At 59.2% G+C, this 57,671-nt stretch carries 40 protein-coding genes and 1 pseudogene (1 of these 41 running past the window's edge); 11 read left to right on the top strand and 30 right to left on the bottom strand.

Annotated features, from left to right (window positions below):
* From KGA85_RS30660 to KGA85_RS30645, 4 genes are all read left to right on the top strand, one after another.
* Nucleotides 1-1,211: the 3' portion of an efflux transporter outer membrane subunit gene (locus tag KGA85_RS30660; protein ID WP_223532049.1), read on the top strand. Its footprint begins 271 nt before the window's first position; only the last 1,211 of its 1,482 coding nucleotides appear in the window; its start codon lies off the left edge, out of view; the stop codon is at nucleotides 1,209-1,211.
* Nucleotides 1,212-1,592: 381 nt separating this feature from the next.
* Nucleotides 1,593-3,710, top strand: coding sequence for a putative bifunctional diguanylate cyclase/phosphodiesterase (locus KGA85_RS30655; protein ID WP_223543630.1), 2,118 nt, complete (start codon nucleotides 1,593-1,595; stop codon nucleotides 3,708-3,710).
* A gap of 85 nt (nucleotides 3,711-3,795) precedes the next feature.
* Complete coding sequence (locus KGA85_RS30650) at nucleotides 3,796-4,542, top strand: SDR family oxidoreductase (RefSeq protein ID WP_223461064.1); 747 nt, start codon at nucleotides 3,796-3,798, stop codon at nucleotides 4,540-4,542.
* 95 nt (nucleotides 4,543-4,637) lie between these two features.
* On the top strand, nucleotides 4,638-7,454 hold the full coding sequence (locus KGA85_RS30645) for an RHS repeat-associated core domain-containing protein (RefSeq protein WP_223461065.1): 2,817 nt from the start codon (nucleotides 4,638-4,640) through the stop codon (nucleotides 7,452-7,454).
* A 54-nt stretch (nucleotides 7,455-7,508) separates the two neighbouring features.
* On the opposite strand, the gene mapR is transcribed toward KGA85_RS30645, so the two are convergent.
* The 3 genes from mapR to KGA85_RS30630 all read right to left on the bottom strand — a co-directional run bounded on the left by mapR (nucleotide 7,509) and on the right by KGA85_RS30630 (nucleotide 10,952).
* Nucleotides 7,509-8,918 carry a GntR family transcriptional regulator MpaR gene (mapR, locus tag KGA85_RS30640; RefSeq protein ID WP_223461068.1) on the bottom strand — a complete coding sequence of 470 codons (1,410 nt, stop codon included), beginning with the start codon at nucleotides 8,916-8,918 and terminating at the stop codon, nucleotides 7,509-7,511.
* 192 nt (nucleotides 8,919-9,110) lie between these two features.
* Entirely contained in the window at nucleotides 9,111-10,523 is a 1,413-nt protein-coding gene (gene ccoG, locus KGA85_RS30635; protein WP_223532041.1) for a cytochrome c oxidase accessory protein CcoG, read from the bottom strand.
* Nucleotides 10,524-10,718: 195 nt separating this feature from the next.
* Entirely contained in the window at nucleotides 10,719-10,952 is a 234-nt protein-coding gene (locus KGA85_RS30630; protein WP_223461081.1) for a DUF3203 family protein, read from the bottom strand.
* Between the two features lie 123 nt (nucleotides 10,953-11,075).
* Between KGA85_RS30630 and KGA85_RS30625 the strand changes: the two genes are divergently transcribed.
* Nucleotides 11,076-11,576, top strand: coding sequence for an MgtC/SapB family protein (locus tag KGA85_RS30625; RefSeq protein ID WP_223461083.1), 501 nt, complete (start codon nucleotides 11,076-11,078; stop codon nucleotides 11,574-11,576).
* A 26-nt stretch (nucleotides 11,577-11,602) separates the two neighbouring features.
* On the opposite strand, the gene KGA85_RS30620 is transcribed toward KGA85_RS30625, so the two are convergent.
* The 10 genes and pseudogenes from KGA85_RS30620 to KGA85_RS30580 all read right to left on the bottom strand — a co-directional run bounded on the left by KGA85_RS30620 (nucleotide 11,603) and on the right by KGA85_RS30580 (nucleotide 19,842).
* Nucleotides 11,603-11,839 (bottom strand): hypothetical protein, encoded by a 237-nt coding sequence (locus KGA85_RS30620; RefSeq protein WP_223461085.1) that lies wholly within the window; start codon nucleotides 11,837-11,839, stop codon nucleotides 11,603-11,605.
* 245 nt (nucleotides 11,840-12,084) lie between these two features.
* Nucleotides 12,085-12,252 (bottom strand): hypothetical protein, encoded by a 168-nt coding sequence (locus tag KGA85_RS30615; RefSeq protein WP_223532039.1) that lies wholly within the window; start codon nucleotides 12,250-12,252, stop codon nucleotides 12,085-12,087.
* Nucleotides 12,253-12,428: 176 nt separating this feature from the next.
* Complete coding sequence (locus tag KGA85_RS30610; RefSeq protein ID WP_223461088.1) at nucleotides 12,429-12,818, bottom strand: tautomerase family protein; 390 nt, start codon at nucleotides 12,816-12,818, stop codon at nucleotides 12,429-12,431.
* An 8-nt stretch (nucleotides 12,819-12,826) separates the two neighbouring features.
* Nucleotides 12,827-13,237 carry an FMN-binding negative transcriptional regulator gene (locus tag KGA85_RS30605; protein ID WP_263287175.1) on the bottom strand — a complete coding sequence of 137 codons (411 nt, stop codon included), beginning with the start codon at nucleotides 13,235-13,237 and terminating at the stop codon, nucleotides 12,827-12,829.
* Nucleotides 13,210-13,452 (bottom strand): annotated as a pseudogene (locus KGA85_RS31545) (FMN-binding negative transcriptional regulator); the annotation flags it as partial. The gene KGA85_RS30605 and the pseudogene KGA85_RS31545, both read right to left, overlap by 28 nt.
* Nucleotides 13,453-13,692: 240 nt before the next feature.
* Nucleotides 13,693-14,997: a SidA/IucD/PvdA family monooxygenase gene (locus tag KGA85_RS30600; RefSeq protein ID WP_223532037.1), complete on the bottom strand. Its 1,305-nt coding sequence runs from the start codon at nucleotides 14,995-14,997 to the stop codon at nucleotides 13,693-13,695.
* Complete coding sequence (locus KGA85_RS30595; RefSeq protein ID WP_223461092.1) at nucleotides 14,994-16,373, bottom strand: diaminobutyrate--2-oxoglutarate transaminase family protein; 1,380 nt, start codon at nucleotides 16,371-16,373, stop codon at nucleotides 14,994-14,996. Before KGA85_RS30595 ends, KGA85_RS30600 begins: the two co-directional genes overlap by 4 nt.
* A 15-nt stretch (nucleotides 16,374-16,388) precedes the next feature.
* Nucleotides 16,389-17,432 carry an aromatic ring-hydroxylating oxygenase subunit alpha gene (locus KGA85_RS30590; RefSeq protein WP_223461094.1) on the bottom strand — a complete coding sequence of 348 codons (1,044 nt, stop codon included), beginning with the start codon at nucleotides 17,430-17,432 and terminating at the stop codon, nucleotides 16,389-16,391.
* A 69-nt stretch (nucleotides 17,433-17,501) separates the two neighbouring features.
* Entirely contained in the window at nucleotides 17,502-19,028 is a 1,527-nt protein-coding gene (locus KGA85_RS30585) for a 4-hydroxyphenylacetate 3-hydroxylase family protein (protein ID WP_223461095.1), read from the bottom strand.
* A gap of 58 nt (nucleotides 19,029-19,086) precedes the next feature.
* On the bottom strand, nucleotides 19,087-19,842 hold the full coding sequence (locus KGA85_RS30580; protein WP_223461097.1) for a sulfite exporter TauE/SafE family protein: 756 nt from the start codon (nucleotides 19,840-19,842) through the stop codon (nucleotides 19,087-19,089).
* Between the two features lie 808 nt (nucleotides 19,843-20,650).
* Between KGA85_RS30580 and KGA85_RS30575 the strand changes: the two genes are divergently transcribed.
* Genes KGA85_RS30575 through glgB form a run of 3 tightly spaced genes read left to right on the top strand, consistent with a single transcriptional unit; the run spans nucleotide 20,651 to nucleotide 28,280 of the window.
* Nucleotides 20,651-22,648: an alpha-1,4-glucan--maltose-1-phosphate maltosyltransferase gene (locus KGA85_RS30575; protein ID WP_223532033.1), complete on the top strand. Its 1,998-nt coding sequence runs from the start codon at nucleotides 20,651-20,653 to the stop codon at nucleotides 22,646-22,648.
* Between the two features lie 56 nt (nucleotides 22,649-22,704).
* Nucleotides 22,705-26,046, top strand: coding sequence for a maltose alpha-D-glucosyltransferase (gene treS / locus KGA85_RS30570; RefSeq protein WP_223461101.1), 3,342 nt, complete (start codon nucleotides 22,705-22,707; stop codon nucleotides 26,044-26,046).
* A 2-nt stretch (nucleotides 26,047-26,048) separates the two neighbouring features.
* Nucleotides 26,049-28,280, top strand: coding sequence for a 1,4-alpha-glucan branching protein GlgB (glgB, locus tag KGA85_RS30565; RefSeq protein WP_223532031.1), 2,232 nt, complete (start codon nucleotides 26,049-26,051; stop codon nucleotides 28,278-28,280).
* A gap of 231 nt (nucleotides 28,281-28,511) precedes the next feature.
* Here the strand turns inward: glgB and KGA85_RS30560 are convergent, their stop codons facing one another.
* From KGA85_RS30560 to glgA, 11 genes are all read right to left on the bottom strand, one after another.
* Nucleotides 28,512-31,367: an RHS repeat domain-containing protein gene (locus tag KGA85_RS30560; RefSeq protein WP_223461105.1), complete on the bottom strand. Its 2,856-nt coding sequence runs from the start codon at nucleotides 31,365-31,367 to the stop codon at nucleotides 28,512-28,514.
* An 82-nt stretch (nucleotides 31,368-31,449) separates the two neighbouring features.
* On the bottom strand, nucleotides 31,450-32,517 hold the full coding sequence (locus tag KGA85_RS30555) for an autotransporter outer membrane beta-barrel domain-containing protein (RefSeq protein ID WP_223532029.1): 1,068 nt from the start codon (nucleotides 32,515-32,517) through the stop codon (nucleotides 31,450-31,452).
* Between the two features lie 298 nt (nucleotides 32,518-32,815).
* Complete coding sequence (locus KGA85_RS30550) at nucleotides 32,816-35,413, bottom strand: autotransporter outer membrane beta-barrel domain-containing protein (protein ID WP_223543629.1); 2,598 nt, start codon at nucleotides 35,411-35,413, stop codon at nucleotides 32,816-32,818.
* Between the two features lie 181 nt (nucleotides 35,414-35,594).
* Complete coding sequence (locus KGA85_RS30545; protein ID WP_223461111.1) at nucleotides 35,595-36,395, bottom strand: endonuclease/exonuclease/phosphatase family protein; 801 nt, start codon at nucleotides 36,393-36,395, stop codon at nucleotides 35,595-35,597.
* Between the two features lie 96 nt (nucleotides 36,396-36,491).
* The gene (locus KGA85_RS30540; RefSeq protein ID WP_223532086.1) at nucleotides 36,492-37,250 is read right to left on the bottom strand and encodes a PIG-L deacetylase family protein; all 759 of its coding nucleotides are present in this window, start codon (nucleotides 37,248-37,250) and stop codon (nucleotides 36,492-36,494) included.
* 213 nt (nucleotides 37,251-37,463) lie between these two features.
* A complete protein-coding gene (gene glgX / locus KGA85_RS30535; protein ID WP_223461115.1) occupies nucleotides 37,464-39,626 on the bottom strand; it encodes a glycogen debranching protein GlgX in 2,163 nt (720 codons plus the stop codon).
* A gap of 200 nt (nucleotides 39,627-39,826) precedes the next feature.
* Nucleotides 39,827-40,144, bottom strand: coding sequence for a DUF2934 domain-containing protein (locus KGA85_RS30530; protein WP_223461117.1), 318 nt, complete (start codon nucleotides 40,142-40,144; stop codon nucleotides 39,827-39,829).
* A 21-nt stretch (nucleotides 40,145-40,165) separates the two neighbouring features.
* Entirely contained in the window at nucleotides 40,166-42,961 is a 2,796-nt protein-coding gene (locus tag KGA85_RS30525) for a malto-oligosyltrehalose synthase (RefSeq protein WP_223461118.1), read from the bottom strand.
* Nucleotides 42,958-45,036: a 4-alpha-glucanotransferase gene (malQ, locus tag KGA85_RS30520; RefSeq protein WP_223461120.1), complete on the bottom strand. Its 2,079-nt coding sequence runs from the start codon at nucleotides 45,034-45,036 to the stop codon at nucleotides 42,958-42,960. Before malQ ends, KGA85_RS30525 begins: the two co-directional genes overlap by 4 nt.
* The gene (gene treZ / locus KGA85_RS30515; protein ID WP_223461122.1) at nucleotides 45,033-46,829 is read right to left on the bottom strand and encodes a malto-oligosyltrehalose trehalohydrolase; all 1,797 of its coding nucleotides are present in this window, start codon (nucleotides 46,827-46,829) and stop codon (nucleotides 45,033-45,035) included. Before treZ ends, malQ begins: the two co-directional genes overlap by 4 nt.
* A gap of 12 nt (nucleotides 46,830-46,841) precedes the next feature.
* Entirely contained in the window at nucleotides 46,842-48,425 is a 1,584-nt protein-coding gene (gene glgA, locus KGA85_RS30510; protein WP_223461124.1) for a glycogen synthase GlgA, read from the bottom strand.
* A gap of 558 nt (nucleotides 48,426-48,983) precedes the next feature.
* Here glgA and KGA85_RS30505 point away from each other — a divergent pair.
* Nucleotides 48,984-49,796 (top strand): crotonase/enoyl-CoA hydratase family protein, encoded by an 813-nt coding sequence (locus KGA85_RS30505; RefSeq protein ID WP_223461126.1) that lies wholly within the window; start codon nucleotides 48,984-48,986, stop codon nucleotides 49,794-49,796.
* A 6-nt stretch (nucleotides 49,797-49,802) separates the two neighbouring features.
* Nucleotides 49,803-50,633: an NAD(+) diphosphatase gene (gene nudC / locus KGA85_RS30500; RefSeq protein WP_223461128.1), complete on the top strand. Its 831-nt coding sequence runs from the start codon at nucleotides 49,803-49,805 to the stop codon at nucleotides 50,631-50,633.
* Here nudC and KGA85_RS30495 read toward each other — a convergent pair.
* From KGA85_RS30495 to KGA85_RS30485, 3 genes are all read right to left on the bottom strand, one after another.
* Nucleotides 50,601-51,380 carry a TSUP family transporter gene (locus tag KGA85_RS30495; protein WP_223461130.1) on the bottom strand — a complete coding sequence of 260 codons (780 nt, stop codon included), beginning with the start codon at nucleotides 51,378-51,380 and terminating at the stop codon, nucleotides 50,601-50,603. The two genes, nudC and KGA85_RS30495, sit on opposite strands and share 33 nt — an antisense overlap.
* A 184-nt stretch (nucleotides 51,381-51,564) precedes the next feature.
* Entirely contained in the window at nucleotides 51,565-52,041 is a 477-nt protein-coding gene (locus KGA85_RS30490; protein WP_046037105.1) for a DUF1348 family protein, read from the bottom strand.
* Between the two features lie 55 nt (nucleotides 52,042-52,096).
* Nucleotides 52,097-52,660 (bottom strand): TetR/AcrR family transcriptional regulator, encoded by a 564-nt coding sequence (locus tag KGA85_RS30485; RefSeq protein WP_223543628.1) that lies wholly within the window; start codon nucleotides 52,658-52,660, stop codon nucleotides 52,097-52,099.
* 214 nt (nucleotides 52,661-52,874) lie between these two features.
* On the opposite strand from KGA85_RS30485, the gene pssA reads away from it, so the two are divergent.
* Complete coding sequence (gene pssA / locus KGA85_RS30480; protein WP_223461132.1) at nucleotides 52,875-54,218, top strand: CDP-diacylglycerol--serine O-phosphatidyltransferase; 1,344 nt, start codon at nucleotides 52,875-52,877, stop codon at nucleotides 54,216-54,218.
* A 105-nt stretch (nucleotides 54,219-54,323) separates the two neighbouring features.
* Here pssA and efeO (KGA85_RS30475) read toward each other — a convergent pair whose 3' ends face one another.
* The 3 genes from efeO (KGA85_RS30475) to efeO (KGA85_RS30465) all read right to left on the bottom strand — a co-directional run.
* Nucleotides 54,324-55,148 (bottom strand): iron uptake system protein EfeO, encoded by an 825-nt coding sequence (efeO, locus tag KGA85_RS30475; protein ID WP_223534001.1) that lies wholly within the window; start codon nucleotides 55,146-55,148, stop codon nucleotides 54,324-54,326.
* A gap of 24 nt (nucleotides 55,149-55,172) precedes the next feature.
* The gene (gene efeB / locus KGA85_RS30470) at nucleotides 55,173-56,471 is read right to left on the bottom strand and encodes an iron uptake transporter deferrochelatase/peroxidase subunit (RefSeq protein ID WP_223543627.1); all 1,299 of its coding nucleotides are present in this window, start codon (nucleotides 56,469-56,471) and stop codon (nucleotides 55,173-55,175) included.
* On the bottom strand, nucleotides 56,468-57,671 hold a 1,204-nt coding region (gene efeO, locus KGA85_RS30465), incomplete at its 5' end, for an iron uptake system protein EfeO (RefSeq protein WP_223543626.1). The genes efeB and efeO (KGA85_RS30465), both read right to left, overlap by 4 nt.

Here is a 57,671-nt window from a genome sequence, read left to right as displayed (position 1 = left end):
ACCAGACCGTCGCCCAGTCCGAAGCGCAGTACCGCCAGGCCCAGGCCTTGGTGCGCAGCGCACGCGGGGCGTTTTTCCCGACGGTGGACCTGAACGTCAGCAAGAACCGTTCAAGCCAGGGCACCGGCAGCAGCAACTCCAGCCTGAGCAGTTCGTCCAGCGGTATTCGCGACACGTACTCGGCCCAGGCGGGCGTCAGTTGGGAAGCGGACGTATGGGGCAAGCTGCGCCGTGGCCTCGAAGCCGACACCGCCAATGCCCAGGCAAGCTTTGCCGATCTGGCGGCCATGCGCCTGAGTCAACAGTCGGAGCTGGTGCAAAATTACCTGCAACTGCGGGTGATCGATGGCCAGAAGCGCTTGCTCCAGGACACGGTCGAGGCCTATCAGCGTTCATTGAAGATGACCGAGAACCAGTACCGCGCAGGCGTATCGGGCAAGGACGCGGTGGCCCAGGCCCAGACACAGCTCAAAGGCACCGAAGCCGATATGGTCGACCTGATCTGGCAACGCGCCCAGTTCGAGAACGCCATCGCCGTGCTGATCGGCCTGCCGCCGGCGCAGTTCAGCCTGGCGGAAAGCCAGGACATCCCGCAGTTGCCGCAAGTACCGCTGGCACTGCCTTCGCAGTTGCTGGAGCGTCGCCCGGACATCGCTTCGGCCGAGCGCTCGGTGATGGCCGCCAACGCCAACATCGGCGTGGCCAAGGCCGCCTATTACCCCGACCTGACATTGAACATGAACGGCGGCTACAGCAGCAGCACCTATTCCAACTGGATCAGCCTGCCGAACCGCTTCTGGTCGGTCGGACCGCAATTGGCCATGACCCTGTTCGACGGCGGCCAGCGCTCGGCGGAAGTCGATCGCAGTGAAGCGGCCTATGACGAAACGGTGGCCAGGTATCGCCAGACCGTGCTGGACGGATTCCGCGAGGTGGAAAACTTCCTGGTGCAACTCAAGGTGCTTCAGGACGAAGCCGTCGTGCGCCAACAGGCACTGGACGCCGCCCGGGAATCGTTGCGCCTGACCCAGAACCAGTACAAGGCCGGGTTGATCGCGTACATCGATGTGGTGGTGACCCAGGCCGCGGCGCTAAGCAATGAGCGCAGTAACCTGGACCTGTTGCAAAGCCGCTTGTTAGCCAGCGTGCAGTTGATTGCCGCGTTGGGAGGTGGCTGGGATGGGCAGCTTCAGGTGAGTGAAAGCCAGTAATGCATTTGTACGCAGAGTGACTTGTCTGTGGTGAGGAGGCTTGCCTGTGGCGAGGGAGCTTGCTCCCGCTCGAGCGCGAAGCGGTCGCAAAACTTGCGACCGTGATCCTTCTGAATGATTTCGGTGACAGGTTTCGGGGCCGCTCCGCAGCCCAACGGGAGCAAGCTCCCTCGCCACAATGAGTGCATTGGCCATTGACGCAATGTGTCTGGCACGGTAATCCCAGCCTCATGTAAAACCTTAAAACAAGCGTTTCATCGGACTGATGGCCCTTTGCTCATTTTGTGGGTGCGTTCTCATTTGGAATCAGTACAATCGCCGCATTTGCCCCTACCCGAGAATAAAAGCCATTAACAAGGGGGGCGTTCGCGAGAAGTCTCCATGCTCATCGGCAGCTATTCTCCCACCCTGGTCATCATTTCGCTCTGTGTAGCGATTCTCGCCTCCTACACCGCACTCGACCTGACCGGACGCATTGCCACCGCCAAAGGCGGCGCCGTGCATTTGTGGACCGCGGGCGGGGCCTTTGCCATGGGTATCGGCATCTGGTCGATGCACTTTATCGGCATGCTCGCGTTCAAGTTGCCGATCGACCTGGGCTACGACGGCACGATCACCCTGTTGTCGCTGCTGATCGGCGTGCTCTCCAGCGGCTTTGCGCTGTGGCTGGTCAGCCAACCGCAATTGCCGGCCTGGCAACTGGCCTTTGGCGCGCTGGTCATGGGCGCCGGCATCAGCGCGATGCACTACACCGGCATGGCTGCCATGCGCATGCAACCGGGCATCGACTACGACCCGACGCTGTTCGGCGCCTCGCTGCTGATCGCTGTCGGTGCTTCGGGCGCGGCATTGTGGATCGCATTCCGCCTGCGCCAGCACACGCCTTATGTCCGTCTGATCCGTGGCGGCGCCGCCGTGATCATGGGCATCGCCATCGTCGGCATGCACTACACCGGGATGGCTGCCGCACGCTTTGCCGATGGCAGTTTTTGCGGGGCGACGGTCAATGGATTGAGCGGCAATGGCCTGGACAAACTGGTGCTGATCACCACGCTGGCGGTGCTGAGCATTGCCTTGCTGACCTCGATCCTCGATGCTCGCCTGGAAGCTCGCACCGCGAGCCTGGCCGAGTCGCTGACCGAGGCCAACCGTGAACTGACCCAACTGGCCCTGCACGACACCCTCACCGGGTTGCCGAACCGGACGTTGCTCGCCGATCGAATTGATCAGGCCATGTCGCGGGTCCGGGAAGAAGGGGGGTGCTTTGCCCTGATGTTCATCGACCTGGACGGCTTCAAACCGGTCAACGATGCCTTTGGCCACCATATGGGTGACCTGCTGTTGCGTGAAGTGGCCGTGCGCCTGCGCGAAGACTTGCGCAGCCCGGACACCCTGGCGCGTATCGGCGGCGATGAGTTCGTGTTGCTGGTGCAATTGAGCGAACAGATCGACGCCTTGAACCTCGCGGCCCATCAGGTCGGGTTGATCGCGCGTGCGTTCCGGGTTGCCGAACATGATTTGCACATTTCCGCCAGCGTCGGCATCGCGCTCTACCCGGGTAACGGGCAGTCCGCCCACGAATTGCTGATGAACGCCGACGCGGCGATGTATCACGCCAAGGGCGCGGGTAAAAACGGCTACAGCTTTTTCGATGTCTCGATGAACACTAACGCCCGCAAACAGCTGCAATTACTGCAGGACCTGCGCAATGCCGTGGAACATCAGGAATTCAGCCTGTATTACCAACCCAAGTTCGACGCCGCCAATGGCCGGCCTGTGGGCGCCGAGGCCTTGTTACGCTGGGAGCACCCGACGCAAGGGATGCTGTTGCCAGACAAGTTCATCGAACTGGCGGAAAAAACCGGGCTGATCATTCCGATTGGCGAGTGGGTGCTCAACGAAGCGTGCCGTCAGATGCGCGAGTGGTACGTGCTCGGCTACACCGATTGGCGCATCGCGGTGAACCTTTCAGCCATCCAGTTCTGTCATTCCGGGTTGGTCCAGAGCGTCGCCAAGGCCCTGGCGACGCACCATCTGCCGGCCAACAGCCTGACCCTGGAAATCACCGAGACCACGGCCATGAGCGATGCCGATGCGAGCATGACGGTGCTGCAGGAGCTGTCGGAAATGGGCGTCGACCTGTCCATCGACGATTTTGGTACTGGCTATTCGAGTTTGATGTACCTCAAGCGCCTGCCGGCCAACGAACTGAAGATCGACCGCGGTTTTGTCCGCGACCTGGAGCACGACAGCGATGACGCCGCCATCGTCTCGGCCATTGTCGCCCTCGGCCAGGCGCTGGGGCTGCGCATCGTCGCCGAAGGGGTGGAGACGGGTGTGCAGCAGGACTTCCTGACGCAGCTCGGTTGCGATTCATTGCAGGGTTACCTGCTGGGGTATCCTCTGCCGGCTGCAGGTTTCATGGTGGAAATCCATCGCGGGGAGCAATTGGTCGAGCAGCTGAAGGCCAGTGCCGAGCGCGAGATGTCGATGACATGACAGCTGACGTGAAGCCATGCAAAAACCGCCAATGGCGGTTATTCTAGCCCCCGACCGCTTAAGCTTTGATTGGGGGAAAGCTCGCATGGACAAAGTCATCGTCATCACCGGCGGTAGCCGCGGCATTGGTGCCGCCACCGCGCTGTTGGCCGCCGCGCAGGGCTATCGGATCTGCATCAACTACCAGGCTGACGAAAAGGCTGCACTCGGCGTGCTGGAGCAAGTCCGCGCCCTCGGCGCGCAAGCCATTGCAGTACGGGCCGACGTCAGCATCGAAGACGAAGTGATCGCGCTGTTCAATCGGGTAGACAGTGAACTGGGCCGGGTCACCGCGCTGGTGAACAACGCCGGCACCGTCGGGCAAAAGTCCCGGGTCGACGAGATGTCCGAGTTCCGCATTCTCAAAATCATGAAAACCAACGTCCTGGCGCCGATCCTCTGTGCCAAGCACGCGATCCTGCGCATGTCGCCCAAGCACGGCGGGCAGGGCGGCAGCATCGTCAACGTATCGTCGGTCGCCTCGCGTTTGGGATCGCCCAACGAATACGTCGACTACGCGGCCTCCAAAGGCGCGCTGGACACCTTCACCATAGGCTTGTCCAAGGAAGTGGCGGGTGAGGGGATTCGGGTCAACGCCGTGCGCCCCGGCTTCATCTATACCGATTTCCATGCCTTGAGCGGTGACCCGGATCGGGTCAGCAAGCTGGAATCGGCGATTCCGATGGCCCGGGGCGGGCGTCCGGATGAAGTGGCGGAGGCGATTGTCTGGTTGTTGTCAGACAAGGCTTCGTATGCGACGGGGACGTTTGTCGATCTCGGTGGTGGTCGCTAAGCAGAGTTCGCGCGCCGTCTACTGTCATTCCTGACAGTAGACGCCAGTCATGGATGTGCCTAGATTCGCGGTAGTCTTAAAAGGGACGCCTCGACTTGAACGCGCATACGCCATCCATCAGTGTCGTTGACCCACGCGGTTTACCCGTTCGTGCGGTGGCGTACATTCGACAAGCAGCGGACGAGCCGCTCACTTCGCGAGTGACGCATCAGGTTTTCGATCCGCTGGGGCGGCTCATTCAACAGCGCGATCCACGGTTGTTTGCCTTGAGCCAGGGCGATGCCTCGGTGCCGGCAAATCTGACCACGATTCATAGTCTGACGGAGCAAGCTCTTTGCAGCGACAGCGTCGATGCCGGTTGGCAGCTCGGATTGCCGGGTGCTGCGGGGCAGGCGCTTGAAGCATGGGACCAACGTGGCTGGCATCGTCGCACCGAGCATGACCTATTGTTACGGCCTGTCTCAGTGCACGAACAAGGTTCGGGGGAACCCGAACGCTGCGTCGAACGAATGACATTTGGGGGAATGTCGGACGATCATGCCCGGCACAACCTCTGTGGCCAACCCACCCGACAGGACGACCCGGCAGGCAGTCGTTTGATAGCAGACTATGGGCTGTCAGCGGTGGTGCTGCGTGAGAGTAGGCGTTTCCTGAAAGCTTTCGACGCAGTCGACTGGCCCACCCCGGTAGCTGATCGCGACAGTCTGCTGGAGCCGGGCGCAGGCGCGCAGTCGTCGTGGACCTACGCACCGTCCGGCGATCTGATGACCCAAACCGACGCCAAAGGCCATACCCAGCATTTTGCGCATGATCGCGCCGGTCAGTTGCGCTCAGCAGGGCTGCAACGCTCCGGGCAAATCAGCGTCGACATGCTGGTCAGTGGCATCCACTACAGCGCATCCGGCCAGGTGGAACAGGAACTCGCCGGCAACGGTATGCACACCACCAGCGCGTATGACCCAGCCAATGGGCATTTGATGCTACTGGCCACACAAGGCCCGGATCAGAGCTTTTTGCAGAAGCTCACTTACCGGTATGACCCCGTCGGCAACATCACCGAAATCACCGACGCCGCCTTACCCATTCAGCATTTTGCCAACCAGCGTATCGAACCCGTGCGACGGTTCACCTATGACACGCTATACCAATTGATCAGCGCGACCGGTTGGGAAAGTGCCAGCCCCTCACTCGGGCCGGCACTGCCGGGATGGCAGCCCTTCGGCCCACCGGATGCCAGCCGCTGGAGCAACTACAGCGAAACTTATCTTTACGATGCAGCGGGCAATCTGTTGCAGCGTATTCACCATGGCGCGGTGGACGACACCTTGACCATGCAGGTCGCAGCGCTGAGTAATCGCAGCGTCAAGGTTCACTCAGGATTGATTGGTATTGATGAATCTTTTGACGCGCGGGGTAATCTACTCGAACTCCAACCGGGACAACGGTTGCAGTGGAATGCCCGTAATCAACTGGCCAGAGTCACGCAGGTCGAGCGGGTCGATGGAGCTGACGATTTGGAGCTTTATGTCTACGACACCGAAGGTATGCGAGTGCGAAAGGCTCGCGTGGCGGCGGCAAAATCCATCGCCCACACCGCCGAGGTACGTTATCTGCCGGGCATCGAACTGCACAGCAACAGCGCTACGGGGGAGCAGCTGCAGGTGCTCAGTATTCAGGCCGGCCGCTGCACTGTACGCCTGTTGCACTGGGACAGCCCGCCACCAGCGGAGCTGGACAACGACCAGTTGCGTTATTGCTTCGACGACCACCTGGGGTCGAGTGCCTTTGAGGTGGATGCCCAGGCGCAGGTGATCAGCCAGGAAGTGTATTACCCCTACGGCGGCACGGCGTGGCTGGCCGGGCGGCATGAGGTGGAAAGCAGCTACAAGACCATTCGTTATTCAGGCAAGGAGCGCGATGCAACAGGGCTTTATTACTATGGGGCGCGGTATTACGCGCCGTGGTTGCAGCGGTGGTTGAATCCGGATCCGGCGGGGGATGTGGATGGGTTGAATTTTTATCGGTTTGTGGGAAATAGTGCTATTTCATTTAAGGATAATCATGGCCATATTTCAATCTCTGCGATTGCTAAAGGTTATCCGCTTGAGCGGCGTAATGGGGTCCACCAATTAATTCAGCAGCGAGGTATGGATAACATAAGGCAATACTTAAATTCCACTTACTTGGCTGTGAATGCTGCTTTGTTTGAGCTGCACCAAGTTGTGTATTATGCAGTGGGTGAAATGGAGAATAATGAAGTTAATGTTGATTCAGATGTTGTTAAGAGGTTTTTTGGGTCGATTAATTCGGATGATATGAGCTACCTGGTGGCGGGAAGTAAAGCTATGCTTTCTGAACTTGAGGCTGTTCAGGAAGATAGAGAAAGGATAGTGGCATTTATCGGAAGAGGGGAGTATGAACATGCAGCTGGTTTTGTGCTCAGTCATGGTCAGGATAAAGGGCAAAAAATATACATAAACTCTACTTTGTTTAAGGATGGAGGACGTTATGGCTCTTCTGAACTTGCCCATACTATTGGTCACGAGCTGACACATATATCAACGGTTTTTGGTAGTGAGGATTTTTACTATTTTGATGCGGATTTTAAAAGCATTGGCTTTATTGAAGAGAGTCAAAGGAAAGAAATGTATGATCGATATGTAAGGCCTTACATGGACGGGGTGGGGGGTAATATAGAATTGGTGATTTTTATTTTCGGGGCGGGTAATTTAATTAAGTTGGCCGGATTTAGTGATTTAGAAGACGGATCAGCATGGGACGCGTCATTTAAGAGGTTTAGGGATGAGCAGGCTTTTAGAACTCGTGTGGCCCTTAAAAACGCTGACACGATCATGGCATTCATTTCCGAAATTGGTTCAGTAGCTAGGGCGCGATCCTGGTTACTTATGTAGCAGTTTTTTCTAACAGCACGGGTTGCTATTGTGTCCTCAAAACAGTGTTTACTTTCAAAACGACCGCACAATCCGCCCCAACGTCTCCATCGCCTTCTCCGCAACCTCATCCCACGGGCTCCCATAGTTCAGCCGAATACAATTCCTGAACCGCTGCGCCGGCGAAAAGATCGGCCCCGGTGCAATGCTGATGCCTTGCGCCAACGCCATCTGAAACAACTTCAACGAATCCATCTGCTCCGGCAATTCCAGCCACAAAAAGTACCCGCCCGCCGGTTGGCTGACCCGCGTCTGCGCCGGGAAATAGCGGGCGATGGCGGCGAGCATGGCACTCTGTTGATCCTCCAGAGCGTGACGCAATTTACGCAGGTGCCGGTCGTAGCCGCCGTGTTGCAGATAATCGGCGATTGCCGCCTGGGCCGGCATCGACGCGCACAGCGAGGTCATGAGTTTCAGTCGTTCGATTTTCTGCGCATAACGCCCGGCGGCGACCCAGCCGATGCGGTAGCCGGGGGCCAGGCTCTTGGCGAACGAGCCGCAATGCATCACCAGGCCTTCGGTATCAAAGGCCTTGGCCGGTTTCGGTGCTTGTTGGCCGTAATACAGTTCGGCGTAGACATCGTCTTCGATCAGCGGCACCTGGTGGCGGCGCAACAACTCCACTAGCTGCTGTTTCTTGGCCTCGGGCACGGTCGCGCCCATGGGGTTCTGGAAGCTGGTCATGCACCAGCAGGCTTTGATCGGATAGCGCTCCAGGGTTTGCTCGAGCACGCCGAGGTCGATGCCATCGCGCGGGTGCACGGGGATTTCCACTGCCTTGAGTTTCAGGCGTTCGAGCACTTGCAGGCAGGCGTAGAACGCCGGGGCTTCGATAGCCACCAGATCTCCGGGTTGGGTCACCGCTTGCAGGCACAGGTTGAGCGCTTCCAGCGCGCCATTGGTGATCAGCAGTTCTTCCATGGGCAACATCAGTCCGCCGACCATGTAGCGCAGGGCGATTTGCCGGCGCAGTTGCGGGTTGCCCGGCGACATGTCGGTGACCACCATGCGCGGGTCCATCTCGCGGCTGGCGCTGGCCAGGGAGCGGGACAAGCGTTGCAGGGGAAACAACGTCGGGCTGGGAAACGCCGAGCCGAAGGGCACGGTGTTCGGGTCCTTGATCGAGTCAAGCACCGAGAACACCAGTTCACTGACGTCGACTTCGGTGGACTCATTGACCTGGCTGCTGATCACTGGCTCGGAAAACGGACGGGGGGCGTGGGCGTTGACGAAATAGCCGGAGCGCGGACGGGCGCGGATCAGGCCGCGACGTTCCAGCAGGTAATAGGCCTGGAACACCGTCGACGGGCTGACGCCGTAGGTCTGGCTTGCGTAACGCACCGACGGCACCCGCTGGCCCGGGCCGAGGACGCCGGAGCGGATCAGTTCTGCGATGTCGTCGGCGAATTTTTCGTAGCGTTTCATCGGTATCCCGCAATGGAGTCGATTCGATTAATTGTGGCGAGGGGGCTTGCCCCCGTTGGGTCGCGAAGCGGCCCTTCTTTGTACATACAGATAGATTTGGTACTCAGGCATTACGACTGCTGCGCAGCCGAACGGGGGCAAGCCCCCTCGCCACAGGGGACCACAACTCACCAAGGTCAGCATCTTAAAGGCTCAGCGATTCATCGGTGCAACAAACCGGCTCTTCGCCACGCTGTAGACGTCAGGCTCATCGCTGTCGACCACCTTGAAGTTGATGCTCTGCGAACTGCTGGCCGGACGCTCCGTGAGCATCGCCACCGACACCGGCACATCGACAATCTCCCCCGGCGCCAGGCTCAACCCGGTCTTGCCCCGCAACTCGAAACCATCGGCATCCACCAGGCTCAATTGATAGTCCTGACGCTGCTGGGTTTTGTTGATCACCTTCAGACTGTAGATGTTTTCGATCTGCCCCTGGCTGTTCTCGCGGAACAGGCCCCGGTCCTTGCTGACGTCGAGCGACACCATCGGCCGTTCCACCAGCGCCACCACCAGGGCTGCGATCATCACCAGCAGCACGGCGGTGTAGCCGATCAGTCGCGGACGCAACAGGTGTGTCTTGCCACCCTGCAACTGATGCTCGGACGTGTAGCTGATCAATCCAGGGGCGTAGCCCATCTTGTCCATGATCGAATCACAGGCGTCGATGCACGCGGCGCAACCGATGCATTCCATCTGCAAGCCATCGCGGATATCGATGCCGGTCGGGCAGACTTGTACGCAGAGCTGGCAATCGATGCAATCGCCCAAACCCACTTCGGCGGGCTTGACCTCGCGTTTGCGCGGGCCACGGTTTTCGCCTCGGGCCACGTCGTAGGAAATGGTCAGGGTGTCCTTGTCGAACATCACGCTTTGGAACCGCGCGTAGGGGCACATGTGCATGCACACCGCTTCACGCAGCCAACCGGCATTGATGTACGTGGCACCGGTAAAAAACAACACCCAGAACAGGCTGACGCCGCTCATTTGAAAGGACAGCAGCTCTTCGGCCAACGGCCGGATCGGCGTGAAGTAGCCGACGAACGTCAGGCCGGTCAGCAGGCTGATGGCCAGCCACAAGGTGTGCTTGGCCGAGCGACGCATCAGCTTGTTCAGGCCCCACGGCGCGGCTTGCAACTTGATCCGCTGGTTGCGTTCGCCCTCGGTGATCTTCTCGCACCACATGAAGATCCACGTCCACGAACTTTGCGGGCAGGTGTAGCCGCACCAGACCCGGCCCGCGAACACGGTGATCGCAAACAGGCCGAACGCAGCAATGATCAACAGCGCCGAGAGCAGAATGAAATCCTGCGGCCAGAAGGTCGCGCCGAAGATATGGAATTTGCTTTCCGAAAGGTCCCAGAGCACCGCCTGGCGACCGCCCCAGTTCAACCACACGGTGCCGAAAAACAGCAAGAACAGAAAACCCGCGCCGCTGATGCGCAGATTGCGGAACAGTCCGGTGAAGCTGCGGGTGTGGATCAGGCTGTCGCTGGATCTGGCCTTCATCCTGGGACGCGAAGGCTCGAATGTTTCTACGGTTCGGACGGGGATTCTCTCGCTCATGGTCTTTCGCTCATCAGCCTCCATCAGGCATGAGCACTATGAGCGGCGATCTGTTTGCATAACAGACTCAGGTATTGCATTAAAAAGCGGATCAGATGGCCGTTCCTGCATGGCCTGCGACAACTTGAAGCAGCCGTCGCTGCTGGCCCCGTGGGCCTTTGCAAAACAGGGGCGGCAAGTGCGGATCAATCCCGGTCAAATCACCGAACCACGGTCGGTGGCTTTCAAGTGCCGGCGTCCATCCACCGCGCCTGCGACGGTCAAGGCGTCGGCCTCGGCTTCCGTGATGTAGATGCGCTCGCCTTCGATGTCCACTGCCGACATGGCTTTGGCACCGTCGGTGATGATGGTCACGTCGGGACACAGACGAATGAGTTCGCCATTTTCGGTGGTGAAAAAGCAGGTCTGGTTCTCGATGCGCACGGTCACGGCGGAATCCTTTTTTTCAGTGGAATCTAAAGTTTCAGGCCGCAACCGCCGGTCATCGTTCTGTGCAACCGATTAATGGTCGCTGCGGTCCACCTTCCATGGCCCTCTCACAAGGACAACCCCATGAACGCCTGGTGGCACGAAGTCTGGGTGACCCTGCAAGCCGAGTTCGCCGACATCGCCGATGCCTCGCAACTGACGCGAGTGACCGTGCGCCTGTTGATGGCTGCCTTGCTGGGCGGGATTCTCGGGTTCGAGCGCGAACACCAGGGCAAGGCCGCCGGCGTACGCACCCACATGCTCGTGGCGATGGGAGCGGCGCTGTTCGTGTTGGTGCCGCAGATGTCCGGCTCGCAGGCCGATGCCATGAGCCGGGTAGTGCAGGGCGTGATTGCCGGGGTCGGCTTCCTGGGGGCTGGCACTATCCTGAAGAACCACGAAGGCGATGAAGGCCACGTCAAAGGCCTGACCACCGCCGCCGGCCTGTGGATGACCGCCGCCATCGGCGTCGCGGCCGGGCTGGGCCGCGAGGCGACGGCGGTGCTCAGTACGTTGTTGGCGCTGGGGGTGTTCAGTGTGATGCCGGGGATTGTGAAGCTGATCGACAAGGATCACGTTCCGTAGGCGCAGCCTTCGGCAACTCCTGCTGATCAGGGCTCCACCTTGTCCGCGTGAGTTGTTTCACGACCTGATTCCTGCTCGTTGATCTTCGTTTCTGAGAGTTCGTGCTGGCTGTAGTCAATTTCACCCTGCAGCAGATGACTCTCCAGATCCTTGATTATTGAGCTTTTGGTGGTTTGTTCTGCCGTGTTGCGCTCGGCTTCGAAGCAAAGAAATTCGTAGTTGAATATTTTCAAAGGAAGGCCAGCCGTCGATTGGTCGTTCACGGTTGAGCGCGTGGTGCTGTGCGCTCGCTGTGTTTGTGAATTCGTAGAGGCTGGGGAAAAAAGTGTTCATGGCTGGCCACACGCAAGGCTAATGGAGTGATGGCCATATAAGGCGAGGGATGTCAGTTTCGTAAAGTGTCGGGAGGGCAGAATTGCCGCTTCAGGACCGGTACTACGCGTTCTTGGGAAGTGTCATTCATTTTTATGATCGTCCCTGGTTTCGACGCAGGAACGATCAATTGTTGTCATTCAGGATTCACAATCACCGGCGGTATCGTCGTTGGTGGTTCTTTCCTTGGCGGCGGGTTGGTGCCGGGTGGATCCTGTTCGGGCACCGGCTGCGGTTCGGTCGGCGGTATCACCGGGTTGTCGATGTTGGGATCGGGGGTTTCAGCCGGGAACGGATTGTTCATTGTTCAGCCTGCGGTGGCACATGGCGTGAGTCGTGCTTAAGTTGGTTGACTGCTGTGGGAGGATTTGGTGCCGACTTTATTTCGCCGCTGACAGGTGTTGCCGAGCAACAGAAAACCACAGAGGTTCTTGGTTTTGTGGTTTTTCTTTCTTGCTTAAAGGGCCGCCGCCTTCACAGTCAAATCTCGATCAAATATCCAAAATCGATTTCGCATGCCGGCTGCCCGCCTCGCATCCCCCAATTTTCAGCGTCATGTTCATTCAGTAAAATCAACACCGACTGAGCAGGGAGGCTGAGTTGTTCTGTCAGCGCTTCACAGATGGTTTGATAAAGCCGACGCTTGGTTTCCAGCTTGCGCCCCTTGAACAGTGTTATCTCTACGAGGATGAATTCGGTGCGGTCACCCGGCGCGCGAAAGTCCTTTGCGTCATAGGTGTGATAGCGCGCCTGTAGTTCTTCTCTACTAACTTTCAACACCTGCTTCAGGCAACGATAAACCGTTTCGATAACTGCGCGTCGGGTGACCGCATCACGCTGGACCGGATCTTCTATTCGGACTATGGGCATGGCTAACCTCAACTTGACATGTGTGCGAATGTCGTTGAAAGGAGATCGGCGAGTAATTCCCGATGCTCGTTTAAGTGGTTGGATAGCAGCCATTCGAGGGCCGCGGAGACGTCAGCGGTGGCTTTGTCCTGAGAGAGTTTGAAGCGTCCTTCAATATGTTCTGGATGAATCTCAAGGCTCCGGATATTGCGTAGGTTGGTTACGACTCGTGGGTCGTTGGGATCGACTCGATAATCCGCTTCCTGTGCTGCCAGACGCTCGGCGGTGCGCTGCAATATGTCGATGTTCTGGCTGGGGCTACTCGATACGGAAACCTGTGCCTGCATATGTACAGCCAGGTAGTTCCAGGTTGGCAGTTGTTGGGAAACGTAGGCGTGGGGGGGATGTAAGCCGACGGCCCCATGAATATTATCTGGCAACTAAGGCACGACGTTGTATTGAACTGTGGATTTCTGACATCGACGTGTCCGAACAGCGAACCATCGGGCTGACGCAATAGCGGAATATGACTGGATATCAATCGGCCTTCCTGTTGGGATGTAATCGTTGCCAAGGGAAAGGTATCGATGAAGCGATCAATCAATCGCTGATCGGTAGAGCGGTGTTGTGGATAATGAAACGGGCAAGTAGCCATAGGTATGTCCTCTAGGAGGAAAAAGGAACTAAAGCGCGAATACTCTTGGCATTGTTTGTGGTGATGCAGTGCAATCACCATTTGCGCTGACTTAGCTAACCCTTTGGCTCCGCCTGTAGGTCACGTTTCCCGGCATCGAAAGATTACGTCACTTTCAAACGACACCAGCCCGGTATACATAGGTCGACAGTCCATCTGTGCCTGCGATATGGGGTGACCAAGAGTTCGCGCAAACCTTGGTTAAGTATGGTGCGTTAGATCTGCTGGTCCCAGTTGTCTGGCGAGTGATTGAACAATGGTCTTCGAGCGCAATGCGAGCAGACTGAACGATCCCGCGTCGCCCATGCCGTGGGACGACTCGCATAACCCGTTAAGGTAAGCAGGTAGTCCCTCAACCAGATCGATCCGATAGTCGCGTGCAATAGACAATTCACTCAGTTGATTATCGGCAGCGAGCAACTCCAATACTGGCGGAAAGGGTTCTTGTCGATCGCCTCCACCGAGATCGAGAAAGCCGGTGGCAAGAATAATCAAGTCGAAGCTCTGTCGATGGGTGCTCCCATCCAGGAAGTGGCGACTTTCAATTTCCACACCTGTCGCCGATGGACTGCAAGCTTGAATTTCTTCGCACATGCGCAGTTGTAAACGGTTTTCTCCAAGCAACGTTTGCTCGTACCGGCGCACATATAACTGATTCAAGACATCAATGTCGGCGGATGAGTAATTGGTGTTCACGAGTTCCTGACGTAGCCGTTCTTTGTGATTGGGGAGAGCGTGATAAAAAGTGTCGACGAACGAGGGGAAATAAACTTCTTCGGAGAATGGGCTGGTGTCCTTCTGGCGGAAGCCAAAATTGCGCGTAAACCCTACGACTTCGCATACTCCGGATTGCTCGCTGGCATGAAGCAGAATTTCCACAGCGCTCTGGCTGCCGCCAATTACAGCGACGCGACATTGCCCCGCCGTTGCCGCTATGCCCGCCGCAACAGCTGGCAAGTAGTCGTTGAGATGGCGTACGCGTACATCATTCAGGCCCACGAAAGGCGCCGGGATATGGGGTGTACGTCCGGGTGCAACTACCAGAGACCGGGCATGGAATACCCGACCTTCGCTGCAGCGCACCTTGAAATGGGGGCTGGTGCCTTCAGAGGCGCAAATCGCTTCGACTGATTGCGCTTTGCAACCATAAAGTACGCGGTCGCCGAAGAACCCTGCAGCCCAGCTGACGTACTGGGCATACTCGGCGCGCAATGGATAGTGCAAGGGTAGATTCAGGTGTTCATAAAGCCGGTTGTGCTCGAACAAGAAATTGGTGAAAGTATAACGACTACGCGGATTACGCGGCGTGACTAGGTCGCGAAGCGGATGATTCTGAATGTCCGAGCCAGGCAACATCATATTGGGCTGCCAGAACGGCCCCGGACGTTTCTCGACAAAAGCTACCCGCAGATGCGGAGCCAACTCCTCCAAAGCAATCGCCAATGCGATATTCGCGGGTCCGAATCCGATGCCGAACACATCGACTATTGAGGCGGGGGACGTCATACCTGCACCTCCGTCATTTTGACCGTAGATATGACCGGCGCAGCCGAGTAATTTTGTTTGGAAAGGACCCTGTCCATGCGGTCTAGTATCTGCTCGACTTGCAGGCTGCTAATCACCAATGGAGGGAGAAAGCGCAGCACCGCTCCATGGCGACCGCCAGTTTCTATAAGTAAACCTTCCTCAAGACAAGCGCGCTTCACGTTGGCCGCCAAGGTGCCCGCTGCTTGAGGATGTCCTTGAGAGTCGACCTGACCATTCGGATCGATCAACTCCATTCCCTGCATTAATCCTCGACCGCGTACGTCACCGATACACGCATGTTGGCTTTTGAGCTGTAGCAGGCCGTCGCGTAGTTGGTCGCCAACGGTACGGACATGTTCCAGCAGGCTCTCTTCGCGAATGAACTCAAGCGTCGCGGCACCGCTGACCAATGCAATTTGATTGCCCCTGAACGTGCCAGCGTGGGCACCGGGCTTCCACTGATCGTACTGCTCTCGATAAAGCAATAACGACAAGGGATAACCGCCGCCGATGGCTTTGGATAACAAAATTGCATCAGGGATGATATCGGATTGCTGAAAAGCGAAGATGTCGCCGCTACGGCCGATCCCGCTCTGAATTTCGTCCAACACTAAAGGTACTTGATGGCGCTCGGTGATTTCCCTCACCTGACGGAGCCAATGGGCACTGGCGGGAATGCAACCGCCTTCTCCTTGAATGGCCTCCAGCAACACCATCGCTGGTTTGCTAATTCCGCTTTCAGGATCGCTTAGTACGTTTTCGAGACAGGCTAGACTTAGACGCTCAGTTTCATCGGCGCAAATGCCCGGACCGAATGGACTGCGAAAGGCATAGGGATAAGGTAGAAAATGCACCTCTCCCGGTAGACCGCTAATTGATTGTTTGGGCGCCAGATTACCCATCATGCCCAAGGTGCCATGTGTCATGCCGTGGTAGGCACCCTGAAAAACGATAACCGAGCGACGTCCAGTGGCGGTCTTGAACAGTTTGAGGGACGCTTCGACCGCATCTGCGCCAGTAGGGCCACAGAGCTGGAATTTTGCTTGCATAGCAAATGCCGGCGGGAGTACCTCGAAAAGCTCGCGCACGAAGCCTATTTTCGCCGGGGTGGCAATATCCAGAGCCTGTTGTAGCTGGCCAGATTTCAGAAAAGCCATGACACGGGCTTGAACAAATGGGTGATTGTGCCCGAGTGGCAGTGCACCCGCACATGCCAAGCAATCGAGGTAGCGGCGGCCATCGCTGTCAACCACCTCTGCGCCAGCGCCATAACTTAGTATTCTGGGAATGTTGTTTGCGTATGTACGGGCATTGGATTCCCGACTTGTCAAAAATTGCAAAGATTCTAAGGTCATGGAAAACAGTCCTTGTTAGATTGAAACGGTTTTGATCTTACGTTTGAGACTTTTAAGCGAAGCGGCCTCACCGAGCGCTTTAATCCAGCGGCGATACTCCAGCCCCATACGATCGCTCAAAACGTGCATTTCGGCATGAGTATCCAGAGGAAGCCGAGCGGGGCGCTGGGATTCGACAATGCGCCGGTCCTGCTCGAAAACCATATTCTGGCGTGACAGAATTTGCTCTAGGCTGAGATCAGCGCCGAAGTTAATGGCCACGATCAGCCAGATGATGCATTGCGCTTCGTCTACGGGTGTGGCGTTGAAAAAGGTGCTGAAGCGCTCGGTCTCGCCGGACTTTTTCATAAAGTAAGCAGTGGTGGGATTAAATACCGAATAGGTATAGCGCGCGTTAATTGGTATTCCTCGATGGTCGCCATAAGGCTGGAAAACGCAAATTTCAGAAGAGTGCAAGCCGCGCTCATCTTCGTGGACACTGTATTTCTTCAACGGTTCTGGAGCATCCGGCAAGCCATTGAGGTTGGCGTGGACGAAGGGAAAGTGCGACGCGTCGATAAAGTTTTCCACCGACCGTAATGCATTCGCTTTGTAGTGATAGGGGCCGGCGTAAATTTTTCGATAGTTGACATCATCCCATTGTGAAAACTCCGGTAGCGGTCGCTGCGGTGTCTCCAAACTGACCCATATGTAGCCAAAGCGTTCCTGGGCATGATGACGATAAACGAGGCGTTGTGAAGCGGGTCCGCTTCGCTCTGGGTGCGCTGGCACGCGCGTACATTCCCCTTTAGGGTTGTAGCGCCACCCATGATATGGGCACTCGATCTCTCCCTGCTTAATCTGTCCGAGCGACAAACGTGCTCCACGGTGTCCGCAGTAGTCTTTCCAGGCATGCACCTGACCTTTGTCGTCGCGCCAAAGCACCAAATCGTTGCCCAGCAAACGTGCTGCCTTGGGGTGTTCCGAGCCGACCTCCGTACTTGGGCACACTACATGCCATTGTCCCAGTAAAGCTTGGTAGTCGATTTCGTCACGATTCCATTGGCTGGTGTAGATCATCGATATCTCCTGTATTCATGCACGCAGGGGCCGGCGCCGCAATTAGGAGCCGTCCGATGTCGTTGGATTTCAGCGAGTTTCGGTTTGAAGAGGATTGAATTGCCAGCCGGGAGCTTTCCAACCAGTCTCGTCATAATCATCAAGACATTGATCGACCAGTGCCTTGCACTGGTCCATGACGCCTATGGATTCGCAATGACGCAACATGTCGAGACGTACCTGCTCGTTGTTGCCGGCGTAGTTGTGTTCATAGAGTTCGTGGCGGCCCGCAAACTCACTGCCTAGCGCGTCCCAAAGAAGCTTGATGAGTTTCATGCGTTCTGAGGCGCTTTGATGGTTACCCTGGTAGTAGCCGTCAATCAAAGGCCGTATTTGAGGGTTGGCCATGTCCAACCAACTAGCCACCTGCATGATTGGCGCACCGCCCAGTATCGTGTTGAAGATCGGTTTGAGTTGACTCATGATCTGCGTCCCGAAATAGCGGACTGTGGCTGCGGCTTCAAGACGTGGAACTACTGACTGGTCTTTCCGTACTTCAGGGGACTGGCACAAATTCTCGGTCAGCATCCATAACATGTTGCGCAGTGCGACTATTTCTGCAAAACGCGTTCGCACCCCGCGAAACTCGGAAGATCCGTTTGATGCCAGTACCTTGGCCAGCAGGCCACAAATGAAGTCCATCTTGACCGCCAGGCGGGTACCGGATTGCAGCGGATAGCGATTCAAAAAACCTGAAGCCCCGTAGAAACTGCGAGCGCGCTCAATGTCGCGGTAAATAAGCACGTTTTCCCAGGGAACCAAAACGCCGTCGAAGATCAGTACCGAATCGTTTTCATCGAAACGACTTGAGAGGGGATGATCGAATGGACTCAAGGATGCCGCTTCGTAAGAACGGCGACACATGATTTTAAGGTTGGGTGCGTTCATTGGCAGTATAAAACACAGGGCGAAATCTTCTTCCGCGCCAGCTTGGTAATGAGTGGCGCTGTTTTGGGCGACGAAGGTTGCATTGGACAATGCGGCGCTCGTTGCAACCATCTTGACACCGCGCACAATCATGCCCGCGTCCGTTTCTTTTTCTACATGCAAATAGATATCGCGCATCTGAGCGGCACTGTGTGCACGGCCAATCGGTGGATTGACCAGTACATGGTTGAGGAACAGAACCTTTCGTGCGCTTTTCTGATACCACGATAAGGCATTGTCTTTAAATGGCTCGTATAGATGGGGATCTGAGCGCAAAGTCGCAGTAAATCCGGCCTTGTAGTCCGGAGTGCGTCCCATGAATCCATATGAAAGCCGTGCCCAATGAGCAATGGCATCCCGGGCACGTAACAAATCCTCAGAGGATCGAGATGGCATAAAGTAACGATGGGTGCGATAGCCATCAGGGTCAATATCAGTCATCAAGTCAAGAGTCGCCGGAGCATGCAGAGCATCATATAGGCGCGAAAGTGAGTAGGCACTATTACGAAAAGCTGGGTGTTCGGAGACATTCTTTACACGCTGACCGTAAATGTATACTTCTCGCCCATCATCAAGGCTGTTTAGAAAGTCTGGACCTGTCATCATCTCGTTGTGCACGATATTATTCATCACGTGGATCTCGTTTGTTAGTTGGCAAGACTGTGTTGCAATCGAAAGCAAGTTACTTTTAAGTCGCAAGAAAACGAATTATTAGGGCCACGCCGGATACAAGAACAATCACGTTGATCAGTTTGAGGAACTGCTCCCTGGACATCCTCAATGTGATTCGGCGGCCGACGGTAACGCCAATCAACATGCTGGGGGTCAGAAACAACGCCAGCCATAGCAAATCGGCGTCCGTGTACACACCTGCGAATGCAAACAAAACCACACGGGTCAGGGTGCTGAGGCCGATGAGAGTGGTCTGGGTAATGCGCATGGACTCTTTGTTGGATAGTCGTCCGCTCAGATAGATCGCATAGATAAATCCGCCACTGCCAAACAAGGCGCTGAAAATGCCGCCGATGGTGCCAAGTGGGATGGCCGCCTTTGGAGTGAAGGTCCGCTCAGGCTTAAGACCACTTAGAGAATAGAGGGCGTAACCGGTGACGAAGATCCCCAGTGCTGGCAGAAGGAACTCCGGGCGTGTAGTGAGCAATATTACCGCGCCTATTAGGCTTCCAAGGATCATTACCGGCACCAACCGCCGCAATTCGGCCTGGTCAGCGTTATGTCCGCCCCGACTGATGTTGACCAGTGCCGCGAACAGATCCATTAACGCTAGCAGCGGTACGACTTTGGCAATGGGGATGAATAGCACCAGAAATGGACTCGCTATCAATGCCGTACCAAACCCGGCGATCCCAAAGATGATGTAGGCACAGAGTAGCGTGGAGAAAATTACGATATAGCTGATCATGTCCATGGCAATGACATCGTTCATTAAAGAGATTCTCCATATCCATTGCTGAAACTGAAAAGTACGTTGTCCAGTTTTCGATTTTATTTTTTCTGATCGAGTTGTGTGCTCGGAATTGAGTGGCGTAGTTAGATTTAGTTGTTTTGTGTGAGGTCTGCAAGTGGGTGGATATCCCTGTGTAGGAGTATTCATCCAGTTGTCAGGGACAAGTCTTACAAAATATTTTGAGCTTTCTGAGTTGTGATTGATGTGTTTAAGGGGGCAGGTATTTTCGGCTCTCTTTTAAAAACTAATGCTTAGTTTGATTCTAAGTGAGGGGCGGGTGGTGGCGGGGTGTAGGCCAGGGTGTAGGATTAAACAAACAGAATCGTTGTTGGTTAATGTTATTTTTATTGAAAAAAGCGACAGGCGGTAGTTTCGGCTTGCAGAGTCAACGGCTTCAAAAAGCAATTACAACTATCTGTAGCTACGCTTGCCACAGTCCTTCAGAGGATCTACCCCGTTGGACGTCGATCACCACCTTTCGTCTCGGATTCTGCTCTGGTGCTGGAGGGACCAGCAAATGATCCGGAGGCAGCGGTTCGGATCTTTGATGTTGGGGGCGGGTTTTTCCTTCGGAATGGGAATGCCATGAAGATGGCCTTGTTTCTGCTTACTGATTAGGAGTACAGCGGCCTTCCACTTTTTGGATGGGATGGCTACTGATGAGTCCCGATGAAACTTTCCCGGCAGCTGTCGCTCGGAACCTAAGTGAGTGCATCCCGGGGCGGATTGCCCGGTGGGGTGGCGACCAGACACAAGCGCGTCCATGGGGCGTAAGGAGAGAGGCTCGATGACGGCTGAAAAACCGACTGAGTTGAGCTACAACCCGCACATGCCGCTGTCGCAGGCGTTGTTGCTGCCGCGTATCGTCATTGAAAACATCATGCCGACCCTTGAAGGCGGGCAGTTCGCCGTCAAGGCCGTGGTGGGGCAGTACGTGGTGGTAACGGCCAAGGTCTTCGCCGACGGGCATGACAAGCTGGCGGTTCGCGTGCGCTGGCGGGCCGAAGACGAGGACGTCTGGCAAAGCGCTGCCATGAACGACCTGGGCAACAACGGTTGGCAAGGGCAGTTCCGGGTCGACAGCCAGGGCCCTTATCTGTTCTGTATCGAAGCCTGGATCGATCAGTTCGCCAGTTTTTGCTACGAGCTGGAAAAGAAGCATGCGGCGGCGGTGCCCGTCAGCCTGGAATTGCAGGAAGGACGGATTCATGTCCAGCAGGCCGCCGAACGCAGCGAAGGGCTACTCAGCGAACAACTGGCGGCCTTGCACCATGAACTGTCAGGGCTGCTTGAAACCGAGCAGATCGCACTGTTTTTGCACCCGCGTAGCGCCGACCTCATGGCCCGCGTCGATCATCGCGCCTACCTGAGCCTGAGCCCGGAGTACCCGGTGGATGTGGAGCGCGAACTGGCGCAGTTCGCCAGTTGGTATGAATTGTTCCCGCGTTCGATCACCGACAGTCCGGCCCGCCACGGCACCTTCAATGACGTGCATTCGCGGCTGGCGATGATCCAGGACATGGGTTTCGACGTGCTGTATTTCCCGCCGATCCACCCGATCGGGCGCAGCTACCGCAAAGGCCCGAACAACTCGCTGACGGCGGGCCCCGATGATCCGGGCAGCCCCTATGCGATTGGTAGCGAGGAGGGCGGGCACGAGGCGATTCACTCGCAATTGGGCAGCCGTGAAGACTTCCGCCGACTGGTGGCGGCCGCCGCGGCCCATGGCCTGGAAATCGCCCTGGATTTTGCCATCCAGTGCTCCCAGGACCATCCATGGCTCAAGCAACACCCCGGCTGGTTCAACTGGCGGCCGGACGGCACGATCAAATACGCGGAAAACCCGCCGAAGAAATACCAGGACATCGTCAACGTCGACTTCTATACCCCGGAGGCAATTCCGAGCCTGTGGGTGGAACTGCGCGACATCGTAGTGGGCTGGGTCGAGGAGGGCGTGAAGATCTTCCGCGTCGATAATCCGCACACCAAGCCGTTGCCGTTCTGGCAGTGGCTGATCGCCGATGTACGGGCGCTGTACCCCGAGGTGATCTTCCTCGCCGAAGCCTTTACCACCCCGGCAATGATGGCGCGCCTGGGCAAGGTCGGTTATTCCCAGAGCTACACCTATTTCACCTGGCGCAATACCAAGGCCGAACTGGCGACTTATTTCACCGAACTCAACGAGTCGCCCTGGCGCGAATGCTACCGGCCGAATTTTTTCGTCAATACACCGGACATCAACCCGGCCTTCCTCCATGAATCCGGGCGCCCCGGGTTCCTCATCCGCGCCGTACTAGCGACCATGGGCTCGGGCCTGTGGGGCATGTACTCGGGTTTCGAGTTGTGCGAGTCGGCGCCGGTACCGGGCAAGGAGGAATACCTCGATTCCGAGAAGTACGAGATCCGTCCACGGGATTTCAATGCGCCGGGCAACATCATTGCCGAGATCGCCCAACTCAACCGCATCCGCCGGCAGAACCCGGCGTTGCACACCCATCTGGGTCTGAAGGTCTACAACGCCTGGAACGACAACATCCTGTACTTCGGCAAACGCAGCTTTGACGGCAGCAATTTCATTCTGGTGGCGGTCAGCCTCGACCCGCACAACGTGCAGGAAGCCAACTTCGAGTTGCCATTGTGGGAAATGGGCTTGCCCGACTACGCCAGCACCCAGGGCGAAGACTTGATGAATGGCCATCGCTGGACCTGGCACGGCAAGCAGCAATTCATGCGGATCGACCCGGCGCATCAGCCGTTCGGGATTTGGAGAATTACCGCCTCTTGAGAACACCACAGGGGATTCTCAGCCTGTGGCCAAGATGAATTCACCAGGAGTTTCACATGGCGAAGAAACCCAAGGCAGCCACGTTCATCAAGGACCCGCTCTGGTACAAGGACGCGGTGATCTATCAAGTCCACGTCAAATCGTATTTCGACTCCAACAACGACGGAATTGGCGACTTTCCCGGTCTCATCGCCAAGCTCGACTACATCGCCGACCTGGGTGTCAACACCATCTGGCTGTTGCCGTTCTATCCCTCGCCACGGCGCGACGACGGTTATGACATCGCCGAATATCGCGGCGTACACAGCGACTACGGCACCATGGCCGATGCCAGGCGGTTCATTGCCGAGGCGCACAAACGCGGCCTGCGGGTGATCACCGAGCTGGTCATCAACCACACCTCCGACCAGCACCCCTGGTTCCAGCGGGCGCGCAAGGCAAAGCCCGGTTCGGCGGCGCGGGACTTCTACGTGTGGTCCGATGACGATCAGAAATACGACGGCACCCGCATCATCTTTCTCGACACCGAAAAGTCCAACTGGACCTGGGACCCGGTTGCCGGCCAATACTTCTGGCACCGTTTCTACTCCCACCAGCCCGACCTGAACTTCGATAACCCGCAAGTCATGAAAGCGGTGCTGTCGGTGATGCGTTACTGGCTCGACATGGGCATCGACGGCTTGCGCCTGGACGCGATTCCCTACCTGATCGAGCGCGACGGCACCAATAACGAGAACCTGCCGGAAACCCACGACGTCCTGAAAAAGATCCGCGCCGAAATCGACGCCAACTACCCCGACCGCATGCTGCTGGCTGAGGCCAATCAGTGGCCGGAAGACACCCAGTTGTACTTTGGCGACACAGACAAGAAAGGCCTGAACGGCGACGAATGCCACATGGCCTTTCACTTCCCGTTGATGCCGCGCATGTACATGGCGCTGGCCCAGGAAGATCGCTTCCCGATTACCGACATTCTGCGCCAGACCCCGGATATCCCCGCCAACTGCCAATGGGCAATCTTCCTGCGCAACCACGACGAGCTGACCCTGGAGATGGTCACCGACAAGGAACGCGACTACCTGTGGAATTACTACGCCGCCGACCGCCGGGCGCGGATCAACCTGGGGATTCGCCGTCGCCTGGCGCCGCTGATGGAGCGTGACCGCCGCCGGGTCGAGCTGCTCAACAGCCTGCTGCTGTCCATGCCCGGCACGCCGACCCTGTATTACGGCGATGAAATCGGCATGGGCGACAACATCTACCTCGGTGACCGCGACGGTGTGCGTACGCCGATGCAATGGTCCATCGACCGCAACGGCGGTTTCTCCCGCGCCGACCCGGCGAGCCTGGTGCTGCCGCCGATCATGGACCCGCAATATGGCTACCTGTCGGTCAACGTCGAAACCCAGGCTGGCGACCCCCATTCGCTGTTGAACTGGACCCGGCGCATGCTCGCCGTGCGCAAGCAATCCAAGGCCTTCGGGCGCGGTACGTTGAAGATGCTGTCGCCGAGCAACCGGCGGATTCTGGCCTACACCCGTGAATACACCGGGGTGGACGGTAAACACGAAGTCATTCTGTGCGTGGCCAACGTGTCGCGCAGCGCCCAGGCCGCCGAGCTGGATTTGTCGGCCTACGTCGGCATGGTGCCGGTGGAAATGCTTGGAGGTAACGCATTTCCGCCCATCGGCCAGCTGAATTTCCTTTTGACGTTGGCGCCCTACGGCTTTTACTGGTTCGGTCTCGCCGCGGAAAACCAGATGCCGAGCTGGCACGTGGAGCCCGCACAAAGCCTGCCGGACTTCACCACGCTGGTGCTGAAAAAACGCATGGAGGAACTGCTCGAAGCGCCGTCACGCACCACGCTGGAGCAAAGCATCCTGCCGAGTTGGTTACAGAACCGCCGCTGGTTCGCGGGCAAGGACGCTGCCATCGAACAGGTCGAACTGGCCTATGGCGTGCGGTTCGGCGATCCGCAGCACCCGGTGCTGTTCAGCGAGATCAATGTCACCAGCGCTGGCCAGAGCAGCCGCTACCAGTTGCCGTTCGGCTTTATCTCGGAAGATCAGGTCGGTACTCCGTTGCCCCAGCAATTGGCGTTGTCGCGGGTACGGCGCGGGCGCCAGGTCGGTCTGATCACCGATGCCTTCAGCCTGGAGACCTTTGTGCATGCGGTATTGCAGGGCATTCAGGCCGGTACCGTGTTGGCCTCCAGCGAGGGCGACATTCGTTTCGAGTCCACCGCGGAGCTTGAAAAACTCGGCCTCAATGCCGAGTCGCCGGTACGTTACCTGTCCGCCGAGCAGTCCAACAGCTCGGTGGTGATCGGCAACAGCCTGGTGCTGAAGCTGATCCGCAAGGTCGCCTGCGGTGTGCATCCGGAACTGGAAATGAGCGCGTACTTGACGCAAGCCGGGTTCAGCAATATTTCGCCATTGCTGGGGGCCGTGGTGCGCCGGGACGGGGCGGGTGAAGACAATTTGCTGATGATCGCTCAAGGCTATCTGAGCAATCAGGGCGACGCCTGGGAATGGACGCAGAACAACCTCGAACGGGCGCTGCGCGATGAACTGGCCGACGCTGTGTCCGAGCAAGAACAACATTACAACGCGCTCGGCGAACTGAAAGATTTCGCCGCTATGCTCGGTCAGCGCCTGGGGGAAATGCATCAGGTGCTGGCGGCGCCGAGTGCCAACCCGGACTTCTTGCCCCAGGTCACCACGCAGAAGGAGGCGCTGGCCTCGGCAAGGGATGTCGCGGCGCAAATCGAGCACGGGCTGAATTTGCTCAAGCAGCATAAAAATCAACTGAACCCGGCGGACCAGACCCTGGTCAGCCGTTTGCTGGACAACAGGAAAACCATCCTCGGCCATGTACAAATGTTGGGCAAAAAGACCGCGGGCGGCTTGCGCATTCGTGTGCACGGCGACCTGCATCTGGGGCAGGTGCTGGTGATCAAGGGCGATGCCTACCTGATCGACTTCGAGGGCGAACCGGCGCGGCCTTTGCATGAACGACGGGGCAAACACAGCCCGTACAAGGATGTCAGCGGCGTGCTGCGTTCCTTCGACTATGCGGCGGCGATGGCGATCAATGTGCAGAACGTCGATAACACCGCGGCGGCCGATGTCGCGCGCTTGCGGGTCACCGATCGCTACTTGAGCGAGGCGCGGCAAGCATTTGTCGACGCTTATCGGCTGGCGGCAGCTAGTCTTGCCCATGCATGGCAAGATCCCGAAGGCGAGGATGCAGCACTGGCGTTGTTCGGTCTGGAGAAGGCGGCGTATGAAGTGGCCTATGAGGCGGAAAATCGCCCCGCCTGGTTGCCCGTGCCGTTGCACGGTTTATATGGATTATTGAGTGGGCTTAAACCCTTTTCCGATCTTGGTGGAGAGTAGTCATGAGTGTCTCGAACAAGGAACAGGGTCATCACAAAGAAGCGCTGCTACCCAGGGCGCGGGATATCGATGCATTGGTGCGTGCCGAGCATATCGATCCTTTCGCCATTCTCGGCCCTCACGCCGATGGCGCTGGCGGGCAATTCATTCGCGCGTATCTGCCGGGCGCCCTGAGTGTGCAGGTGCTGGCCAGGGACTCCGGCGAAGAGCTCGGTCACCTTGAAGCCACGCAGACGCCGGGGTTGTTCGTCGGGCATTTCCAGCGTGCGCAAGCGTATCTGCTGCGCACCCATTGGGCCGGCGACGAGCAAACCGCAGAAGATCCTTACAGCTTCGGCCCGTTGTTGGGCGAAATGGACTTGTACCTGTTTGCCGAAGGCAATCACCGCGACCTCAGCGCGTGCCTGGGTGCGCAACTGAAAACCGTGGACGGTGTCGACGGCGTGCGTTTTGCGGTGTGGGCGCCGAATGCCCGGCGGGTGTCGGTGGTCGGCGATTTCAACGTCTGGGACGGGCGCCGGCACCCGATGCGCCTGCGTCACCCCACCGGTGTCTGGGAGTTGTTCATCCCGCGCCTGCAAGCGGGGGACGCCTACAAATACGAGATTCTCGGCGCCCACGGCATTCTGCCGTTGAAGGCTGACCCGATGGCACTGGCCACCAGCCTGCCACCGGACACCGCTTCGAAAGTTGCCTCACCCTTGAACATCGACTGGCAGGACCAGGACTGGATGTTGTCCCGAGGCGACCGCCACCGGGTGACGGCGCCATTGTCGATCTACGAATTGCACGCCGGCTCGTGGCAATGTGAGCTGGACGACCTGGGCGAAGTGGCCCGCCAGTACACCTGGCCGGAATTGACCGAGCGGCTGATTCCCTATGTCAAAGATCTCGGCTTCACCCACATCGAACTGATGCCGATCATGGAGCACCCGTTCGGCGGTTCGTGGGGCTATCAGTTGTTGTCGCAATTTGCGCCGAGTGCGCGTTATGGCACGCCGGACGAATTCGCCGCGTTCATCAACGCCTGCCACCAGGCCGAACTCGGGGTGATTCTCGATTGGGTGCCGGCGCATTTCCCCACTGATACTCACGGCCTGGCCCAGTTCGACGGCACGGCGCTTTACGAGTACGGCAACCCGCAGGAAGGGTTCCACCAGGACTGGGACACCCTGATCTACAACCTGGGTCGCACCGAAGTGCACGGCTACATGCTGGCGTCGGCGTTGCACTGGCTCAAGCATTTCCATGTCGACGGCCTGCGGGTCGATGCGGTGGCCTCGATGCTGTACCGCGACTACTCGCGCAAGGCCGGCGAGTGGGTGCCGAACCGCCATGGCGGGCGGGAAAACCTGGAAGCCATCGACTTCCTGCGTCACCTCAATGACGTGGTGGCCCTCGAAGCGCCCGGTGCCTTGGTGATCGCCGAAGAATCCACCGCATGGCCGGGTGTCAGCCAGGGCACGCAACAGGGCGGCCTGGGCTTTGCCTACAAATGGAACATGGGCTGGATGCACGATTCGCTGCATTACATCCAGCAAGACCCGGTGTACCGCGCCCATCACCACAACGAGCTGAGTTTCGGCCTGGTGTATGCGTGGTCCGAGCGCTTCATCCTGCCGATCTCCCACGACGAAGTGGTGCACGGCAAACACTCGCTGATCGACAAGATGCCCGGCGACCGTTGGCAGAAATTCGCCAACCTGCGGGCCTACCTGAGTTTCATGTGGGCGCATCCGGGCAAGAAGTTGCTGTTCATGGGCTGCGAATTCGGCCAGTGGCGCGAGTGGAACCATGACCAGCAACTGGACTGGTACCTGTTGCAGTACTCCGAGCACAAGGGCGTGCAGAAACTGGTGAGTGACCTCAATCGCTTGTACCGCGAAGAACCGGCGCTGCATGAGCAGGACGATGTGCCCCAGGGTTTCCAGTGGCTGATCGGCGATGACGCGATCAACAGCGTTTATGCGTGGCTGCGCTGGAGCAAGGAAGGCAAACCGTTGCTGGTGGTGGCCAACTTTACCCCAGTGCCACGCGAGGCTTATCGCGTCGGGGTGCCGTTTGCCGGGCAGTGGAGCGAGGTGCTCAACAGCGACTCGTCGATCTATGCGGGTTCCAATTATGGCAATAGTGGTGGGGCGGTGTCCGAGGAGACGCCGAGCCACGGGCAGGCGTTGTCGTTGGTGCTGAATTTGCCGCCGTTGGCGGTGTTGATGTTAAGGCCGGCGGGGTAGGAGAGTAAGCAGTTAATTCACTACCGCGTTAATAGATTGAGCGCGGTTAGTTGCCCATGAGACGTAACCGAGCAGTTAGTAACGATGATTAGCTCGGTAGTGTTGACGAGGTTGCTGTTTTGCATGAGTCTTCCGTTGATGTGCGATCACGATCTGTATCACTGTGTAGTCAGCACTGACACAAAAAACAGCATACCCATCGTTCCTGCGGGCTCAACCTTGAGAAGGCCACTAGCTCTTATTGACGAGTAGACGGGAAGACTTGAGAAGTTTTCCTGGTCTACCGTTTTTATCTCTCTGCGCCCAATCTCTGAAAGTTAAAGTTTCTAATGGAGATAGTCCGCTTTTGCCCTTGGACGGAATATTGACAGTAGGACGGGTGTTTACATGGCTTGATGGGAGTTGTGCGTGTCGCTCCTCTATATGAATATTCCATTCGTATAGGTCTGAAGCATTGTAGAGATTATTTTCGAAGTAAGTCTCAAGTTCTTCTTGGTGCATGTGGGGTTCGGCTTTGAGTTCATCTGGGATTCGCTCTGAAACAAATATGTCTTTTAAATTCGCTCCACCTTTTTTCAAAAAATTCAGAGTGTGCAATTTTTGCTCGATTTTAGGTCGGTAATGGCCGCTCTTGTTTTCAATAAACGAAACCGCTCCATTCGTTATTACGATCATTCCGGCGTCTAAAACTGGGCGGCCGGAGAAAGGAGATGAGTGGTACCTTTTATCGCGGGTATGTTTAAATATGGAAAGTTCTGGTTGATGTTGCTCGTTGAATCCTAATGCGTACCCTAAGTTAGCATTCAATTTAAGCCAGTTTGAGGATGATGTGGTGGTGGCGTTGTAGCCGATAAGTTGCTGTTTATTGTTGAAAAGCAATCCGTTATTTACTGTTAGAGTCATTAAATTGTCTGCTCGTTCTTGTTGGTTGTAATATCTGATGCCTTTGTACTTGGGTGAGTTTTTTAGTTGTCTGTCTCTGTCGTTAATTTGCTCGCCTATATAGTCGAGGTGGCGCCCTCTTAATACATGTCCGTGGCCTGGTAGTAAGTGTTTGTGGACAAGCATCTGCCAGCGTTTTTTGTCCAGGCCAACGCTATCTACATTATTGACAGGGTCGGAACCTACAAACTGATACAAATTTATCCCATCTACATACCCCGCCGGATCCGGATTAATCCACCGCTGCAACCACGGCGCGTAATAGCGGAATCCATAGTAATAAAGCCCCGTCGAGTCCCGTTCCTTGCCCGAATACCGCACGGTCTTGTACTTGGCTTCTGTGGCCGAACGGGCCGCGAAACAAGCCGTACCACCAAACGGGTAATACCATTCCTGGCTGATCAGGTCGGCGTTTTGGTCCAGCTCCAGCGCGCTGGATTGCAGATGATCATTGAGGCTGTAGCGCGCTTGGTCGTTGTCGATGTCCTCCGGCTGTTTGGCAACCCAATGCAGCATCTGCACGCTGTTGCTGCCGGCGCTGGCATTGATCACGTGAAGGATTTCTCCCGTGCCGTCGTGGCGGCGGATTTCCAATCCGGGCAGGTAACGCACTTCGCTGACCAGCGTGCGGGCATTGGTCTGGCTTGAACGCAGTTTGCGCACCCGCTGGCCGCCGCCGTCGTAGGCATAACGTTCGTAGTCATCCTCGCCGACTTCGCGGACGACTGGGCGCAACGTGGACAGTTGATTGCGCCAATCCCAGCCGAGCGATTGGCCCGCTTGCAACTCACGCAGGTTGCCATTGGCATCGAATCCGCCGGCCAATTCGGCTTCGGTCGGCGGACGACCGTTGTGTTCTGGCAGGCAACGGTTGCTGTATTGGGCGCGGGTCAGGGTGCGGCTATGGGCCTGAGAGCCGACGTGCACCAAATCCAGCAGATTGCCGCCCGCGTCGTAATGGTAAGTCTGGGTGTATTGGACGACTTGGTTGGGGTCGAGCGGCAAGGGTTGCAGGTCGGGCAGGGCAGGGCCGCCATGGCCAGCTTTGGCCTCCCAACCCGTGGCTTCGATCAATTGATCGAGGGTGTCGTAGCGATAGGTCTTGATCGGCTCAATGCGCTGGTTGTTGAAATAGCGGATCGGTTGGGCGGCGTCTTCGATGCTCAGTACATTGCCGACTGCGTCGTAGCGGTATTTCAGGTCTTGCAGCGGCGTGCCGTTGGCCTTATGTGCGCTCAGCCCGATGAGGCGACCGTCCGCCAGATCGTATCGGTGGCGGGTGATCACGCCATTGCCGGCCGTTTCCGACTCAATCTGGCCGGAGGCGCTGTAGTGGAAATCACTGACCAGGGGCCGCTCTTTTTGGCCGTCGCCGGCCAAGGTCAGATGCGTGCCCTTCAATTCGCCGGCGACGGTGTAGGTAAAACGTTGACGATTACCCAATGCATCGATTTGCTGGCGCAACTCGCCGCTGGCGGCGTAGTGCTGCGAGGTGGTGGCGCCGTCTCCCGCTTCAAGCAACGCGTCGCGAGCGGCCACGCTCTCGGGCCAGTTCACCGGGGCGGTATCCAACAAAAAATGCCGGGTCTGTTGCAGCAGCGCACCAGCGATCCCGAGTTCACGCAGGTGCAGGGTTCCGGCCGGGTCGTCATGGCGAAGCAACTGGCCGCACAGATTGTGCGATGCGGCGTCGGCATCGACTCCCGCATAGGTGAAGCGCTCAAGGACGTGCTCAGCGATATCTTCACCACGTTCATGCACGGCCACCGGCCGCAGCAGTACATCGAACTCAGTGAGGGAGTGGCTGCAACGGCCGTCCCAAGCCTCGACGCGTTGCCCGCCAGCACCGTGCAATGCCACCCGCCACCCTGCGTCCACGCTGTCACTCGATAACGGTGTCGCGGACAAACTGAACACCTGGCTCAAATTGGCCGGCACCGAGACATCGTTCTGCGCCAGGGCAAACAGGTATGGATCCCGACTGGCCACCGGCCTGCCGGCGGCATCGAACCGTTGATGCGTCACCCGCGCTTCAATACCATCGGCCGCTTGCCGCCGATGGTATTGAACTGTCCTGACCGCCAGCCCACGCGGGTCTGAAACCGCAAGGGTTGGCGTGCCGTGATGCGCATGGTCCACAGACATCCGTGACGGCCTCGATCAGGGTGATTTGCCCATCACAATGCATCACCGTCAATGCTGTGGAAACTGTAAGAAATACCAGTTTTCACCAGCGCATCCGCACACCCAGGCTGCCGATCAACCCGTTCAGGTCATTGTCGTCCACGTCGCTGCTGTAGTCAGCGCTGATGTACAGGCTCACGGTTGGGGTGACTCTTACGACCAGGCCCAGACCCAGTTCGACGGTCGAGGAACTACGGCTACTGCTGATCTTGTCGACCTGATCGAGGGTGACGGTGTTGCCGGTGTACACCGTGTGCCACAAGTTGGTCCGTACGTAAGGTTCGACCGGCAAGCCGTTGATGTCGTAATTGCCTTTCAAGCGCGCGCCAACCCGGCCGCTCCACGAGGTCAGATCAGTTGAAGACGCGTTGCCGGATCCGGCATACGGGGTGTCCAGGCTGATGCGCTGATTGATCAATTGCGCCTGGGGTTCAATCACCCAGTTCTCGCCCAGGCCGATGGGGAAGCCACCCTCAACAGACAGTGTCATCGCGCTGCCCTCGGTGGCTTGTCGGGTCCCTTGTCCGTTGCGGCTGAAGCCGCTGACCCGGCCACCGCTGGCGGTCAGGTCGACGTACCAGCCTTGTGGTCCGGTCAGGCTCCAGTAGGCGCCGAGGCTTTGCCCCTGGAGGTTGAGCGTGTCGCTGTTGGGGTCGGACATTGCCGGGGTGATCTGCGCGCCGTTGTGGTTGAGCTGGAGCTGGCTCATGCCGCCGACCAGGCCGACCCTTTGCGTATGCCCGCTGGCGCTTTGCACGGTCAGGATCGCCGGGCCTTTGAGTGCGTTGGTGCCGGGGACGGCCAGCCCCTGGGAAAGGTAATCGGTTTGTGCCTGGCGAGAGGGCTGGCCGTAGAGTTGGTCCCAGGTCGTGGGCGCGGCGTCTTCGGTGGTCAGGTTCGAACTGCGCAGGTCGGGATGAGCGCTGAATTGACCAGGATAGGTTGCTGCGAGGGTGGGCAGACTGAGTGTCGGAATGTCCTGACGATACCACGGGGCTGTTTCTTGCTCGTCAGTGGCGGCTTGTACTTGCATGGAGGAACACAGCAGCAGTGAACTCGACACCGTGCAAAAAGCGACTTTGATCTCTTGTTGGGTGAGTGAAACTTTCATGGCGGTCTACCTTGCAGTCGCAGGCGGTATCTCGCTCTGGCGTCTCTCCTACCCCGAATGCGGGGCGACCGAATGGATCAGGGGCGTCACGGGCTGCCCGTTTTTACGGGAGCCCAAGGCCGGTCCTGGTGGTAATTCCGGGGGTAGTAACCTGAAGTCAAGAAGACCGAAACGGCCGAGTCAAGAACATGGCCGATAAGTGGTAACGGTTTAAGTGACTGATTTAAGGCGTGTCCATAAGTGCTTGTTTGTTCGAAGGATCGTCGAAAAAACCTCGGGCTAGAGCGGTTTTCGACCATTACCACTTCACCCGGACCCCCACGTTACCGAACGTTCCCTGTAGTTGGTTGCTGTCGATATTGCTGGTGTAGTCGAGTCCGGCGTACACGCTGACCGAGGCCGCAACGCTCAGCACCATGCCGATACCGAGGTCGGCGGACGAGGTTCGTTGTTGGGTTTCGACCTGATCGAGATGGTCAAAGGTGACCGTATCGGTACCAGTGAAAGTGTGCCAGATGTTGGCCCGCAGATAGGGTTCCAGCGGCCGGCCGCCGACCTCGTAGCGACCCTTGAAGCGTGCGCCGACACGGCCGGTCCAGGCACTGTCGGAATCGAACGAGACATGGGAGATGCCGTCGTCCTGGCTGTCGAGTTTGACCTTTTGATAAATCGCCTGGACCTGGGGTTCGACCACCCAGTTACCGGTCACCGCGAACGGGTATCCGACTTCTGCCGATAACGTCGTTACGTGGCCGTCATTGTCGATCTTCAGTCCACCTTCGGAGCGATTGTCGCCGTTGAGCCAGGTGTACATGGCCACGGTATCGAGATACGCGCCGGCGGGATCGGTCAGGGTCCAGTAAACGCCAAGGCTGTCACCTTTCAACTCGACGTTGCCGGAGCGTTTGCCTGCGAAGCCCTGATTGAAACCGTCGACATCGCCTTGCAGACGGCTGTGGCCGATGAAGAAACCGCTGCGCTGGGTTTGCCCACCCGCCAACTCTGAGCTGAACAGATCATTGCCGACCTGAAAGCCATTGAGCGAGCCGTCCAGTCTTGGCGTGACGGTGCCGGCCCAGGTCTGCTCGAGGTTCTTGCCGTAGACCCGCCCCCAACCGGCGCTCAAGGCACCGGTTTGCGTCAGCAGGCGCTGATCGCCCTGACGGTCATGAAAAGTGCCCAATGCTGTCAGGCTCAACTGTGCTGCTGCCGGCGGCATCACCGACCAGGTAGGCACCGCCTCGCGATACAGGGGTATTGGTGCTGCGCCGGGTACGGCGGCCGGTAACACCGGGGCTTCGACCGTCACGACGGCTTCAGCTCCTTGAACCGCGTTGGCCACAACCACCGGCGCGGCCACCGGCACTGCCACGATGGGCACCAGCGTCGGCGGCAAGACGGGATCAGGGTTGGTGACGGCAACCACTGGCGGCGCCACTACCGAGGAGCGCAAATACCAACTGTTTTCGCTGCCCGGTGTGATGCCGCCTTTGAACAGGCGGTAATCGAAGGCGCCAACCGACACCGGGGCTTTGAGGGCGAACGCGGTGTTGTCGCTGACCGCCGTGCCTTGGGCCTGAACCAGCTGGATACCGTTTTGCTCGGTCAATGCACCCGCGCCGCCAACGTTGGTGACGCTGATCAGGGTGCTGCCGGTCAGCGTCCCGTTGTTGACCACCAGCTTGTCGCTGGGAGAACTGTCATCGCCCACGGCGCTTTGCAACAGCAATTGGCCGCCGTTACCCACGTAATTGCCTTCAACCGTCAGGCTGTCATTGGTGCGAGAGTTGCCACGAGTGAGGTCGATGACCCCGCTGTTGTTCAAGGTAACGAGCCGATCTGTGGTCAATGGCGTGATGCCGCCCTGCACCGACGTCAGCGTACTGCTGCCATCGACGTTGAACACGCCCGTGCCGCTGGTGCTGTCCCCCAGTTGCAAGTTGCCATCCAGATCGAACCGCGAGCCGTTGACCAGGTTGACGGTTTCCCAGTTGATGTAGCGGACGGCGCCGGAAGAGGTAGTGTGATCGAAGGTCAGCAGGTCGTTGCCGACGCCGCCATTGATGCTCGGGGTGAGGGCGAGGGTGCTTTCGTTGAGGTTGCGCAGGGTGGCGCTGTCGTTGCCGGCCTCCAGCAGGATTTGCGAGCGGATGATCCCGCCGCCGTCCCGCACCAGGGTGTCATCGCCGTTGCCGGCGCGGATCTCGCCAACGATTTCCCCGTCAGTGACCGTGATGCTGTCGTTGCCGTTGCTGACACTGATGTTGCCACCGATACGGCCCCCGGAAACGATGATGGTATCGGTGCCCAGACCGGTCACCAGGTTGCCGAGGATCTGCCCGCCGGACAAATCGAAAATATTGTTATCGAGCTTCATGTCGACCCGACCGATGGTGCCGCCGGTCATCCTGGCGACGTCGCCGTCCTCGAAGGCGCCAACGATGGTGCCGCCGGTCATCAGGAAGGTATCGCGGCCGTCGCCTTGGGCCAGGGACTGAAGGGTCCCGCCAGACATGACGAAATTATCGATGCCATTGCCTTGGCTGACCGCCCCGGTGACTTGCCCGGCGCTGATCGTGAAACTATCCGCCCCGTCGCCCTGATTCACAGAGCCCGCCACGGTGCCGGACGCCATGTTCACCGTGTCGGCGCCGGCGCCGAAGGTCACGTTACCGTTGATCTTGCCGGTGCCAGTGGCGGGGGAGGTCAGGGTGTTATTGCCCGACAAATCGGTCAACGGCCCACTGGTGGCGCTGTCGCAGACGAAGTTGTCGTTACCAGCGCTGGGGGTGAGTGTGCAGGCGGCGTAGGCTGCCTGGGGCCAATTCGCACATAACCAGATTGAGAACAGGCAGGCGCCGAAACGGTATTTGGGCAGATCTGTCGAAAACTCCATGCTTGCCTCCGCGCTGGGATCAACCACCGTTCCTTTGGCCGCCAGGAATGGCCAGGACCGGCTGCCCCTACCAGCATCGGCAGGGCATCACCAACGTAGCAGGCACCGCTTCGATGTGGCTACTGTCAGAAATAACAGGTGGGGGATGTTTTCACAGCGCCAGGCGCCTGATGGCCGTGGTTCAGAGATGCACTTCAACCGCCAACGGCAAATGGTCAGAAAGGTGCGTCCACGGCTTGTGCCCGAGTATTTGCGGCTCATGACTGCTGGCATTGCGCAGGTAGACGCGGTCCAGGCGCAACAAGGGAAACCGCGCGGGGTAGGTTTTGGCCGGACGACCATGGTGGCGTTCGAAGGCTTCGTGCAAGTAATCGCGGCGGGCCAGGGCGGCATTGCCCTGCATCTGCCAGTCGTTGAAGTCGCCGGCAATGATCACCGGCGCATCATCCGGCAGGGACTCGAGGAGTTGACAGAGCAACTGCAACTGCAGCTGACGATGGCTTTCCAGCAGGCTGAGGTGCACGCAGATCGCATGCACCTCGCTATGCCCCGGCACGTCCAGTACGCAGTGCAGCAAGCCACGGCGTTCCGGGCCGGTAATGGAAACATCCAGGTTTCGATACTCGCGGATCGGGTATTTCGACAGCAGGGCATTGCCATGATGACCGTCGGGATAGACGGCATTGCGCCCATAGGCGAAGTCGCTCCACATGCTGTCGGCAAGGAATTCATATTGCGAGGTTTGTGGCCATTCGTTGTAGCGGGAGGAGTGGCGGTCGTGCTCGCCGACGACTTCTTGCAGAAACACCAGGTCTGCCGACGTACTGCGCACCGCTTCACGCAACTCGGGGAGGACGAAACGCCGGTTGAGTGCGGTAAACCCCTTATGGGTGTTGACCGTCAGCACGCGAAGCCGATGAATCGCCGGGGGGGTATTCAACGGCGTTGATTCGGCTGCCTGCCGTTTTGGATGACTGGCCACATGCACTCCTCTGATTCAGGGCTGCTTATGTATGCGACTGATGTGACGGCAGGCAGTTCAGTCTGCCTGGCAGCGCCACACCTATCACCGATGGTTTCATACCAACACGATTTCATAAGGCAAACGGATACGCTCCAGCAGCGTCCGGGGCAGCAATGGCGCGATGCCGATGGCCGGTTCGCCGTCGAGTTGGCTGGCATAGGCGTAGGTGGCGTGGCTCTTGCGGGCGACGGTCCAGGTATCCAGGCGCACCTTGCGGGCACGGTGCCAGGGAATCAGCTCCCTGTCCCGTGCCGGCCAGTGCCAGGCCCAGAACGGTACGTCGTTGTAGGTTGCCCCTATATTGGCTGCCGCCCTGGCGCTGGCGCGGCCAACGGTGTCGTGGTCGACGTTGCCGTCCTCGCGCCAGGTGCTGAACACCACATCACCGGGGCGCAGGTAGCGCGTGATGAATTGGACGATCTGATTTTCGTGCTCCACCAGGGCGTTGTCGGTAAACCCGCCACGAATCCACTTCAGGCTGTGCATCGGCAACCCGAGTCGGCGGATGGCTTCCACGCTTTCCTGGGGACGAAATACGCTGAGGCGTTTTTCCGACCACTGCCGAGAGCCCGGATGGCTGGCGCTGCCGTCGGTGATCGAGATCAATTGCAGCGGGTGGCCCAGGTTGCTGAGCAATTGCAGCAGGCCGCCGCAGGTCACGACTTCATCGCCGGGGTGCGGGGCAATGAGCACTGCGCGTGCGCCAGTGGGCACCAGCGATTGGGTGCTGATGACCGGGATGCTGTCCAGTTGCGGGGCACTGTTCCAGATTTGTGATGGCAGGCTGGCTTCGCTCAGGGAAACGGGTTTCATGGTGGATACTTCCTTGTTCTGCGTCGCCTTCAGTCGTGCATGGGACAAACCCGGCAGACCCGTGAGGGCTCGTTGATAGCGGTGCGACAAGCCAAGCCCTGGATTGTCGCGAATCGAGTATTGCTCATGTAACGCTATTCGTCGCGTCGCGAGCTTATCCAGAATGATTTTTCCGCTCTGCGGTGGTGCAGCCATGGATCCCTGAAGTCTCCTTTACTCTTCTTCCTCATGCTGCAACTCGAACAGCAGCAACGAGCGGCCGGTGACCGAGTACTCGTGGCCAAACTCGAAGCGTTCCTGGCCACGGATCGACGGCTGGTTGGTGTCGATCATGCACGTCCAGAAACCGCCGTCAGGCACTTCCGGTAGCCGGAAAATGACGATGTCGTGATGCGCGTTGACCACCAGCATCAACGTTGCGTCGATGCCTTTGCGGCGAATGCCGGTTTCCTGGGCGCGGCCATCGAGCAGCATGCCCAGGCAACGATTGTGCGCATCGTGCCAATGCCTGGTGGTCATTTCCGTGCCGTCCGGCGCCACCCAGGTCACGTCCTTGACGCCGATGTCCTCGTTGTAATTACCCACCAGGAAACGCCCGCGCCGCAGGATCGGGTAGGTCAGGCGCAACTTGATCAGGCGTTTGACGAACTTGAGCAGGGCCTTGCCGTCTTCGCTCAGGTCCCAGTTGACCCAGCCGATCTCGCTGTCCTGGCAGTACGCATTGTTGTTGCCGTCCTGGGTGCGGGCGAACTCGTCGCCGGCCACCAGCATCGGCGTGCCCTGGGCCAGCAGCAGGGTGGCGAAGAAATTGCGCATCTGCCGATGGCGCAGCGCGTTGATGTCGGGGTCGTCGGTGGGGCCTTCGACGCCGTGGTTCCACGACAGGTTGTTGTTGCTGCCGTCCTGATTGTCTTCGTCGTTGGCTTCGTTGTGCTTGTCGTTGTACGACACCAGGTCATTGAGGGTGAAACCGTCATGGGCGGTGACGAAATTCACCGATGAATAGGGCCGGCGGCCACGTTGATTGAACATTTCGCCCGAAGCGGTCAGGCGGCTGGCAAAGTCCGCCAGTTGACCGTCGTCGCCTTTCCAGAAGGCGCGCACGGTGTCGCGGAACTTGTCGTTCCACTCGACCCAGCCCGGCGGAAAATTGCCGACCTGATAACCGCCGGGGCCGCAGTCCCAGGGTTCGGCGATCAGTTTGACCTGGCGCAGCACCGGGTCCTGGCGGCAGGCCACCAGGAAACTGTGGCGTTCGTCGAAACCGTCGTGGTAACGCCCGAGAATGGTCGCCAGGTCGAAGCGGAAGCCGTCCACGTGCATTTCCGAGGCCCAGTAGCGCAGGGAGTCGGTGACCATTTGCAGCACGCATGGATGGCTCAGGTCCAGGGTGTTGCCGGTGCCGGAATCGTTGATATAGAAGCGCTTGTCATCGGGCTTCAGGCGGTAGTAGGACGCGTTGTCGATGCCGCGCATGGACAGGGTCGGGCCTTGTTCGTTGCCCTCGGCGGTGTGGTTGTAGACCACGTCGAGGATCACCTCCAGATTGGCTTCGTGCAGGTGCGCGACCATTTCCTTGAATTCGGCAATCTTGCCACTGGCCAGGTAGCGCGGGTCGGGGGCGAAGAACGCAATGCTGTTGTAGCCCCAATAATTGGTCATGCCCTTGTGCAGCAGATGCTGGTCGTTGACGAACGCATGGATCGGCAGCAATTCCACGGTCGACACGCCTAGCTTGCGGATGTGCTCCACCACATCATCGACCATCAACCCGGCAAAGGTGCCGCGCAGGTTTTCGGGGACGGCAGGGTGACGCATGCTGAAGCCGCGCACATGAGTTTCATAAATGATCGTCTTGTCCCACGGTACGCTGACACGATGATCGTGGCCCCAGGTGTGCGCCGGGTCGATGACCTTGCATTTGGGCACGAAGGGCGCGCTATCCCGTTCATCGAAGCTGAGGTCGGCATCGGGGTGGCCGATGGTGTAGCCGAACAGCGCTTCGGACCATTTCAGCTTGCCGACCAGTTGTTTGGCGTAGGGGTCGATCAGCAGTTTGTTGGGGTTGAAGCGATGGCCGTTGGCCGGGTCGTACGGACCGTAGACGCGATAACCGTAGATCAACCCGGGATGGGCGTCGGGCAAGTAGCCGTGGTAGATCTCGTCGGTGTATTCGGGCAGTTCGATGCGTTCGAGTTCCACCTCGCCGGCGTCGTCGAACAGGCACAGTTCAACCTTGGTGGCGTGGGCGGAAAACAGCGCGAAGTTGACTCCCAGTCCATCCCAGGTGGCACCCAGCGGAAAGGGCAGGCCTTCGCGGATTCGTGTGGTTTCGGCACGAGGGGCTGGCGCGGCGGCTTTCTTCGGACTGGTCATAGGTACTCCCACAAATACTTGTCAGTAATGCAACCTGTGGGAGCGAGCCTGCTCGCGATAGCGGTGTGTCAGTCCACATAAGTATTGAATGGTGGACCGCTTTCGCGAGCAGGCTCGCTCCCACAGTGTTTCAGGGCGAGCATTACCCAAAGTGGCAAGCGGACTCGGCACCCCTTCAATCAGGTCAAACGCTGTGCGGGTCAAACCGCTGGCGGTTTTCGCGCAGCCCGGGGCTTTTTCTCGAGGGCCTTTTCCCCCGGCGGGATCACCTTCGAAGCCGCCGCCGGTTTGGCCTTGGTTTTTGGTGCGGCGACCTTGGCATCGCCAGCCTTGCCATTGGCCGTTTTGCTGACCGGGGTTTTCGCGGCTGCCTTGGCCGGTTTTTTCGGGGCCAGGGCTTCGGCTTCCGCCAGTTTGCACGCCATCTCCCAGTGACGGGCTTCCTGACCTTCGGGTTTTCCTTCGGATTCCCAGATCTGATAGGCGAATTCGCGAATGCGTTTATCGTCGGTACTCATTGCAATGCTCCTGAACTGAACTCAAGTGTGGGCAGTTTGAAAAATGAGATTGACCGGGAAATCTCCCAGCGCGGCGCTGATCGGCAGCTCCCTGTGTTTTGTGACTGTGATGCCGGAAAAAAGTCCCTGCAGATGTTCGTCAGGGACGGTGAAGGGCAGTTTGACCCGGGTATCGCCCCACCGCGGCGCGTGGACCTGTGGTTGGGCACCGTTTTCCAGCAGTTCGGCACAACGTATCGGCACAATCACGATGGCGCGTTTTCCCTCCTGTTCACGGACAAAACCCAGCACTCGATGGGCCTCGCTGCCCACCACTTCCAGAGCCTGGTAAGTGCCACGCCGAAACAACTCGGCATGCTCGGCGCGCCGGCTCAAGGTGCGTGCAATCAAGGCTTGCTTGATGCGCCCGTCACGCCAGTTCCGCAACAAGTCCGGCAGGTCCACGGCTTGCTGCAGTGCCTGCTGGCGGCTGGCGTAATCCACAGGGCGACGGTTGTCCGGGTCGACCAGGCTGAAGTCCCAGAAATCGTTGCCCTGATACAAATCCGGCACCCCGGGCACAGTCATGCGCAGCAAGGTTTGCGCCAAACCGTTGAGTGCGCCGGGGGCGGAGATCGAACGGGCAGCCTTGGCCAGGGCTGTACGCAACAGCTCGCCTTCGGGGCTGAGCAACAGGCGCTGGATGAAGTCCTCGGTCGCTTGCTCGTAAGGGTCATTGGGCGCGCTCCAGCTGCTTTGCAGTTTGGCTTCGCGCAGGGCCTTGCGTTGCCACTGCCAGAGGCGTTTTGCGTAGTCCTCGAGGGCCGACGGATGATCGATAGCCAACTCCAGCGGCCAGCTGCCGAGGATCGTCTGGTACAGAATCAACTCATCGCCCGCCGATGGCATTTGATCGTCGTTGCGCAAGGGCCGGGCGAGGGCGCGCCACAGGCCGATCTGGTCGGCGTACCAGCCGCTGCGCTCGCTCAGTACCGCCAGCCGCGCCCGTAAATCTTCGCCGCGCTTGTGGTCGTGGGTGGCGCTGGCCAGCAGATTGTCCGGGAAGGAGTCGAGGCGCTCGATGCAGGCCTGATGAAAGTCGGCGACCGGTGCACTGAACTGTTCAGTGTTGAAGCCAACGTCATTGCGCGAGAGCAGGACGGCCGAACGATAGAACGCGGTGTCTTCCACCGCTTTCGCCGCTGCTGGCGAGGTCAGTTGCTGGAAACGTACACAGGCGTGCTTCAGACGTTTGCGCTCGCGACCGGCCGGGCGCTGCCGCCAGGATTCACCGCCGAGCCAGCCGGCCAGGCAGTCGAGCACCGGCCAGTCCGCTTCGCCGAGGGTTTGGCGGGCGCCGTCCATGGCCTGCCGGAAAAACATCTCGTCCTGGGCCGATCGGCCAAGGGGGCTGATGTAGGTGCGGTACACCGGGAAGTGCACGATCAGCGCCTGCAAGGCCCGGCGAATGGCACCGAGGGTCAGGTCGCGGGTCATGAGGTTGTCCCGGGCCACTTGCAGCAAGGCCTGGGCAACGCTTTCGAAATCTCCGGCCAGGGAACCGCTGAGGATTTGCTGGCGGGACAGTTGTGCTTCCTGGGAGAAGTCGGCGGACCGCTCGCTGTGACGTTGCCAGAGTTCGGCCAGTGTCTGCGCGCCCCGTGGATCCTGTTGCAGCAGTGACAGCTGGTTCATGAATTCGTAGCCGGTGGTGCCGTCCACCGACCAGTCGCGATGCAGGGTTTCGCCTTCGCCAAGGATCTTTTCCACATAGATCGGCAGGTGGCGGCCCGCTGACAGGCTGTCGACCCGGCGGCGCAGCTTGCGGCAGTAGCCCCGCGGGTCGGCGAGGCCATCGATGTGGTCGATGCGCAACCCGTCGATCAGGCCTTCAGCCACCAGTTGGAAGATCTTCGCGTGGGTCGCTTCGAACACGGCGGGACGCTCGACGCGCAGTCCGCCGAGTTCATTGATATCAAAGAAGCGCCGCCAGTTGATGTCATCGGCGGCGGTGCGCCAACTGGCGAGGCGATAGCTCTGGTGCTCCAGCAGGTTGTGCAGGCGCTGGAAGCCTTCGCCGGTCAGCGAGTCGTAGTTGTTCAGGTGCCGCTCGATGGCTTGGGCAAGGGCCGGATCGCTCACCAGGTCGCGTAGTTCTGCTTTTAGCGGTATGGCCAGGCTGTGGGCGTCGGTCTGGTAGCTCAGGGTGCTGAAGCGATCGGCCAGGTTTTTCAGTTGTTCGGCCTGTTGCGTATCGAGCGGTGCATCGATCCTGAGCAGTTCCCCGTAATCGCTGGGGCAAATCGGAAAGCGGTGTTCGTAATGCTCGACATGGAAGGTGCCGTGCCAGGCATCGAACCGCAGGGGCAGGGTGCCGTCCTGCAACGCGACGCCGTAATCGCTGCCCAGAAACGGCAGGAGCAACTGGCCTTCCATCAAAGGGTCGGATGAGTGCCACTGGATATCGAAAAACTCGCCGTAAGGGCTCAGACGCCCCCACTCGAGCAAATCCAGCCACCAGGGATTATCACTGCCGCCAACCGCCATGTGGTTGGAGACGATGTCGAGGATCAGCCCCATGTTGTGCCCGTGCAGGGCACTGACCAAGCTGCGCAGCGCCGCCTCACCGCCCAGTTCCGGGTTGACCCTGGTCGGGTCCACCACGTCGTAGCCATGCATCGATCCGGCGCGGGCACGCAACAGCGGGGAGGCGTAGACATGGCTGATGCCGAGACGGGCGAAATACGGCACCAGTGGCACGGCATCTTCGAGCGTGAAGCCTTTGTGAAATTGCAGGCGCAAGGTGGCGCGCAGTGGTCGGGTCGGCACCTGGGTCATCGATCACGCTCGGCCGCCTGAAGTCGCGCGCAGGCGAGCAGTTCCAGGCGCCGCGCGGCATCCGCTCCATCGAGCAGGGCTTCGCTGTAGCCCGGCAAGCGCCGCGACCAGTTGGGATGGGTGTCGATGGTGCCGGGCAGGTTGGCTTGCTGTTCGACGCCCAGGGCATCCTCCAGCGGCAGCAGCACCAAGGGCGCGCGGGTATGACCGAGAAAACGCACGCTGGCATCGAGCACCTGGTCGGTTTCGTGAGACTCTTCGCGAAAGTTCTGCGGGTCCTGGCTCAACGCCCGGCGCAGGCCTTCGCGCTCGCGCTCGCGGTGCTGGCGCCATTCGATTTCAGCGCTGGCATCGACCATGCCGAGCCGGGCGTTCCAGTCGATATCGCGACCATGCCACCAGCCGTTGAGGGTGGGCAGGTCATGGGTGCTGGTGGTCGCCAGGGCGTTGTCCGGCCAGTCGAGGATCGGCTTGAAGTGAGTGTTGTCCTGTTCAAACAGCAACACCCGCATGCCGAGTATCGAACGGGCGATGAGTTTTTCCCGCAGGCCGTCCGGCACGGTGCCGAGGTCTTCGCCGAGGACGATGGCCTGGTGACGATGGGATTCCAGGGTTAGCAGGCGCAGCAGATCGTCCACCGGGTAGTACAGGTAAGCGCCGTCGGCCGGCGGCGAACCATTGGGGATTACCCACAAACGTTGCAAGCCCATGACGTGATCGATGCGCAAACCACCGGAGTGGGCGAAGTTGGCCCGCAACATTTCGATGAAGGCCCGGAAACCATTGCGCACCAGGCCTTCAGGGGAGAACGCGGAAATCCCCCAGCCCTGGCCAGTGCGGTTGAGAATGTCCGGCGGCGCACCGACAGTGAGAGAGGCGAGCAGCTGGTCCTGACGGCTCCAGGCCTGGCTGCCGCCGCCATCGGCGCCAACCGCCAGATCGGCGATCAGGCCGATACTCATGCCGCTGGCGCGGGCTGCGGTTTGCGCTCGCTCCAGGCAGCGCGTGATCAGCCACTGACAGAAAGCGAAGAAGCCGATGCGCCCGGCATTCTCCTCGGCGAATGCCGCCAGTTCGGCGCTGCGCGGATTGCGCCAGGGTTCGGGCCACTGCCGCCAGTCGAGGAGTTCACCGCGGGCGGCGCGCGCCTCCTGGATGGCTTCGAAGCAGCAGTGGTTTTCCAGCGCTTCGCCGGCGGCGTGACGGAAACTGCTGAAGTCTTCGTGCAACGGGTGTTCGCCCTGGACGAAACCCTCGTACAGCAACTGCAGCAACCGATGCTTGGCTTCGGCGGCGGCCGGCCAGTCAATCAGCGGACGCTCTTCCAGCGCCTTGAGTTCAATGGCCAGCCCGGTTGCATCAATGGCGGTGCGCAGTGCGCGTTCGCCGAGAATGGTGCCGGGGGCGCAGTAAAGGCTGTTGAGAAACAAACGGCTGGACGGCGAATAGGGGCTGTAGCGTTGGGTGTCACTGGAAAACATCGCATGCAAGGGGCTGATCGCCAGCGCCTCGGCGCCACGCTCACCGGCCACCCGGGCAAGGTCTTCCAGCGCCAGGGTGTCACCAAACCCACCATCGCCGGGGCGGCGCAATCCATACAACTGCACGCTCAGGCCCCAGGCACGAGGGATGGGGTTGTCCACGGCATCGGCCACGCTGTAGCAACGGGCCGGGGCTACGGCGAGGGTGAAGCTTTGTCCGTCGATGCTGACCTGTTGATAGCCGACCGGTACCAGCCCCGGCAGCACCGCGTTGGCGTCCAGTTTCAGGTTGAGCCGCGAACCGTCTTCGAGGTGGATTTCGCAAGGAGTTCCAGGCTCGAAAAAACGCGCGAGGTCCAGGCCAGTCCCCACATCGGCGGTGATCAATGGCGGCAAGTGATGGGTCTGTTGCGCCGCTTGCAATTCCAGCAGGCTGGCGTCGATTTCCTGGGCACTGCCGGCCGGGTGACCAAGACCGGTCAGCACGTTACGCAACACTGATGGCGCGACTTTTTGCGGGCGGCCGTTGGCGTCGATCCAGTCGACTGCGAGACCGGCACGGCTGGCCAGGATTTCCAGTTGCGCATCACTCATGGACGCTCTCCAAACGAGGTAGCAAAGGGGGCTGCGGCGGCGAGGCTGACGAGCGCGCAATACGGGGCAAGGGTGTTTGGGGCCGGCAGGTCGGGGTTCTGTGGCGGGTATTCGAACAACCGCGTGGCACCGGTCTGTGAGGTGTGGACTACGGGCCTGGCGCTGAGGTTCAGGTCAATGCGCAGTTGGCTGCCATCGCCCAAGCGCCAGGATGCACTGACCGCGCCTTCGCCCAGCACATCGGCTCCCAGTGCCTGGGCGCCCGGCAGGCGCGGGATGATGTGCCGGTGACGGATCTGCAACAGTCGGCAATACAGGTCGTGCATCTCTGTATGGCTGGTCGATGGCAGGACCGGGCGCGAGGCTGCAAAAGTCTGCGGATCATTCGGGTCCGGAATGTGTTCGCGCTGGTTAGGGTCGGCAAAGGCGCTGAACGCCGCGAATTCGTTGCGCCGGCCGTCGCGTACCTGCTTGGCCAATTCACCGTGATGGCTGGTGAAAAACAGGAAGGGTTGCTCGACGGCAAACTCATCGCCCATGAACAGCAGCGGAATCATCGGCGACAACAGCAGCAGCACTGTGGCGGCCCGCAGCGCTTGCGGGTGGGCGAGTTGATGCAGGCGCTCGCCGAAGGCCCGGTTGCCGATCTGGTCATGGTTCTGCAAAAACAGGATGAATGCACTGGGCGGCAGATGCCCGCTGGGTTCACCCCGCGCCACTCCATGACGGTTGAGATGGCCCTGGAACACGAAGCCCTGGCTCAGGCAGCGCGCCAGTTGTTCGGTGGGGTTTTGTGCGTAGTCGGCGTAATAGGCGTCGGTTTCGCCGGTCAGCAATACATGCAGGGCATTGTGGCCGTCATCGTTCCACTGCGCGTCGTAACCCTGTTCAAGCAGGCTGGCCTGGTTGTGTTCGTTCTCCACCATCAGCCAGACATGCCGCGCCGGTCCCGTCTGCTGGTGCACCCGTCGTGCCAGTTCCTGGAGGAAATCCGGGTCTTCGATGGCGTGCACCGCGTCCAGGCGCAAACCGTCGAAACGGTATTCCAGCAGCCACATCAAGGCGTTTTCGATGAAAAAGTCCCGTACTTCACAACGGCGGAAGTCGATGGCTGCGCCCCACGGCGTGTGTTTGTCTTCGCGAAAGAAACCCTTGGCATATCGATGCAGGTAATTGCCGTCCGGGCCGAAGTGGTTGTAGACCACGTCGAGAATCACCGCCAGCCCATGGCCGTGGGCGGTGTCGATCAAGTGCTTGAGCTGCTCGGGGGAGCCGTATGAAGCCTGGGGCGCGTAGGGCAGGACGCCGTCATAACCCCAATTACGCTCACCGGGAAACTGCGCGATGGGCATCAGTTCGATCGCGGTGACACCCAGTTCGACCAGGCGTGCCAGATGCTGCTCGACGGCGCTGAAGCCGCCGAGCGCACCGATATGCAATTCGTAGATCACCGCTTCGTTCCACGGCCGTCCCAGCCAGGCACTGTGTTGCCAGGCATAGGCCAGCGCATCGACCACCACACTGTGTCGGTCGATGTCGCCGGCCTGAGCGCGGGAGGCCGGGTCGGGCACTTCCAGTTCGCCGTCGATGCTGTAGCGGTAACGCGTGCCCGCCGCGCATCGGATGTTGCTCACGAACCAGCCGTCGGCCTGGGGCAGCAACGGCAAGGACTGTCCATTTTCCAGTTCGACACTGACGTAAAACGCATCTGGCGCCCACAACGCAAATCGCGTGTGCTCTGCGTCCAGCATGATTGCGCCGTGGGGCCAGGTCTCAAGGGTCCGTAACGGCATCTTGAAAGCCTCTTACTGTTTGTTCGATTTCCCCAATGCTTTCGCCACAAGCTGTTCGTAGAGCTCGGCGTAGGGTTCGACCGCCTTGCACCAGTTGAACGGCGCCGCCATGGCCCGGCAGCGCATGGCGTGCAGCAGGTCGGGAAAGGCGAACACCTTGAACGCGCGGCTCAGGGCTTCCTGGTAGCTCTGCACCGTGGATTCATCGAACAGGAAACCGGTCACGCCGTTTTCGATAGTGTCGGCCAGGCCACCGGTGTTGCGTGCCACCGGCAACGAGCCGAAGCGCTGGGCGTACATCTGGCTCAGGCCGCATGGCTCGTAACGCGAAGGCATCAGCAGGAAGTCGCTGCCGGCGAACATGCGCCGGGCGTCGGTTTCGTTGAAGCCGATGCGCACGCCGATCTGCCCGGGGAAACGCAGGGCCAGTTCGCGCATCGACTGTTCTTCTTCCGGCTCGCCACGGCCGATGATCGCGATCTGCCCGCCGTTTTTGACGATGTACTCGGACACCGCTTCGGTCAGGTCCAGGCCTTTCTGGTAGACCAGGCGCGAAACTACGGCGAACAGCGGCCCTTCGGAATCTTCCAGACCGAACAGCTCGCGGACGTGGGCGGCGTTCACGGCCTTGCCATCCCAGTCGCCGATGTTGAACGGGCAGAACAGGTGCGGATCAGTCGCCGCATCCCAGCTTTCATCGATGCCGTTGGGAATGCCGCTGAGCAGGCCTTGCTGGGTCTTGGCGGCGAGGAAACCGTCGAGACCGCAGCCGAAGTCCGGGGTGGTGATTTCCTGGGCGTAGGTCGCGCTGACCGTGGTGATGTGGCTCGAATAGGCCATGCCGGCCTTGAGGAACGACATCTTGCCGTAGAACTCCATGCCTTCCTGTTGCAGCGCGTGATGGGGAATGCCCAGTTCGGGGCACGAGCCCAGGCTGGTCACGCCTTGATAGGCCAGGTTGTGAATGGTGAACAGTGTTGGCGTGCGCTGCCCACGCCAGTGCATGTAGGCCGGGGCCAGGCCGGCGGGCCAGTCGTGGGCGTGCACCAGGTCCGGGCACCAGTGGATCTGCGCGAGGTTGGCGGCGATGTCGGCAGCCGCCAGGCCGAGGCGGGCGAAACGGATATGGTTGTCCGGCCAGTCGCGGCCGTTGTTGGCGCCGTAGGGTGAACCTTCGCGCTCGTAGAGTTCGGGGCAGATCAGTACGTAAATGACCAGACCATCGGGCATGTCCATGCGCCCGATCTTGCACGGTGGCAACGCAGCATGACCGCCAAGCTCACCGATGATATGGATGGGGTTCTCGCTGTGCAGCACCTGCGGGTAACCCGGGATCAACACCCGCACATCGTGCAGATGGGCCATGGCCCGTGGCAGCGCCGCGGAAACGTCGCCCAGGCCACCGGTTTTCACCAGGTCGGCAATTTCGGAGGTGACGAACAAGACTTTTTTACGGTTCGGATTGTGCTTGGCTGCCGGGGTAAGGGTCCTGGTGCCAGGAACGCTGACGGGTTGGGTGTTTGCGGCAGTTACGGCGCTCGATTCGCCGACTTGATGAGCACGCTCTCCCTGTATTTCCAAAGCCGTACTGATCATATGAATCTCCCGTGTTGTTGATCTAATTCTTAGGTCTGGCAAACGGTGTTCCAAGGCCAATTCCCATGGCCGGCGCAAACGCGCTACGCATCAGTGAGCAAGCGCTGCCCAATGCGTCGAAGCAAAAGGGGTGAATGAGCCATTGCAAAGATTGCACCAGTCGCAACGCACCTTCTTTTCAGAGGACCGATCGGGATTGGAAAAAGTTTCGACTATTTTTCCACTTTGTGACCGATCGGTTTCGTCTTGAGAAAATGAGTCTAGGCCAGAACTTAGAGCGGTAAAGGGTAGATGGCAAAATTGTTCGACAATCGGTTTGTATCGGTACGGACGTGCCTGATCGAGGTGCAAACGCCCCGACGAAGTGCATGTTTTTTTGCGTTTTGGCCTCAAAAAGTCACTGGGCAGTCACATAAATGTGCGACGCGATTTATCAGGTGCGCACCGTTGTGGTGCGTTCTTTTGAGTCCCGCATTTGGCCGAACCGCTGCCTTACTGCCCACCTTGATGCCTTGTTATAGTTCGGGCCTCATTTTTGCCCGCAAAAGGATCACTGGCATGTCTCAGTACAGCGCGTTCAACGTCGAACTGGCCGATAAAATCGCCCATGTGCAGATCAACCGCCCGGAGAAGATCAACTCGATGAACGCGGCGTTCTGGAGCGAGATCGTCGAGATCTTCCAGTGGATCGACGACACCGATGAAGTGCGCGTGGTGGTCCTCAGCGGGGCAGGCAAGCATTTCTCATCGGGTATCGACCTGATGATGCTGGCCGGTGTGGCCAATGAACTGGGCAAGGACGTGGGCCGCAATGCGCGCCTGTTGCGGCGCAAGATCCTCACCCTGCAAGCGTCGTTCAATGCCGTCGATAACTGCCGCAAACCGGTACTTGCGGCCATTCAGGGTTACTGCCTGGGTGGCGCCATCGACCTGATTGCCGCGTGCGACATGCGTTATGCCGCCGAGGACGCACAGTTTTCGATCAAGGAAATCGACATCGGCATGGCCGCCGACGTCGGTACATTGCAACGCTTGCCGCGGATCATCGGTGACGGCATGCTGCGCGAACTGGCTTACACTGGTCGCACGTTTGGTGCCGACGAAGCGCGGAGCATGGGCCTGGTCAATCGCGTCTACAGTGACAACGCCAGCCTGCTCGACGGCGTCATGGGCATTGCCTACACAATCGCCAGCAAGTCGCCGATCGCCGTCACCGGTACCAAGGAGATGATCAGCTACATGCGTGACCATCGCATCGATGACGGCCTCGAATACATCGCCACCTGGAACGCCGCCATGCTGCAATCCACCGATCTGCGCGTGGCCATGGCCGCCCATATGAGCAAACAGAAACCCGAATTTCTGGATTGATTAACCATGATTCCTCGCTGGACCACCGCAGTACTGGACACCGATCAACCCGGCGGCTGGGCCGTCGCGCGCAGCCCCGAAGGCTTTTTGTTCGATGACAATGGCGCACTGTTCCCGCGCGAATGGCTGAAGCGCCAGGACCTATCGATTATTTCCGAACATGGCATCGGTCATCTCGATGGCGAGCCGGTCTACCTGCTGGAGCTGCGCAGTCACAGCGAAGTGCCGGGTTGCAACTGGAAAGGCCTGCGGGCGTTCATGCTCGAAGGCGATCACACGGTCTACAAGGTGCTCGGTTACGCCGCGCAGATCGGCACTTGGGCCCGCGAGCACCGCTTTTGCGGTAACTGCGGTCAGGCCATGACCCAGGTGCCGCGCGAACGGGCGATGTATTGCCAGCCGTGCGATCTGCGCAGCTACCCACGGATTTCGCCGAGCATGATCGTACTGGTGACTCGAGGCGATGAAGTGCTGTTGGCACGCTCGCCACGGTTCGTCAGTGGGGTCTACAGCACATTGGCGGGGTTCGCTGAACCGGGCGAATCGGCCGAGGACTGCCTGATTCGCGAGGTTCGTGAAGAGGTGAGCATCGAGGTCAGGAACATCCAGTACCTGGGCAGCCAGTGCTGGCCGTTCCCGCACTCGATGATGCTCGGCTTTCATGCTGAATACGCCAGTGGCGAGATCGTCTGTCAGGAAGACGAGATCGAGGATGCCCAGTGGTTCAACGTGCACGAGCTGCCGCCGTTGCCGGCGTCACGTTCGATTGCCCGTTACCTGATCGACGTCTACGTGGCGCGGCGCTTAGGCCACGCTGAACCAGTGCTGCCAGGCTAGGCGCACGGTCAGGCCCAGCACCACGGTGATGAACACCGGACGAATGAATTTCGCGCCGCCGCTGATGGCGGTGCGGGCGCCGAAGAAGGCGCCGACCATCAACGACGAGCCCATGCACAGGCCGATGATCCAGTCCACCTGACCGGAAAAGATGAAGATCGACAACGCCGCCACGTTGCTGACGAAGTTCATGCTGCGCGCCACGCCGCTGGCCTTCACCAGGTCGACGGGGTAGAGCAGCAGGCTGCTCACGGTCCAGAACGCACCCGTGCCCGGACCGGCCACGCCGTCATAGAAACCGAGGCTGAAGCCTTGGGTCGACTGCCACTTTTTCTTGATCGGTGCGTTGCTGTCCAGCGGCGCTTTCGGCGTGCCGCCAAACAAGAGATAGACACCACAAGCGAAGACGATCACCGGCAGCATTTTGTTCAGCCATTCCGCTGGCAGGTAATGGGCGACCACGGCACCGGTCAGCGCGCCGACCAGGGTGCCGACGATGGCGTGAACCCATTGCGCGGGGTGGAACAGCTTGCGTCGGTAGAAGGTGAAACTGGCAACCGCCGAGCCGAAGGTCGAACTGAGCTTGTTGGTGCCCAGCACTAGATGCGGCGGCAGGCCGGCGGTCAACAGGGCCGGGGTGGTCAACAGCCCACCGCCACCGGCGATGGCGTCGATGAAACCGGCAACAAAAGCGACAAGGGCCAGGATGGCCAGGGTGGAGAGGTCAACGCTGAGTTCGAAAGGCATGGGATCGGCTTAATCGGCGGGTGCAGAAAGAGGCTGCGGGGAAGGGGGGTGATCTTAACGGTCTGAAGCATACAAAACCATTGTGGGAGCGAGCCTGCTCGCGATAGCGTCCTGACAGACAACAATGATGTTGAATGTGCAGTCGTCATCGCGAGCGGGCTCGCTCCCACATTTTGCTCAGTGTTTACAGGCCCAGATCCGACAGCCCCGGATGATCATCAGGCCGACGCCCCAGCGGCCAGTGGAACTTGCGCTCGCTTTCCTTGATCGGCATGTCGTTGATGCTGGCGAATCGGTGGGCCATCAGGCCGTCCTCGTTGAACTCCCAGTTTTCGTTGCCGTAGGAGCGAAACCAGTTACCCGAGTCGTCGTGCCATTCATAGGCATAGCGCACGGCAATGCGGTTGCCGGTAAATGCCCAGAGTTCCTTGATCAGCCGATAATCCAGTTCCTTGGCCCATTTGCGGGTCAGGAAACCCTTGGCTTCTTCGCGGTTGTGGGCGAACTCGGCGCGATTGCGCCATTGGGTGTCCAGGGTGTAGGCCAGGGACACACGCTCCGGGTCGCGGGAGTTCCAGCCGTCTTCAGCCAAGCGAACTTTTTCAATGGCCGATTCACGGGTGAAAGGGGGTAATGGCGGACGAACTTCGGCATTAGACATTTCAAGTCTCCGTATCAAGTTAATGTTCAAACAACTGTCGAGCTTGATCAGGTTGCTACAGGTCCAATAACTTTCGCGCCATGCATTGCGCATTATCGGCGGCACTGTGATCACCCATTACAAGCGCCACGGTAATGGCACCGTCGATCAGGATCAGCAGCTGTCTGGCCAGCCTCTGCGGATCCTCGGCACCCTGTTCGGTACACAGCTCGCACACGTAGTCGAGCAGCTTCTGTTTATGCTCTTTGGCGACCAGGCGCACCGGGTCCTGCGGGTCGCCGGTTTCACCGCTGGTGTTGATGAAAGCGCAGCCACGGAAACCTTCGGAGGCGAACCACGATTTGAGTACGGTAAACAGGTTGAGCAGTCGCTCGGCCGGAGTTTGTGCCTGGCCGACTGCGCCTCTGTACCAATGCATCCAACGCTGGTCGCGGCGTTGCAGGGCCGCCACCACCAGTTCGTCCTTGTTGGCGAAGTAGCGATAGATGCTTTTTCTGGAGACGCCGGCGGTTTTCACCAGAAGATCCATGCCAGTGGCGGCTATGCCACTTTTGTAGATCAACTTTTCGGTGACATCCAAAATGATGTCGCGTGTGTCATTGCTAGTGATTTCGTTCATGTAGCAAACAGTAGAACGAGCGTTCTCCTTGGTCAAACGGTTTTTGTGGTGTTTGACAAATGGTCTTCGCGAGCAGGCTCGCTCCCACATTGAAATGCATTCTCCTGTGGGAGCGAGCCTGCTCGCGAAGGGGACATTACAGACAGTAACAAGACCCGACCCCATCAATGGTGTAAGCTCTCGGGTTCTTCGGATTCGACCCATTGCGAGCCCTATGCCGTCGCTTTTCAAACGCTCCCTGCTGCCCAAGTTGCGCAGTTTTTCGCTGGCGGCCGATGCCGTTAGCGTCCTCTGCGGTGCTGCAGAATTCCGTCATTGCCTGCTGGAGAAAATCGCCAGCGCGACCCGGCGCATCTACATCGTTGCGCTGTACCTGCAACAGGATGAAGCCGGCCAGGAAATTCTCGATGCCTTGCACGCGGCCAAACTGGCGCGTCCGGAACTGGACGTGGTGGTGGTCGTCGACTGGCTGCGCGCCCAGCGCGGCCTGATCGGTGCCGGCAAGCAACCGGGCAACTCCGCCTGGTATCAGGAAATGACCCGCACCCATGCCAGCGAAGTGCCGATCTACGGCGTCCCGGTACAAACCCGCGAACTATTCGGTGTGTTGCACCTTAAAGGCTTCGTGATCGATGACTGCGTGATCTACAGCGGCGCGAGCCTGAACAACGTCTATCTGCACAAGTTCGACAAGTACCGCTACGACCGTTATCACCTGCTGCACAATCGTGAACTGGCCGATTCGATGCAGCACCTGGTGCAGCACGGCCTGATGGCGTCCAAGGCGGTGCACCGCCTCGACCTGCCGAACCTGCCGACCACCCGCAGCCTGCGCAATGACATCGGTGACCTGCGCAGTCGCCTCAAGCACGCGGCGTACGACACCACGCGGGGCACCACCGACAGGAGCGGTTTGTCCGTCAGCCCGCTGCTCGGCGTCGGCAAGAACAATCCGCTGAACCGGGTGATCTGCGAACTGATCGCCAGCGCCCAGCAGCAACTGACCATTTGCACCCCGTACTTCAACCTGCCGCTGGCGATCATCCGCGAGATCAACCGCGCACTGGCCCGTGGGGTGAAGATCGACATTGTGGTCGGCGACAAGACGGCCAACGACTTCTACATTCCGCCGAGCGAACCGTTCCGGGTCATTTCGGCGCTGCCGTACCTGTACGAAATCAGCTTGCGTCGGTTTGCCAAGCGCCATCAGCGCAACATCGACAGTGGGCAGTTGAACCTGCACCTGTGGCGTGATGGTGACAACACCTATCACCTCAAGGGCATGTGGATCGACCGGCGCTATACCTTGCTGACCGGCAACAACCTCAACCCGCGGGCGTTTCGACTCGATCTGGAAAACGCCTTGTTGATCGATGATCCCCATGGCGAACTGCTGGAGCCGCGTCGCAAAGAGCTGGCAGAGATCTTCCAGCACACCCGTCGCATCGAGCACTTCCAAAACCTGGATACCCTGGCCGAATACCCGGCGGGCGTGGCCAAGTTCCTCAAGCGCGTGAGTCGCGTGCGGATCGAGCGGCTGCTCTACCGCATCTTGTAGACCCAGCGAACTTCTGAAAAGCAATCGCGAGCAGGCTCGCTCCTACACTGGTTTTATGTGGGAGCGAGCCTGCTCGCGATGAGGACCTTACCGGCGCTGTAAAACTCAGTTCAAACCCAGCTTCCCACGCAAAGTCGACAAATCTTCAGCCAAAGTATTGACCGGCCCGACCAGCGCCTTGCGGTCGGCGTCCTTCACTTTGTCGTAGGTCGCGAAACCACCGTCCCCGGTCTTGTACTTGGCCAGGATCCTGTCCACGGTAGCGAAGTTCTTGTCGACCTTGGCCACGAAGGCGGCATCCTGCTTCTCGATCTGCGGACGGAACAGGTTGACGATTTTCTTCGCACCGTCGATGTTGCCCTGGAAGTCATAGAGGTCGGTGTGGCTGTAGCGGTCTTCTTCACCGGAGATCTTGGTCGCCGCCACTTCTTCGAGCAGCGCGGCGGCGCCACCCACCACTTTCTCGGGCGGGAAGGTCAGGCCGGCGACGCGGGTTTGCAGGTCTTTCACGTCCTTGTTCAAGCCGTCAGCCAGTTTGCCCAGGTCTTGGGTGCTTTTTTCCGAGAACAGTGAGTATTCGAGGCGGTGGAAACCGGTGAAGTCCTCGGCTTTCACGCCTTTTTCGTGATCGTCGACGCGGGAGTCGATGGATGCATCCAGGTCACTGAACAGCTCGGCAATCGGCTCGATCGACTCGTAGTAGACGCGGGTCGGCGCGTAGAGTTTTTGCGCGGTGGCCAGGTCGCCTTTTTTCACGGCGTCAGTGAATTGCCGGGTGTGGCTGGCCAGTTCATCCAGTTGCTCGGTCACGTAGATCTTGTAGTCCGAGACCGGCTCCACCAGGTCCAGCGGCGCGGTGGCTGCGAACGCCGAAAGCGGAGTGTTGAACAAGCCAAGGGTCAGCATTAACGCCAGGGGCGACTTTTTCATGGGGCGGTTCCGTGAGGGTTGTTGTCAGGCAGTTGTTTTTGGGGACGTGGCATCGAGCAGCGAACGACCGATGAAATCCTGGTCGCCGGTGACGCCCGGTAGCGTGAAGAAGTAGCCGCCGCCGACCGGCTTGAGGTATTCCTCCAGCGGTTCGCCGTTGAGCCGGGTTTGCACGGTGATGAAGCCTTTCTCCAGGTCGGCCTGGTAGCAGATGAACAGCAGGCCCATGTCGAGCTGGCCGTTCTTGTTTACGCCGTTGGAGTAGTTGAACGGCCGGCGCAGGATCAGGTTGGCCTGGGTTGCGGCAGTGCGCGGGTTGGCCAGGCGAATGTGTGCGTCGAGCCGGGTCAGCTTGCCTTGCGGGTCTTTGCTGTAGTCCGGCACTTCGCTTTCGTGGGCACCACCCATGGGCGCACCGGTGCTTTTGACCCGGCCGAGAATGCTTTCCTGTTCCTGTAACGGCGTGCGGTCCCAGCGTTCAACGAAGTTGCGAATGATGCGCACGGCCTGATAACTGCCGTTGGCGGCCCATGCCGGCTCATCGCTGCCGGGCTGCACCCAGACGATGCTGTCCATGGCCTTGGCGTCGTTAGAGTCGGGGTTGGCTGAACCGTCGCGAAAACCGAGGAAATTGCGCGCACTCTGTGCTGGTACGCCTGGTTTTGCCGGGGCCTGGGGCGGTACGCTGCCTTCCTGTTTCCAGCGCACCAGCAACAGGTCCGGCAGGTTTTTCACGATGTCGCGCAGGGCGTGGATGTTGGTGTCGGTGGTGTTGGCGCAGAACTGGAGGCTCAAGTCGCCATGGCAGCAATCGGCTTCCAGCGCGTCGTTGGGGAAGCCGACCATGCGCGTCAGCCGCTTGGGCTTGGCGGCGGCCAGGCCGAAACGTTCGTCGAACAGCGATTCGCCCACCGACACGGTGATGGTCAGGTTATCCGGGGTGACGACCGGACCGAGAATGCCCGAGTCCACGGGCGGCAGCTTCGGGTCGACCTGGGTCACCGGGCCGCCCTGCATCAGGAACGTTATGCGCTGGTTCATGGTGCGAAACAGCCGCTCAAGTTCGTCACGGTCGCTGGCCAGCACATCGAACGACACCAGCATGCCGGCCGCCGGGCGCGGCGTGACAATGCCGCTCTGGTGCCGGCCATGGAACGCGTGACGGTCGAGGGTTTTGTCGCTGCTCGGCGCTTCGGTGACTTGCGCAGGGTTGGCGGCCATGGCCGGGCAACTGAGTGCTACACCTGCGAGGGCGACGCCGGCGGCGCCCATACCCATCAGTACGCGGCGGCGCTGGAGATTGAATTGCTCTGGATCGTTCATCGGCTGACGTCTTCTGCTGACAGGCCGGAAAGGCCAAGGGCGGGATCGATTGCATCGAGTTCGGTGGCCAGTGCCTTGGCCTTGTCGGCGATCTGTTGGCGCTGATTGGCGCTGACACTGTCGTAGCTGACGTAACCGTCGCCGACCTTGAAACCATTGAGTTCGGCGTCGAAGGCGTTGAGGGCACTGTCGATATTCGGCAGCAACCCGGGTGCGGACTTGCTCAGCATCGGACGCAACAGGTCGACGACTTTGCGGGTGGCGTCGAGGTTGCCGGCGAAGCCGTTCAGGTCGCTGTGGCTGTAGCGTTCTTCTTCGCCGCTGCTGGCGCGTACATCGGCAATGCCGTTGAGGTTGCGCACCATGATGCTCACCAGTTGCTCCGGCGGCAGTGACTGGGCCAGCAACTGTTGTTTGAGGGTGGTGACGTCCGCCAGCAGACGCTGGGCAGCGGGCGCCAGGCCCGCGAGATCACGTTGTTGAAACAGTGCGTACTCGATGCGGTGGAAACCGGTGAAGCCCGGGTCCTGCTCGCGTTTTTCGAAATAGTCGGCGCGGGCATTGATGGCGTTGTCCAGTTGCGACAGGCGTTGAGCGGCAGGCGCCACAAGCTGATACGCGACGCGCGCCGGCACATACAAGGCTTGCGCCTGGCTCAGGTCACCGGACTCGATGGCTAGCTGCAGGGCGCTGACGGCTTTGATCAGCGCGGTGCCCTGGCTGCTCAGGTACACGCGGAACTCCGACAGCGGCCCGACAAACGCCACCATCGACGGCCCGTTTTTAGCGGCGGCCTCGGAGGCCGCTGTCGGCGTGACGTGCAAGGTGCCACGGGGGTTGCTCAGCAGTCCGCAAGTGATGCTGTAGTCGCCGGGCTGCAGGTTGGCGTTGATCACCTGGTTCAAACCGGGGGCGATGTTTTCCCGCTCTTCGGTCACCAGCACGCCATCGAGGATTTCCCATTCCACGGCGCGCTCGGAGCGATTGACGATGCGAAAGCTGGCGCGACCGGCCGGGACGGTGAGCGCATTGGGTTCGCAGCTGTGGGGGTGGATGGTCACCAGCACCTCATCGTGATTGGCCTGGCGCTTGGCTGCGGCGATTTGCGCGGCGTAGTAGAACAGACCGCCGGCGGCGATCATCACGATCACCGAGCCGGCCACCGCCCAGCGCAAGGCGCGGGGAGGGGAAGCCTGGGGT

It is taken from the genome of Pseudomonas sp. GL-B-12, from assembly GCF_019955895.1.
GTDB lineage: Bacteria > Pseudomonadota > Gammaproteobacteria > Pseudomonadales > Pseudomonadaceae > Aquipseudomonas.
The sequence above is the reverse complement of the archived record's forward strand: the minus strand, read 5'-3'. Positions and strand labels throughout refer to the sequence as shown.

What these genes read in the sequence shown, in the direction of transcription:
- KGA85_RS30590 (WP_223461094.1), bottom strand. Translation starts at nt 17,432, where the DNA reads ATGATCTACACCAGCCAATGGAATCGTGACGAAATCGACTACCAAGCT.
- KGA85_RS30615 (WP_223532039.1), bottom strand. Translation starts at nt 12,252, where the DNA reads ATGAACAATCCGTTCCCGGCTGAAACCCCCGATCCCAACATCGACAAC.
- KGA85_RS30625 (WP_223461083.1), top strand. Translation starts at nt 11,076, where the DNA reads ATGAACGCCTGGTGGCACGAAGTCTGGGTGACCCTGCAAGCCGAGTTC.
- KGA85_RS30490 (WP_046037105.1), bottom strand. Translation starts at nt 52,041, where the DNA reads ATGTCTAATGCCGAAGTTCGTCCGCCATTACCCCCTTTCACCCGTGAA.
- malQ (WP_223461120.1), bottom strand. Translation starts at nt 45,036, where the DNA reads ATGAGTGATGCGCAACTGGAAATCCTGGCCAGCCGTGCCGGTCTCGCA.
- KGA85_RS30495 (WP_223461130.1), bottom strand. Translation starts at nt 51,380, where the DNA reads ATGCCTTTCGAACTCAGCGTTGACCTCTCCACCCTGGCCATCCTGGCC.
- KGA85_RS30525 (WP_223461118.1), bottom strand. Translation starts at nt 42,961, where the DNA reads ATGACCCAGGTGCCGACCCGACCACTGCGCGCCACCTTGCGCCTGCAA.
- nudC (WP_223461128.1), top strand. Translation starts at nt 49,803, where the DNA reads ATGATTCCTCGCTGGACCACCGCAGTACTGGACACCGATCAACCCGGC.
- treS (WP_223461101.1), top strand. Translation starts at nt 22,705, where the DNA reads ATGGCGAAGAAACCCAAGGCAGCCACGTTCATCAAGGACCCGCTCTGG.
- KGA85_RS30555 (WP_223532029.1), bottom strand. Translation starts at nt 32,517, where the DNA reads ATGAAAGTTTCACTCACCCAACAAGAGATCAAAGTCGCTTTTTGCACG.
- KGA85_RS30595 (WP_223461092.1), bottom strand. Translation starts at nt 16,373, where the DNA reads ATGACCTTAGAATCTTTGCAATTTTTGACAAGTCGGGAATCCAATGCC.
- KGA85_RS30585 (WP_223461095.1), bottom strand. Translation starts at nt 19,028, where the DNA reads ATGAATAATATCGTGCACAACGAGATGATGACAGGTCCAGACTTTCTA.
- KGA85_RS30575 (WP_223532033.1), top strand. Translation starts at nt 20,651, where the DNA reads ATGACGGCTGAAAAACCGACTGAGTTGAGCTACAACCCGCACATGCCG.
- KGA85_RS30540 (WP_223532086.1), bottom strand. Translation starts at nt 37,250, where the DNA reads ATGAAACCCGTTTCCCTGAGCGAAGCCAGCCTGCCATCACAAATCTGG.
- pssA (WP_223461132.1), top strand. Translation starts at nt 52,875, where the DNA reads ATGCCGTCGCTTTTCAAACGCTCCCTGCTGCCCAAGTTGCGCAGTTTT.
- KGA85_RS30580 (WP_223461097.1), bottom strand. Translation starts at nt 19,842, where the DNA reads ATGAACGATGTCATTGCCATGGACATGATCAGCTATATCGTAATTTTC.
- KGA85_RS30610 (WP_223461088.1), bottom strand. Translation starts at nt 12,818, where the DNA reads ATGCCCATAGTCCGAATAGAAGATCCGGTCCAGCGTGATGCGGTCACC.
- glgA (WP_223461124.1), bottom strand. Translation starts at nt 48,425, where the DNA reads ATGATCAGTACGGCTTTGGAAATACAGGGAGAGCGTGCTCATCAAGTC.
- efeO (WP_223534001.1), bottom strand. Translation starts at nt 55,148, where the DNA reads ATGAAAAAGTCGCCCCTGGCGTTAATGCTGACCCTTGGCTTGTTCAAC.
- KGA85_RS30530 (WP_223461117.1), bottom strand. Translation starts at nt 40,144, where the DNA reads ATGAGTACCGACGATAAACGCATTCGCGAATTCGCCTATCAGATCTGG.
- KGA85_RS30560 (WP_223461105.1), bottom strand. Translation starts at nt 31,367, where the DNA reads ATGTCTGTGGACCATGCGCATCACGGCACGCCAACCCTTGCGGTTTCA.
- ccoG (WP_223532041.1), bottom strand. Translation starts at nt 10,523, where the DNA reads ATGAGCGAGAGAATCCCCGTCCGAACCGTAGAAACATTCGAGCCTTCG.
- KGA85_RS30485 (WP_223543628.1), bottom strand. Translation starts at nt 52,660, where the DNA reads ATGAACGAAATCACTAGCAATGACACACGCGACATCATTTTGGATGTC.
- mapR (WP_223461068.1), bottom strand. Translation starts at nt 8,918, where the DNA reads ATGAAACGCTACGAAAAATTCGCCGACGACATCGCAGAACTGATCCGC.
- efeB (WP_223543627.1), bottom strand. Translation starts at nt 56,471, where the DNA reads ATGAACGATCCAGAGCAATTCAATCTCCAGCGCCGCCGCGTACTGATG.
- glgX (WP_223461115.1), bottom strand. Translation starts at nt 39,626, where the DNA reads ATGACCAGTCCGAAGAAAGCCGCCGCGCCAGCCCCTCGTGCCGAAACC.
- KGA85_RS30600 (WP_223532037.1), bottom strand. Translation starts at nt 14,997, where the DNA reads ATGACGTCCCCCGCCTCAATAGTCGATGTGTTCGGCATCGGATTCGGA.
- KGA85_RS30505 (WP_223461126.1), top strand. Translation starts at nt 48,984, where the DNA reads ATGTCTCAGTACAGCGCGTTCAACGTCGAACTGGCCGATAAAATCGCC.
- treZ (WP_223461122.1), bottom strand. Translation starts at nt 46,829, where the DNA reads ATGCCGTTACGGACCCTTGAGACCTGGCCCCACGGCGCAATCATGCTG.
- KGA85_RS30655 (WP_223543630.1), top strand. Translation starts at nt 1,593, where the DNA reads ATGCTCATCGGCAGCTATTCTCCCACCCTGGTCATCATTTCGCTCTGT.
- glgB (WP_223532031.1), top strand. Translation starts at nt 26,049, where the DNA reads ATGAGTGTCTCGAACAAGGAACAGGGTCATCACAAAGAAGCGCTGCTA.
- KGA85_RS30550 (WP_223543629.1), bottom strand. Translation starts at nt 35,413, where the DNA reads ATGGAGTTTTCGACAGATCTGCCCAAATACCGTTTCGGCGCCTGCCTG.
- KGA85_RS30650 (WP_223461064.1), top strand. Translation starts at nt 3,796, where the DNA reads ATGGACAAAGTCATCGTCATCACCGGCGGTAGCCGCGGCATTGGTGCC.